This is a genomic window from Lacticaseibacillus nasuensis JCM 17158 (genome assembly GCF_001434705.1).
GTDB classification, from domain to species: Bacteria; Bacillota; Bacilli; order Lactobacillales; family Lactobacillaceae; genus Lacticaseibacillus; species Lacticaseibacillus nasuensis.
In genome coordinates this window covers 100,931-157,517 of sequence record NZ_AZDJ01000013.1, presented here as the reverse complement: position 1 = coordinate 157,517, position 56,587 = coordinate 100,931, and the positions used below count along the sequence as shown (strand labels likewise).

General features: G+C 60.5%; 53 protein-coding genes, 1 other RNA gene and 1 pseudogene (1 of these 55 only partly in view). 12 read left to right on the top strand and 43 right to left on the bottom strand.

The window, feature by feature from the left end; all coding sequences use genetic code 11:
* Positions 1–141 carry the start of a DNA topoisomerase IV subunit B gene (gene parE, locus FD02_RS03815; protein ID WP_054721628.1) on the bottom strand. Its footprint begins 1,869 nt before the window's first position, so only the first 141 of its 2,010 coding nucleotides appear in the window; it begins with the start codon at positions 139–141; its stop codon lies off the left edge, out of view.
* A gap of 185 nt (positions 142–326) precedes the next feature.
* On the opposite strand from parE, the gene plsY reads away from it, so the two are divergent.
* Positions 327–944 carry a glycerol-3-phosphate 1-O-acyltransferase PlsY gene (gene plsY, locus FD02_RS03810; RefSeq protein WP_056950623.1) on the top strand — a complete coding sequence of 206 codons (618 nt, stop codon included), beginning with the start codon at positions 327–329 and terminating at the stop codon, positions 942–944.
* Between the two features lie 98 nt (positions 945–1,042).
* On the opposite strand, the gene FD02_RS03805 is transcribed toward plsY, so the two are convergent.
* From FD02_RS03805 to xerC, 4 genes are all read right to left on the bottom strand, one after another.
* Positions 1,043–1,915 (bottom strand): aldose 1-epimerase family protein, encoded by an 873-nt coding sequence (locus FD02_RS03805; RefSeq protein ID WP_056950621.1) that lies wholly within the window; start codon positions 1,913–1,915, stop codon positions 1,043–1,045.
* 16 nt (positions 1,916–1,931) lie between these two features.
* Positions 1,932–3,335 (bottom strand): ATP-dependent protease ATPase subunit HslU, encoded by a 1,404-nt coding sequence (gene hslU, locus FD02_RS03800; protein WP_056950619.1) that lies wholly within the window; start codon positions 3,333–3,335, stop codon positions 1,932–1,934.
* A gap of 9 nt (positions 3,336–3,344) precedes the next feature.
* Entirely contained in the window at positions 3,345–3,866 is a 522-nt protein-coding gene (gene hslV, locus FD02_RS03795) for an ATP-dependent protease subunit HslV (protein ID WP_056950616.1), read from the bottom strand.
* A gap of 89 nt (positions 3,867–3,955) precedes the next feature.
* Positions 3,956–4,849 carry a tyrosine recombinase XerC gene (xerC, locus tag FD02_RS03790; protein WP_054721626.1) on the bottom strand — a complete coding sequence of 298 codons (894 nt, stop codon included), beginning with the start codon at positions 4,847–4,849 and terminating at the stop codon, positions 3,956–3,958.
* Between the two features lie 135 nt (positions 4,850–4,984).
* Between xerC and FD02_RS03785 the strand changes: the two genes are divergently transcribed.
* The gene (locus tag FD02_RS03785; RefSeq protein WP_054721624.1) at positions 4,985–5,245 is read left to right on the top strand and encodes a hypothetical protein; all 261 of its coding nucleotides are present in this window, start codon (positions 4,985–4,987) and stop codon (positions 5,243–5,245) included.
* A gap of 43 nt (positions 5,246–5,288) precedes the next feature.
* On the opposite strand, the gene rpoD is transcribed toward FD02_RS03785, so the two are convergent.
* The 6 genes from rpoD to topA all read right to left on the bottom strand — a co-directional run bounded on the left by rpoD (position 5,289) and on the right by topA (position 14,967).
* Positions 5,289–6,425, bottom strand: coding sequence for an RNA polymerase sigma factor RpoD (gene rpoD, locus FD02_RS03780; protein ID WP_056950613.1), 1,137 nt, complete (start codon positions 6,423–6,425; stop codon positions 5,289–5,291).
* Positions 6,422–8,269 (bottom strand): DNA primase, encoded by a 1,848-nt coding sequence (dnaG, locus tag FD02_RS03775; protein WP_056950610.1) that lies wholly within the window; start codon positions 8,267–8,269, stop codon positions 6,422–6,424. Before dnaG ends, rpoD begins: the two co-directional genes overlap by 4 nt.
* A gap of 72 nt (positions 8,270–8,341) precedes the next feature.
* Positions 8,342–10,405, bottom strand: a complete 2,064-nt coding sequence (gene glyS / locus FD02_RS03770) for a glycine--tRNA ligase subunit beta (protein WP_156408226.1) — start codon at positions 10,403–10,405, stop codon at positions 8,342–8,344.
* Positions 10,405–11,304: a glycine--tRNA ligase subunit alpha gene (glyQ, locus tag FD02_RS03765; RefSeq protein ID WP_056950605.1), complete on the bottom strand. Its 900-nt coding sequence runs from the start codon at positions 11,302–11,304 to the stop codon at positions 10,405–10,407. The genes glyS and glyQ overlap by 1 nt, the downstream gene beginning before the upstream one ends.
* Before the next feature lie 225 nt (positions 11,305–11,529).
* Positions 11,530–12,858, bottom strand: coding sequence for a methylenetetrahydrofolate--tRNA-(uracil(54)-C(5))-methyltransferase (FADH(2)-oxidizing) TrmFO (gene trmFO / locus FD02_RS03760; protein ID WP_056950603.1), 1,329 nt, complete (start codon positions 12,856–12,858; stop codon positions 11,530–11,532).
* Between the two features lie 24 nt (positions 12,859–12,882).
* Positions 12,883–14,967, bottom strand: a complete 2,085-nt coding sequence (gene topA, locus FD02_RS03755) for a type I DNA topoisomerase (RefSeq protein WP_056950600.1) — start codon at positions 14,965–14,967, stop codon at positions 12,883–12,885.
* 268 nt (positions 14,968–15,235) lie between these two features.
* On the opposite strand from topA, the gene FD02_RS03750 reads away from it, so the two are divergent.
* Positions 15,236–15,454, top strand: coding sequence for a hypothetical protein (locus tag FD02_RS03750; protein ID WP_056950598.1), 219 nt, complete (start codon positions 15,236–15,238; stop codon positions 15,452–15,454).
* Here the strand turns inward: FD02_RS03750 and FD02_RS03745 are convergent.
* From FD02_RS03745 to FD02_RS03710, 8 genes are all read right to left on the bottom strand, one after another.
* Positions 15,447–16,124: a TetR/AcrR family transcriptional regulator gene (locus FD02_RS03745; protein ID WP_056950595.1), complete on the bottom strand. Its 678-nt coding sequence runs from the start codon at positions 16,122–16,124 to the stop codon at positions 15,447–15,449. The two genes, FD02_RS03750 and FD02_RS03745, sit on opposite strands and share 8 nt — an antisense overlap.
* A gap of 88 nt (positions 16,125–16,212) precedes the next feature.
* Positions 16,213–16,440, bottom strand: a complete 228-nt coding sequence (locus FD02_RS03740; RefSeq protein ID WP_054723373.1) for a cytochrome b5 domain-containing protein — start codon at positions 16,438–16,440, stop codon at positions 16,213–16,215.
* A gap of 55 nt (positions 16,441–16,495) precedes the next feature.
* Positions 16,496–16,723 (bottom strand): hypothetical protein, encoded by a 228-nt coding sequence (locus FD02_RS03735; protein WP_056950591.1) that lies wholly within the window; start codon positions 16,721–16,723, stop codon positions 16,496–16,498.
* Positions 16,724–16,791: 68 nt separating this feature from the next.
* Positions 16,792–17,739, bottom strand: coding sequence for an NAD(P)-dependent oxidoreductase (locus FD02_RS03730; RefSeq protein WP_082603293.1), 948 nt, complete (start codon positions 17,737–17,739; stop codon positions 16,792–16,794).
* Entirely contained in the window at positions 17,736–18,884 is a 1,149-nt protein-coding gene (locus FD02_RS03725; RefSeq protein WP_056950589.1) for a THUMP domain-containing class I SAM-dependent RNA methyltransferase, read from the bottom strand. The genes FD02_RS03730 and FD02_RS03725 overlap by 4 nt, the downstream gene beginning before the upstream one ends.
* Positions 18,885–19,002: 118 nt before the next feature.
* Positions 19,003–19,361: RNase P RNA component class B (gene rnpB, locus FD02_RS11050), an RNA gene on the bottom strand.
* Between the two features lie 11 nt (positions 19,362–19,372).
* Positions 19,373–19,777 carry a cell division regulator GpsB gene (gene gpsB, locus FD02_RS03715; RefSeq protein WP_054723376.1) on the bottom strand — a complete coding sequence of 135 codons (405 nt, stop codon included), beginning with the start codon at positions 19,775–19,777 and terminating at the stop codon, positions 19,373–19,375.
* An 80-nt stretch (positions 19,778–19,857) separates the two neighbouring features.
* Positions 19,858–20,418 carry an SLOG family protein gene (locus FD02_RS03710; protein ID WP_225352582.1) on the bottom strand — a complete coding sequence of 187 codons (561 nt, stop codon included), beginning with the start codon at positions 20,416–20,418 and terminating at the stop codon, positions 19,858–19,860.
* A gap of 79 nt (positions 20,419–20,497) precedes the next feature.
* Here FD02_RS03710 and recU point away from each other — a divergent pair, with 79 nt between their 5' ends.
* From recU to FD02_RS03685, 5 genes are all read left to right on the top strand, one after another.
* Entirely contained in the window at positions 20,498–21,115 is a 618-nt protein-coding gene (gene recU, locus FD02_RS03705; RefSeq protein ID WP_056950583.1) for a Holliday junction resolvase RecU, read from the top strand.
* On the top strand, positions 21,105–23,342 hold the full coding sequence (locus FD02_RS03700) for a PBP1A family penicillin-binding protein (protein WP_054723377.1): 2,238 nt from the start codon (positions 21,105–21,107) through the stop codon (positions 23,340–23,342). Before recU ends, FD02_RS03700 begins: the two co-directional genes overlap by 11 nt.
* Before the next feature lie 133 nt (positions 23,343–23,475).
* Complete coding sequence (locus FD02_RS03695) at positions 23,476–24,219, top strand: DeoR/GlpR family DNA-binding transcription regulator (RefSeq protein ID WP_056950580.1); 744 nt, start codon at positions 23,476–23,478, stop codon at positions 24,217–24,219.
* Positions 24,216–25,130, top strand: a complete 915-nt coding sequence (pfkB, locus tag FD02_RS03690; protein ID WP_056950575.1) for a 1-phosphofructokinase — start codon at positions 24,216–24,218, stop codon at positions 25,128–25,130. The genes FD02_RS03695 and pfkB overlap by 4 nt, the downstream gene beginning before the upstream one ends.
* Positions 25,131–25,140: 10 nt before the next feature.
* Positions 25,141–27,063, top strand: a complete 1,923-nt coding sequence (locus FD02_RS03685) for a PTS fructose transporter subunit IIABC (protein WP_056950571.1) — start codon at positions 25,141–25,143, stop codon at positions 27,061–27,063.
* A 43-nt stretch (positions 27,064–27,106) separates the two neighbouring features.
* On the opposite strand, the gene FD02_RS03680 is transcribed toward FD02_RS03685, so the two are convergent.
* From FD02_RS03680 to FD02_RS03640, 9 genes are read right to left on the bottom strand one after another with little or no spacing between them, the layout of a single operon-like run.
* Positions 27,107–27,562, bottom strand: a complete 456-nt coding sequence (locus tag FD02_RS03680; protein WP_056950569.1) for a deoxycytidylate deaminase — start codon at positions 27,560–27,562, stop codon at positions 27,107–27,109.
* A 1-nt stretch (position 27,563) separates the two neighbouring features.
* Complete coding sequence (locus FD02_RS03675; protein WP_056950567.1) at positions 27,564–28,208, bottom strand: endonuclease III domain-containing protein; 645 nt, start codon at positions 28,206–28,208, stop codon at positions 27,564–27,566.
* Between the two features lie 10 nt (positions 28,209–28,218).
* Positions 28,219–28,833, bottom strand: a complete 615-nt coding sequence (locus tag FD02_RS03670; RefSeq protein WP_054723451.1) for a DnaD domain protein — start codon at positions 28,831–28,833, stop codon at positions 28,219–28,221.
* 13 nt (positions 28,834–28,846) lie between these two features.
* Positions 28,847–30,145 (bottom strand): asparagine--tRNA ligase, encoded by a 1,299-nt coding sequence (gene asnS / locus FD02_RS03665; protein ID WP_056950563.1) that lies wholly within the window; start codon positions 30,143–30,145, stop codon positions 28,847–28,849.
* Positions 30,146–30,158: 13 nt separating this feature from the next.
* A complete protein-coding gene (locus FD02_RS03660) occupies positions 30,159–31,340 on the bottom strand; it encodes a pyridoxal phosphate-dependent aminotransferase (RefSeq protein ID WP_056950560.1) in 1,182 nt (393 codons plus the stop codon).
* 12 nt (positions 31,341–31,352) lie between these two features.
* Positions 31,353–31,844 carry a cell wall elongation regulator TseB-like domain-containing protein gene (locus FD02_RS03655; protein WP_056950557.1) on the bottom strand — a complete coding sequence of 164 codons (492 nt, stop codon included), beginning with the start codon at positions 31,842–31,844 and terminating at the stop codon, positions 31,353–31,355.
* A complete protein-coding gene (locus tag FD02_RS03650; protein ID WP_056950554.1) occupies positions 31,822–34,608 on the bottom strand; it encodes a helicase C-terminal domain-containing protein in 2,787 nt (928 codons plus the stop codon). The genes FD02_RS03655 and FD02_RS03650 overlap by 23 nt, the downstream gene beginning before the upstream one ends.
* 37 nt (positions 34,609–34,645) lie before the next feature.
* Positions 34,646–38,290 (bottom strand): helicase-exonuclease AddAB subunit AddA, encoded by a 3,645-nt coding sequence (gene addA / locus FD02_RS03645; RefSeq protein ID WP_056950551.1) that lies wholly within the window; start codon positions 38,288–38,290, stop codon positions 34,646–34,648.
* Positions 38,253–41,786 carry a PD-(D/E)XK nuclease family protein gene (locus FD02_RS03640; protein ID WP_056950549.1) on the bottom strand — a complete coding sequence of 1,178 codons (3,534 nt, stop codon included), beginning with the start codon at positions 41,784–41,786 and terminating at the stop codon, positions 38,253–38,255. The genes addA and FD02_RS03640 overlap by 38 nt, the downstream gene beginning before the upstream one ends.
* A gap of 113 nt (positions 41,787–41,899) precedes the next feature.
* On the opposite strand from FD02_RS03640, the gene mvk reads away from it, so the two are divergent.
* From mvk to fni, 3 genes are read left to right on the top strand one after another with little or no spacing between them, the layout of a single operon-like run.
* Positions 41,900–42,850 (top strand): mevalonate kinase, encoded by a 951-nt coding sequence (gene mvk, locus FD02_RS03635; protein ID WP_056950545.1) that lies wholly within the window; start codon positions 41,900–41,902, stop codon positions 42,848–42,850.
* Entirely contained in the window at positions 42,847–43,818 is a 972-nt protein-coding gene (gene mvaD, locus FD02_RS03630) for a diphosphomevalonate decarboxylase (RefSeq protein ID WP_056950543.1), read from the top strand. Before mvk ends, mvaD begins: the two co-directional genes overlap by 4 nt.
* Positions 43,815–44,843, top strand: coding sequence for a type 2 isopentenyl-diphosphate Delta-isomerase (gene fni, locus FD02_RS03625; RefSeq protein ID WP_056950539.1), 1,029 nt, complete (start codon positions 43,815–43,817; stop codon positions 44,841–44,843). Before mvaD ends, fni begins: the two co-directional genes overlap by 4 nt.
* Positions 44,844–44,874: 31 nt before the next feature.
* Here fni and FD02_RS03620 read toward each other — a convergent pair whose 3' ends face one another.
* From FD02_RS03620 to rpsU, 15 genes and pseudogenes are all read right to left on the bottom strand, one after another.
* Entirely contained in the window at positions 44,875–46,200 is a 1,326-nt protein-coding gene (locus FD02_RS03620; protein WP_056950536.1) for an RsmB/NOP family class I SAM-dependent RNA methyltransferase, read from the bottom strand.
* A gap of 1 nt (position 46,201) precedes the next feature.
* The gene (locus FD02_RS03615; protein ID WP_054723575.1) at positions 46,202–47,167 is read right to left on the bottom strand and encodes a hypothetical protein; all 966 of its coding nucleotides are present in this window, start codon (positions 47,165–47,167) and stop codon (positions 46,202–46,204) included.
* A 12-nt stretch (positions 47,168–47,179) separates the two neighbouring features.
* Positions 47,180–47,911, bottom strand: a complete 732-nt coding sequence (locus tag FD02_RS03610) for a hypothetical protein (protein ID WP_056950531.1) — start codon at positions 47,909–47,911, stop codon at positions 47,180–47,182.
* A 38-nt stretch (positions 47,912–47,949) separates the two neighbouring features.
* Positions 47,950–48,285 carry a metal-sulfur cluster assembly factor gene (locus FD02_RS03605; RefSeq protein ID WP_056950528.1) on the bottom strand — a complete coding sequence of 112 codons (336 nt, stop codon included), beginning with the start codon at positions 48,283–48,285 and terminating at the stop codon, positions 47,950–47,952.
* Between the two features lie 14 nt (positions 48,286–48,299).
* Positions 48,300–48,488 (bottom strand): annotated as a pseudogene (locus FD02_RS03600) (2-hydroxymuconate tautomerase); the annotation flags it as partial.
* Between the two features lie 69 nt (positions 48,489–48,557).
* The gene (gene dprA / locus FD02_RS03595; protein ID WP_056950525.1) at positions 48,558–49,388 is read right to left on the bottom strand and encodes a DNA-processing protein DprA; all 831 of its coding nucleotides are present in this window, start codon (positions 49,386–49,388) and stop codon (positions 48,558–48,560) included.
* A 59-nt stretch (positions 49,389–49,447) separates the two neighbouring features.
* Complete coding sequence (locus FD02_RS03590) at positions 49,448–50,218, bottom strand: ribonuclease HII (protein ID WP_054723225.1); 771 nt, start codon at positions 50,216–50,218, stop codon at positions 49,448–49,450.
* Positions 50,202–51,071 carry a ribosome biogenesis GTPase YlqF gene (gene ylqF / locus FD02_RS03585; RefSeq protein WP_056950522.1) on the bottom strand — a complete coding sequence of 290 codons (870 nt, stop codon included), beginning with the start codon at positions 51,069–51,071 and terminating at the stop codon, positions 50,202–50,204. Before ylqF ends, FD02_RS03590 begins: the two co-directional genes overlap by 17 nt.
* Before the next feature lie 91 nt (positions 51,072–51,162).
* Positions 51,163–51,939, bottom strand: coding sequence for a DNA repair protein RecO (recO, locus tag FD02_RS03580; RefSeq protein WP_056950520.1), 777 nt, complete (start codon positions 51,937–51,939; stop codon positions 51,163–51,165).
* On the bottom strand, positions 51,936–52,844 hold the full coding sequence (gene era / locus FD02_RS03575; protein WP_054723226.1) for a GTPase Era: 909 nt from the start codon (positions 52,842–52,844) through the stop codon (positions 51,936–51,938). The genes recO and era overlap by 4 nt, the downstream gene beginning before the upstream one ends.
* Positions 52,841–53,233, bottom strand: coding sequence for a cytidine deaminase (locus tag FD02_RS03570; RefSeq protein ID WP_054723227.1), 393 nt, complete (start codon positions 53,231–53,233; stop codon positions 52,841–52,843). The genes era and FD02_RS03570 overlap by 4 nt, the downstream gene beginning before the upstream one ends.
* A gap of 7 nt (positions 53,234–53,240) precedes the next feature.
* Positions 53,241–53,699 carry an rRNA maturation RNase YbeY gene (gene ybeY, locus FD02_RS03565; protein ID WP_056950517.1) on the bottom strand — a complete coding sequence of 153 codons (459 nt, stop codon included), beginning with the start codon at positions 53,697–53,699 and terminating at the stop codon, positions 53,241–53,243.
* A gap of 10 nt (positions 53,700–53,709) precedes the next feature.
* Positions 53,710–54,672, bottom strand: a complete 963-nt coding sequence (locus tag FD02_RS03560) for a PhoH family protein (RefSeq protein WP_054723228.1) — start codon at positions 54,670–54,672, stop codon at positions 53,710–53,712.
* Positions 54,673–54,765: 93 nt separating this feature from the next.
* Entirely contained in the window at positions 54,766–55,209 is a 444-nt protein-coding gene (locus FD02_RS03555) for a GatB/YqeY domain-containing protein (protein WP_054723229.1), read from the bottom strand.
* 71 nt (positions 55,210–55,280) lie between these two features.
* Positions 55,281–55,466: a 30S ribosomal protein S21 gene (gene rpsU, locus FD02_RS03550; protein WP_054723230.1), complete on the bottom strand. Its 186-nt coding sequence runs from the start codon at positions 55,464–55,466 to the stop codon at positions 55,281–55,283.
* A 173-nt stretch (positions 55,467–55,639) separates the two neighbouring features.
* Between rpsU and FD02_RS03545 the strand changes: the two genes are divergently transcribed.
* The gene (locus tag FD02_RS03545) at positions 55,640–56,449 is read left to right on the top strand and encodes a pyruvate, water dikinase regulatory protein (protein WP_056950514.1); all 810 of its coding nucleotides are present in this window, start codon (positions 55,640–55,642) and stop codon (positions 56,447–56,449) included.
* Positions 56,450–56,587 lie beyond the last annotated feature (138 nt).

Here is a 56,587-nt window from a genome sequence, read left to right as displayed (position 1 = left end):
GTCGACGATTTCGTACACCAGGTGGTGCAACCCGCGGGCATCGGTCGACCCGATGTACATCCCCGGGCGTTTGCGCACCGCCTCCAGGCCCTCTAAGACCTGAATCGATGAATCTGTGTAAGTTTGCTTTGGCATCCTCATTCTCCTCAAGTGGTGGGTCTGCCCACCCGTTAATCAAAAACGCTATATCCTAGCGTACACCAGGATTCGCGCCTACGGAAAGAAAATTTCGCAATTCCCGCCGCATCCGCGTTCGTTCTATTCTACTCCAGTTCAAATGCCGCGGCAAAAATGCTAGAATGAAAGGCACTGAAGGGAGTGGCAAGATGCTCATCGTTTGTTTCGTTCTGGCCTACCTGCTGGGCTCAATTCCCAGCGGCGTGTGGATCGGACAGTGGTGCTACCACAAAGATATTCGCACCGCCGGTAGCCACAACATCGGCACCACCAACGCCTACCGCGTCCTCGGACCGGTGGGCGGCACCGTCGTCTTGGTCATGGACATCTTAAAGGGCACGCTGGGCGCCAGCCTCCCTGTGCTGTTCGGGTTTCCTCAGCATTGGCTGATTCTCATCGTCGGCTTGGCCGCCGTGGCCGGGCACACCTTTTCGATTTTTATCGGCTTCAAAGGCGGCAAGGCCGTCGCCACCAGTGCCGGCATCTTGCTAGCGTATAACTGGCCGTTTTTCCTGATTGCCAGCGCGGTTTTCTTCTCGCTGGTGTGCCTCACCTCGATGGTCAGCGTCGCCAGCACCTTAGGCATGACCATCATCGTGATTTGGAGCTTCGCCTACCACGATTGGTTATTGACCTGCGTGGCGGCCGGCTTGTGGGTCGTGTTCCTCTGGCGCCACAAGGACAACCTCGCCCGCATTCGCGCCGGCAAGGAAAACATGGTGCCGTTTGGCCTCGGGCAATACCTGAGAAAACGGCGGCAACACTAACTCACCTGCGTGGTGAGTTTTTTTGGCTCGTCACGTGACTGGCAGCCCGGCCACGTTTTGCCCCACGCAAAAACGCCTGGGTCACCAGGCGTTGCGAGTTAGAAAATCGTGATGCCAAAGCCGTGCTCGAAAGTGGCGCCGCCGGCTAAGGTATTGATGCCAAACTTTTCGGTGAGCTCGCCGGTGGCGTCCACCGTGTCGGCAATCCCCCACCACGGCTCGAGACAGACGAAGTCGCCGAGATTCGGGTATTGACTCCACACGCCGATGAACGGCGCGTCGGCGGTGGTCACCGTCACCCCATGCGGCGTGCGGTCGCTTTTAATGCTGAGGCTGCTGCGGCCGTTAAGCTCGTAGATCTGCGCGTCTTGGGCGAAGCCAGCGTGCGAAATCTGTTGGTTGACGTCGGTGCCGGCCAGCGTGCGCTGGTCGTAATCGATGCGGCCGTCGCGCAGCGGAATAATCACGCGCGACTTGCGCGGGTCGAACTCGAGGTAGTAGTCGTCATACGCGGTGTCGGGCGCCAGCGGCACGCGAAACGCCGGGTGCCCGCCGATGCCAAAATACATCGGCGACTGCGCCGGGTTGTCAACGCGATAGGTGACGCGCAGGGAATTGTTGTCCAGCGCGTAAATCAACTGCAAGGTAAAGGCGAAGGGATACTTGGCGCGCGTGGCCGGCGAATCCGTCAGCGTGAAGGTCGCCGAGTCGGCGCTTTGCGCGCTGACGGTAAACTCGCTGTCACGGGCAAAGCCGTGCTGCGTCAGGTGGTAACTTTGCCCCTGATAGCGGTAGGTGTCGTCTTTGAGGCTGCCGACAATCGGAAACAGCACCGGTGCGTGGCGGCCCCAGCTGGCGGGGTCAGCTTGCCACAAATATTCGAGGTGGGTGTGATTGTCCTTGATGCTCGTCAGCTCGGCGCCGTGCGTGGCGATGGTGACGGTGAGAAAATCGTTGGTTAAGGTGACCATAGTATCCCTTCCTTGCCTATAGAATGTAACGCGTTTGGTCCGCGTCGGCGGCGATGTGGCCGATCTTGTCGTCAACGTACTTGGCGGTGACTGTGATGTCGCCCATTTGCATGTCTGGCCCTTCGTACAAGACGTCTTCCAAGAGCTTCTCCAAAATTGTGGCCAGGCGGCGGGCCCCGATGTTGTCGGTGTCACGGTTGACCCGCGTGGCGATCTTGGCGATTTGCTCGATGGCTTCCTTGGTGAAGGTGACGTGCACCCCATCGGCGCCGATCAAGGCGATGTATTGCTTGACCAACGCGTTGTCCGGCTCGGTGAGAATGCGCACGAAGTCGGCTTCGGTGAGGTCGTTAAGCTCGACGCGAATCGGGAAGCGCCCTTGCAGCTCGGGGATCAAGTCGCTGGGCTTGGCGGTGGCAAAGGCCCCGGAGCCGATGAACAGCACGTGGTCGGTGTTTAACGGCCCGTACTTGGTCGACACCTGCGCGCCTTCGACAATCGGCAAGATGTCGCGTTGGACGCCTTCGCGGGAGACTTCCCCGGAGGTATTCTTGTTGCCGGCGGCGATTTTGTCGATTTCGTCGATGAAAATAATCCCGTTATTCTCGGCGGCAGCAATCGCCTCGTGATAAATGTCGGCATGGTTGACCAGCTTGTCGCTTTCCTCGCGAATAAAAATCTCGCGGGCCTCGCGCACGGTCATCGTGCGTTGCACCTTTTGCTTGGGCATCAAGTTGCCCAGCGTGTCGGACAAATCGATGCCCATTTGCCCATACATGTCCCCCAGGCCGCCGGGTTTTTTCTCGTCGGCGACGGCCACGGTGAGCTCGCGGTCCTCCAGCAAGCCGGCTTCGAGTTGGTCGGCGACGCTGAGGCGTTCAGACTTGATCGACTCGGTGATTTCGCCTTCGTCTTGGTCCGGCTGCGGCGCCTCACCATTTTGCATGTTTTGGAACAGCTTCATCATGTCGCCCATCGGGTTATTGCTGGCGCGTTTTTCCTTTTTGATGGCCGGCACCAAGAGCTTGACGAGGCGCTTATTGGCCTCGCGGGTGGCGCGGGTGCGCACCTTGGCGAACGCGTCGGCTTCGGCCATGCTAACGGCGACTTCGGCGAGGTCGCGCACCATCGACTCGACGTCACGGCCGACGTAGCCGACTTCGGTGAACTTGGTGGCTTCGACCTTGACGAACGGGGCCTTGACGATTTTGGCCAGGCGCCGGGCAATCTCGGTTTTGCCGACCCCAGTGGGCCCGATCATCAACAGATTCTTCGGGGTGATGTCTTGTTGCATTTTTGGCGACAGCTGCAAGCGGCGCCAGCGGTTATACAGCGCCACGGCTACGGCGCGCTTGGCGTCGGTTTGGCCGATGACGTATTGATCCAGCTGGGCAACGATTTCTTTGGGCGTTTGAACCATGGTGGCCTCCTAGAATGACTCGACAATAATGTTGTGGTTGGTGAAAATGTCGATTGACGCGGCGATGTCGATGGCTTCTTTAGCCACGTCCGGTGCCGGCATGTCGGTATGGCGCAGCATGCCCATCGCCGCTGCTTGGGCAAAGTTGCCGCCGCTGCCGATGGCGACCACGTCTTCATCCGGGGCAATCACCTCGCCGTTGCCGGACACCAACAACAAATCCTTGGCGTCCATCACGATCATCATCGCCTCGAGTTTTTGTAAGGTCGGGTCCTTGCGCCAGTCCTGCGCTAAGGCTACCGCGGCGCGGCGTAGGTTGCCGGCATGGGCCTCCAGCTTTTTTTCAAACCAATCCTGCAAGGTGAACGCGTCGGCCACGCCGCCGGCAAAGCCGATGACGACCTTGCCGCCATAGATCTTGCGGACCTTTTCGGCGTTACCCTTCATGATCACTTTCTCGCCGAGGGTGACTTGGCCGTCGCCGGCGATGGCGGTGTGGTCATTTTTTCGAACTGCTACAATGGTTGTCATGTGTTTTCTCCTTTTTAGCACTAGTAAGGCTCGATTGCTAATATGGCCAGTTTAGCGTTCTGGCAGTGGTGACTCATCAGCCTTCCGCCCTAATTATGCGGCGGGAAAAACTTGAGGTAGTCGTCCTTGAGCTTGGCGGTGGTCATGTGGGTATAAATTTGCGTGGTCGACAAGCTGCTGTGCCCGAGCAATTCCTGCACGGTGCGCAGGTCGGCGCCGTGGTTCAGCATGTGCGTGGCGAAGCTGTGGCGAAGCATGTGGGGATGAATCTTCGTGGTGAGGCTCGTGCGCTTGATCACCTGAGCCAAGGCGTACTCGATGCCGCGCGGGGTGATCGGCGCGCCGTGCGCGTTAACGAAGACGACTTGATGCGCGGCGTGGTGCGCCATCAGCGTCACCCGGCCGTCGTTCAGGTAAGTGGTGAGCGCCTGCTTGGCGTAGCGGCCAAACGGCACGTAGCGGTCCTTATTGCCCTTCCCGTGCACCAGCATCACCTCGAGGTCAAAATCGATTTGGTGCAGCGTCAACCCGGCGCACTCGGCGACGCGCATGCCCGTGCCGTACAACACCTCCAGCAGCGCCCGGTCGCGTTGGGCCAGCGGCGCGTCGCCCTTAATGGCGGCAAATAATTCTTGAATCTCCTCTTCATAGAAAAACTCCGGCAGGTGGTGGTGACTCTTGCGGGTTTCGATCAGCTCGAAGGGATTGGTCGTGGCGCGGCCAAGCCGCACTAAATACCGGTAGAAACTGCGTAGGCTACTAAGCTTGCGGGCGACGCTGGCGCGGCTTAAGTCGCGGGCGGCCAGGTCGCTCAGGTAGGTTTGCACGTCGAGGGCGTCGACGTGGGCGAAATCGGTGAAGCCGCCATTGGTTTGCAAAAAGGTCGCAAACTCGGTGAGATCGGCCTCATACGCCTTTTGGGTGGCCGGCGAGTAATGCCGCTCGACGGCTAAATATTGAATAAAATCGGCGATGGCTTTCATACTGTTACCTTACCACAGGCAGCCGGCTGGGCCAAAAATCTGCGCACTTGCTGCCGGCTGATTTGGTGGTGGTGAGTGGGCGCCCGCCATGATAGACTGAGGGCAAACTGAAAGGAGCGAGCCATGAGTGACTGATTGGGCTGCCTGCTAGAACCGCTCATCGAAGGGTTGTTTTCGCCCCACTTCAACCCGGCACACCGCCGGCGGGCGTGGTGGCGACTGCTGGTGAGCAGCATCGTCGATGGCGGTGCCTGCGCCGGTGGGGTCTGGCTCATTTGGGCCGGCGTGACCGCTCACGACCGCGGCTTGGTGATCATCGGCGTGCTGCTGGCGGGATTGTTCGGCGCCTTGCTTGGCCTCACGTGGTATCGGTTTCGTCAGCTGCTTCGGCATTAACGGCACAACAAAGGCGCGCGGGAAAACCGCGCGCCAATTTTGGTTATTCCAAAAAGTCTTTCAGCTGCTTGGAGCGGCTCGGGTGGCGCAACTTGCGCAACGCCTTGGCTTCAATTTGCCGAATCCGTTCACGGGTGACGCCAAAGACCTTGCCGACTTCTTCCAGCGTGCGGGTGCGGCCATCATCCAGGCCGAAGCGCAGGCGCAAGACGTTTTCCTCGCGGTCCGTCAGTGTGTCCAAGACGGATTCCAACTGCTCCTTGAGCAATTCGTAGCTGGCGTGATCCTCGGGGCTCGTCGCGTTGTCGTCTTCGATGAAGTCGCCAAGGTGCGAGTCGTCCTCTTCGCCGATTGGCGTTTCCAGCGACACAGGCTCTTGCGCAATCTTCAGGATTTCGCGGACCTTTTCGGTTGGCATGTCCATTTCGGCGCCGATTTCCTCCGGCGTTGGTTCGCGGCCGAGGTCTTGCAACAGCTGACGCTGAATGCGAATCAGCTTGTTGATGGTTTCGACCATGTGCACCGGAATCCGAATCGTGCGGGCCTGGTCGGCAATGGCGCGGGTGATGGCCTGGCGAATCCACCACGTAGCGTAGGTCGAGAACTTAAAGCCCTTGCGGTAGTCGAACTTCTCGACGGCCTTCATCAAGCCCATGTTGCCTTCTTGAATCAAATCCAGAAACTGCATGCCACGGCCGACGTAACGCTTGGCGATGGACACCACCAGCCGCAAGTTGGCTTCGGCCAGGCGCTGCTTGGCTTCTTGATCGCCTTGCTCGATTTTCAGCGCCAAGGCGACTTCTTCGTCGGCGGTCAGCAATTGCACGCGGCCGATTTCCTTCAGGTACATGCGCACCGGGTCGTTGATCTTGACGCCGCTTGGGGCGGACATGTTGCTGAGCTCTTTTTTGGTGACGGCCTTTTCCTTTTTCAAGGAGCGCTCCGCCGGGTCACCGTTTTCGTCGACCACGGAGATGCCGTTGTCTTCGAGGCGCTGCATCAGCTCGTCGACTGCCGCGCTTTTCAGCGCAAAGGGCTTGACGACCTTGTCGACCAGTTCCTCATTGGTGATTTCCTTGGCCTTTTTGTAATCCTTTAAAACGGCTTTAACGGCCTTTTCATAGGCCTTGTCGTCCTTGTCCCCAGCCTTCGTTTTGGTCACTTTTGCTTTTTCTGTCATGATTGTCCTCCTGAATTCTGGGTCATTTGCTTGGCCTGCCGCGTTAACTCGAGGTACTGCGTGGCCAGCTCGCTCACCGCCTGCTTGTCGCCCAATTGTTGGGCCGAATGCAGCTGCTGCTTCACCGCGCGTAACTTCGCCTGCACGTCGCTGTGGGCCAATAAGTCAAACATGTCGGCGATGGCCGCCTCGCTTTGCTCGGGCACGGTCATCATCGCAACGTCGGTGGCCTGCGCCACCAACTCCGGGGCCAACGTGTCGAGGTACCCGGCGGTCGTCGGTGCGGCGCTGGCTTTGGCGTAGGCCAGCCAGGCGTCAAACAACGCCTGGTAACCGGCATCGGGAAATTGAATCTGGCGTTGGTGCAACGCCCGGGCAATTTCCGGATCGCGCCACGCTAGCGCCAACAACGTGCGCTCGGCGCGGACATACTTGTTGGCCGGCGCGGCTTGCGCGACTGGCGCCGGGGCCTGGTCATCAGGCACAGGCGGCGCCGCGGCCGGTTGCGGCCGCGCGGCGGGCAGCGACTGCTGCAAGGCCGTCACCGCCACGCCGGTGCGTTCCGCCAGCTGACTTAAGTAAACCGATTGGGCCACGGCGTCGCCTTCGCCGGCGATCACCTTCAGCGCGGCTTGAATGTAGTCGAGCTTTGCCTGGTCGTTGGTCAAATCACGATCAAGGGCCAGGTAGTGGAGCTGAAAACTAATTGGCGTCAGTGTAGATTGCACCTGCTTGGCAAAGGCACCGGCTTCGTGGCTCTGGATAAAATCGTCGGGGTCTTGACCGGCTGGCAGCACCACCACGCTGACCTTCAGCTGCGGCTGGGCCGCCAGTAACTCCAAGGCGCGCGCCGTGGCGTGTTGGCCGGCGCTATCGCCGTCGTAGCACACCGTGACCTGCCGCGTGTGGTGGGCAATGATGCCGACCTGCGTGGCGGTGAGGCTGGTGCCCATCGAGGCGATCCCGTTCGGCACGCCGGCTTGATAGGCGGCGATCACATCCATAAACCCTTCAAACAAAATCGCCCCACCGCTCGTTTTAAACTCGCGGGCGGCTTCGTCCAGGTTGAACAGCACGCGCGACTTTTCAAACAGCGCTGTTTCCGGACTATTTAAATATTTCGCTTGCGCGTCGCCATTGGCCAATACCCGGCCGGAAAAACCGACCACGTCGCCGTGCTCATTGCGCAAGGGAAACATCACCCGGTCGTTGAACCGGTCGAACAGTTCGCCTGCTTGCGATTCGACGAACAAGCCGGAGTCGCGCAAGGTGTTGTAGTCATAGTGTTGGTTGGTAAGAAACGTCTTCAGTAACGTCTTAGACGCCGGCAGGTAGCCGATGGCAAAATGGTCGAGCGTCTGGCGGGTCAAGCCGCGCTTGGTCAAGTACGCCAAGGCCGCCGTGCCGCTTTCCGTGTTGACGAGAATGTGGTGGCCGAGATCGGCCACCGCCTGCAGTAGCTTTTTTTGCTGGGCGGTGGCCGGGTCGTCTTGGTGCGTCGGCCCGACGTCGACGTTCAACGGGATGTGGGCGAACTCGGCGACCTTGGCCACGGCTTCGGGGAAGCTCAGCTTGTCGTAGTCCATGACGAAGCTAAACACGTTGCCGCCGCGCCCACAAGAGAAGCACTTGAAAATCTGTTTACTTTCATTCACCGAAAACGACGGGGTGTTCTCCGAGTGAAACGGACAAATGCCAAACAAGTTCTGCCCGGCCTTGTGCAACGCCACGTACTGGCCGACATAATCGGCGATGTTGACGCTGTTGCGCACCTGGTCGATGGTGGCCTCAGGAATCGCTGCGATCGGTCTTCCCCCCCTTAAGGCACAAAAGCCGCCCCTCATATTGAAGCGCGACCGAAAATTAGCGCGTAAAAACACAAACTAAAGTATAGTCGGTTTCCGCGATTTTTGCAACTATTTCACGATTAAGGCGGTGACGTCGCCAAACTGATGAATCAACTTCGCCAATTGCGTCAACTGAGCCAGCCGGTTTTGCCGTTGCGCCGGGTCTTCGGCCATGATCATCGTGGCCTCAAAGTACGTGGTGATTGGCGCGGTTAACCCGCGTAGCGCCTGGTAATTGGCCTCACTAGGCGCCGGCGTAAAGGCGGCTTGGACGCTTTGCACGGCGTCATGCAAGGCCGCTTCCGAATCGTTGTCGAACAGCGCCGGGCTGACCAGGCCGGTGACCGGCGTCTTGTCGGCGATGCGCACGACGCGGCCGAGGGCTTCCATGGTCGCCTTGAAGTCGGCATCTTCTGCGTGGGCCTGCAGCAATTCCGCGGCCTTGATGCTGGCGGCGACGTCCCCCACCGCGCTGGCGGCATCGACGACATCGTGCCGCAGGTGCTCGCCAGCCAGATATTGGGCGACGCGGTCTTGCATGAAGGCCGTCAAGTCGCCGGCGTGGGCGGCAAAGTTCAGCCCAAAGGTTTGCTTGGCCGCGGCCAACGCTGCGGCCACTTGCGGCTGCAGTTGGGCCAGGTCAAATGACCAGCCGGCCGCGGCAATCATGCGCACGATGCCATAGGCTTGGCGGCGCAAGGCATACGGGTCGTTGCTGCCGCTGGGCAACAAGTCGACGGCAAAAAAGGTCATCAAGCTGTCGAGCTTGTCGGCAATCGCCAATAACGTCGCCACCGGCGTCGTCGGCAGCTCGCCATCGGCACTAATTGGCCGGTACTGCTCGGCAACGGCGGTCACCACGCCGGCGGCTTCGCCAGCGAGCTTGGCGTACACGCCGCCCATGGTGCCTTGCAGCTCGGCGAATTCGCCGACCATGTTGGTCACCAGGTCAAACTTATACAGGCTGGCCGCCCGCAGCAAGTCCGCGCGCGCATCTGCCGCTAAGCCGACGTGATCAGCCAGCAAGCCGGCAATCGTCGTCACGCGCTGCATCTTTTCGGCCATCGAGCCGATTTTGTCGTGGAAGCTGACGTGGTCCAGCTTCGCCACCCATTCGGCTAACGTGAGCTTTTGGTCTTCGGCGTAGAAAAACGCGGCGTCTTCCAGGCGCGCGGTGAGGACTTTTTCGTTCCCCGCCACGACGTTACCTAAGTACGCGCTGTTGCCGTTGCGCACGCCGATGAAGGCGTTGACCAAGGCCCCTTGGTGATTGCGCACGTAGAAGTAGCGCTGGTTGTCCTTCATCGAGGTGATCAGCACGGCTTCGGGGATGTCCAGGTACTGGTCGTCGAAGCTCCCGGCAAAGGCGGTTGGCCATTCGACCAGGTTGGTGACTTCCTCCAGCAAATCCGGATCCAAGTCGATGACCCAATCGTGGGTCTCGGCGATCTCGGCAATTTGCTCGCGAATGCGCTGCTTGCGCGCGGCGGGGTCGACAATCACCGACTGCGCCAGCAAGGCCGCGGCGTAGTCGTCGGCCTGCGCCAAGTCGACGGCCTGGCCCAAGAAGCGGTGGCCTTGCGTGCGGCGGCCGGCGGTGACATCCAGCAGCTGCATCGGCACGATTTCGCTATCTAACAGGCTGACCAGCCAGTGAATCGGGCGAATGTATTCGAAGTTAAAGTCGCCCCACTTCATCCGCGTCGGGAAGGTCAACCCCTTGACGACATCGATCAACCCGCTCAGCACGGTGGCGGCAGCTTGGCCGCTGGTTTGCTTGTGCAGGTAGACGTACTCGACGCCTTTGAGGGTCCGAAATTCGATGTCATCAGGCGTCATGCCTTGGCCGCGGGCAAAGCCGATGGCGGCCTTAGTCCAGTTGCCGTCAGCATCCTGGGCGATTTTCTTGGCCGGGCCCTTGACCCATTCCTCGGTGTCGGCCTGCTTGGCGGCGACCGATGCAATGGATAAGGCCAGCCGGCGCGGCGTCGCGTAGGCGGTGATGGCGCCGTGGTCGAGGTGATTTTCCGTTAAATAAGCGGCGGTTTTCGTCGCAAATTGGGTGAGGCTTGGGGTGACGACGTGCGCCGGCATGTCTTCCAAGCCGATTTCGATTAAGTATGTGGCCATGATTACGCCTCCGTGGTTTCTGCGTGAGCCAGCAACGGGAAGCCGAGCTTCTTGCGCTCTTCGACAAAGGCCCGCGCCACCTTGTGCGCCATCTTGCGAATGCGGCTGAGGTAGCCGGCGCGTTCGGTGACGCTGACCACCCCGCGGGCATCCAGCAGGTTAAAGGTGTGGCTGCACTTTAAGATATAGTCATACGCCGGGTGCACGAGCCCGAGGTCCATCAGACGCCAGGCCTCTTTTTCGTAGTCGTCAAAGAAGCGCAACAGCATGTCTTGGTCGCTGGCTTCAAACGAGTACTTGCTGTGCTCATATTCGGGTTCCTTGAAGATGTCGCCGTACTTCACGCCGTTGCCCCAGTCCAGGTCAAAGACACTCGGCACGTCTTGAATGTAGCTGGCCAACCGCTCCACCCCGTAGGTGATTTCGCTGGTCACCGGGCTGACGGTCAAGCCGCCGACGACTTGAAAATAGGTGAACTGCGTGACTTCCATGCCGTCCAGCCAGACTTCCCAACCGACCCCGGCGCAACCCATCGACGGGTTCTCCCAGTTGTCTTCGACGAAGCGAATGTCGTGTTCCAATGGTTCGATGCCAAGCGCGCGCAGGGAATCCAAATAATATTGCTGGACTTCCTTAGGCGACGGCTTGATCACGACTTGAAACTGGTGGTGTTGGTACAACCGGTTCGGGTTTTCCCCGTAGCGCCCGTCTGCCGGCCGGCGCGACGGTTCGACATACGCCGCGGCCCAAGGTTCCGGCCCGATGGCGCGCAGGAAGGTATACGGGCTCATCGTCCCGGCCCCTTTTTCCGTATCGTAGGCCTGCATCAACATGCAGCCCTTGTCCGCCCAGAAGTGTTGCAGTGTCTGGATCATGGTTTGAATATCCATCTTGTTGGTCATATGGCTCTCCTTTATGCGGCCAGAAAAAAGAAGCGTTCACTACGCCAATTGGCATAGGGACGCTTCCGCGTGGTTCCACCCTAATTCAAGTCCGCAGACTTGCACTTCATTGCTTGGCTCAAAAACGCCACCGGTCAGGTTCACACACGAGGCTTGCACCACCCCTCGCTCGCTTGGCTGCTTGCCTGATCAGTCTTTTTCTCTGCACCGCTATTTAATTCTGTTTCAGTATAGCATTGTCGCCGGTGGTGTCAACGTGCTGGCCTGAAAGTCCGCCAGCGCCGCCAAGGCCTTATCGGCAATGGCGAGGTTGCGCAGCTGCTTAGTTTTCTTCTTTTCACCCAACCCCGGCATGATGCCAAAGTTGGCGTTCATCGGTTGAAAATGCTGCGGCGATGCGTGGGTGATGTAATTTGCCATCGCCCCGAGCTGCGTGGCTGGCGGAAACGAAACGGGCTCACGGCCTTGCGCCAGGCGCGCGGCGTTGATGCCGGCGACTAAGCCGCTACCCGCAGATTCGACGTAGCCTTCCACGCCGGTCATTTGCCCGGCGAAGAATAAGTCCGCGCGGCGCTTGCTGGCATAAGTCGGCAGCAACACGCTCGGCGAGTTCATGAAGGTGTTGCGGTGCATCACGCCATACCGCACGATGTTCAAATGCGCCAGCCCCGGAATCAGCGAAAAGACCCGCCGCTGCTCGCCCCACTTCAGGTGCGTCTGGAAGCCGACAATGTTGTAGAGGCTGCCGGCGGCGTTGTCTTGGCGCAGCTGCACCACGGCAAACGGTTCTCGCCCGGTGCGCGGATCGGCCAACCCCACCGGCTTCAGCGGGCCAAACAGCATGGTTTGCACGCCACGCTTGGCCATCACTTCAATTGGCATGCAGCCTTCAAAGACGTCAAGCTTTTCAAACTCGTGGCCCTCCGCGACCTCGGCGTGGATCAAGGCGTCGTAAAACGTCAAGAACTCGGCCTTAGTCATGGGGCAATTCAGGTAGGCCGCCTCGCCGCGGTCGTAGCGCGACTTCTTGTAGACAATCGACTCATCGATGCTGTCGGCGGCCAGAATCGGCGCCGCCGCGTCGTAGAAATGCAGCCCCGCCGCGCCGTTTAGCTCAGCGATTGCGTCGGCCAAGCCAGGCGCCGTCAGCGGCCCGGTGGCCACGACGGTGATGCCGGCGGGCAGCGCCGACAGTTCTTCGTTGATCACCGTGACGCGGGGATGCGCCTGCAAGCGCTGCGTGACCAAGGCCGAAAACGAGTCGCGGTCGACGGCCAGTGCCCCGCCGGCCGGCACGGCCGTCGCGTCGGCGGCGGCCATGATCAGCGAGTGACTGCGCCGCATTTCTTCTTTTAATAATCCCACGGCGTTTGACAGCTGGTTGGCGCGCAGCGAATTGGTGCACACCAACTCGGCAAAATTGGCGGTGTGATGCGCCGGGGTCGTGGCCACCGGCCGCATTTCGTACAAGTTCACATCGACGCCGGCGTTGGCGATTTGCCACGCGGCTTCGCTGCCGGCCAGGCCGGCACCGATCACATTGACTGTAGGCATGACGAATTCCTCCGTTGCTGCAGATTAGGCTTTTTGTACCGCTTCTTTGTAGTCGTTATTCGGGCACACGACTTGCACGCCGGCTCGCGAGCGCTTCTCCACCAGGAAGTGGTGGCAAACCGGGCAGTCGCGGCCAACCGGCTTATCCCAGGACACGAAGTCGCAATCCGGATAGCGCGAGCAGCCGTAAAAGGTCCGGTTGCGCTTGCTCTTGCGCTCGACGATTTGGCCCTTGCCGCACTTGGGGCAAATCACGCCGATTTCCTTGACGATGGCCTTAGTGTTGCGGCAATCCGGGAAGCGCGAGCAGGCGTAGAACTTGCCGTAGCGGCCGAGTTTGATCACCATCGGCGCGCCGCAAATATCGCAGTTGAAGCCGGCCGGTTCGTCCTTCATTTGAATCTTTTCGATGCCGGTTTCGGCGTGGGCGACTTCCTTGGCGAAGGGCTGGTAAAACTGGTCGATGATCTTGACCCAGTCGGCCTGGCCGGTTTCGATGCCGTCGAGCTCTCCTTCGACATTGGCGGTGAACTTGATGTTGACGATGTCCGGGAAGAACTCGGTGATCAAGTCGTTGACGATTTCGCCGAGTTCCGTCGGCTCAAAGCGCTTGGCGGTGAGCTTCACGTAGTAGCGCTTCTTGATGGTTTCGATGGTCGGCGCGTAGGTCGACGGCCGGCCGACGCCGTTTTCTTCCAGCGCCTTGACCAAGTTGGCTTCGGAATAGCGCGCAGGCGGCTGGGTGAAATGCTGCGCCGGATCGGTTTTGGTGAGCTTCACGGCGTCACCGATGGCCAGCTCCGGCAGCAGGTTGTCCTTGGCCGCTTCGTCGCGGCTGGAGACATACAGCTTGGTAAAGCCCGCGAACTTGGTTTGGCTCCCGTTGGCGCGGAAGGTCACGGCGCCTTGCTCGATGGTCAGCTGCACGGTGTCGATCACCGCCGGCGTCATTTCGCTGGCGACAAAGCGGCTCCAAATCAGTTGGTACAAGCGCAACTGGTCCTTGGTCAAGACCTTGGCCATTTGCTCCGGTGTGCGGTTGGTGCTGCTGGGGCGAATCGCTTCATGGGCGTCTTGGGCGCCTTCTTGCAGCTTGCCTTGGCGAATCTTCACCGCGGCATAGGGCTCGCCGTAATGCTCGTGGATAAACTGGCTGGTTTCGGCCTTAGCCACGCTGGAAACCCGGGTCGAGTCCGTCCGCATGTAAGTGATCAAGCCGACGGTGCCGAGCTTGCCGCCGAGGTTAATGCCTTCGTACAGCTGCTGGGCCAGCATCATCGTCTTGCGTGTCGGGTAGCCGAGCTTCCGATTGGCCTCTTGTTGCAAGGAGCTGGTGGTAAACGGCGGCGCCGGATAGCGCTTGCGCTCTTTTTTCACCACGTTGGTGATGGTAAACGGCTTGGTCTTGTCGATTTGGCGCAGGATTTCCTGCACCTTGTCGTTGTTCGGCAACGGCAGCTTCTTGCCGTGCGTGCCATAGAAGCTGGCGCCGAATTTCTTGCCGCGGCCTTTTTGAAACTCCGCGTCTAAGGACCAGTATTCCTCCGGGGTAAAGTGGCGAATCTCGTTTTCCCGGTCGATGATCAGCTTCAAGGCGACGGACTGCACGCGCCCGGCGCTGAGGCCTTTTTTCACTTTCTTCCATAGTAATGGACTGATGGAATAGCCCACCAGCCGGTCGAGAATCCGCCGCGCCTGCTGGGCGTCGACGAGGTTCATGTCGATGCTGCGCGGGGTCTTGAAGGCATTCTTGACGGCATCTTTGGTGATTTCGTTGAACACCACCCGGTTCTTGGCTTTGGGGTCGAGGTCCAAGATGTGGCTGACGTGCCACGCAATGGCCTCCCCTTCGCGGTCCGGGTCAGCCGCGAGGTAAATGTGCTCGGCTTTTTTGGCGTTTTTCTTCAGGTCCTTGATGACGTCGCCTTTGCCGCGAATGGAGATGTACTTAGGCTCATAGTTGTGCTCGATGTCCACCCCCATTTGACTTTTCGGCAAGTCTCGAATGTGCCCGAGGCTAGCGACGACCTTGTAATTGCGGCCGAGGTATTTTTCTATGGTTTTTGCTTTTGCTGGCGATTCCACAATGACCAGATTCTTGGCGGTCATGGACGCCCTCCTTTCACTGAGCAAGCTGCTCGAAAACACTAGTAAATGTACGCTAGGGGTTTGCGCTTTGTCAAACTAAGGCGAAATTGACGGCAGCCGCGCGCAAAAAAAGTGTTCACGAATCGTCGCCCGTGTGCACGATTCATGAACAAAAATTGCGATTTGCCAAGCGAAAACCTACCGGCTATATTGCTGGTTAACCCTTGGCGCGCAAGGCTTAGCGGCGTTGGCGTCGAAAATTACCCCCGTGATTGGCGCGGGAAGTCGCATGATTATCCGGCCACCGGCCATATTCAGCGTCAGAATGCGCGTCATTTTTCGCCGGCAGTCGCGAAACCGCCTGGCGCCCTTGGCTTGGCGCGATTATTTCGCGGTGCGCCCGGGCTTGGCAAACCCGCAATTTCTGCATAAAAATCAAAGTGCCCAGCTTGTTCATTCACTTTTTATTCACGCGATTTTGCCCGCGCACAAGGTGGGCATTAATTGATTTTTGGCACCACGGCGTTGCCCCAGCGATCAGGTTTGCGGGCGGCTTGGCGAGTGGTGGCCTGAACGCGCATGCCGGCGACGGCCGCGAGAATAAATTGGGTGGCGCCAGCCGGATCGGTTTGCAAGCCGGTCACCGTCAAGGCCGGCTGAGTCGGGTCGCTGCCGCCATCAAAGCACGCGGCCAACACGCGACTACTCAGCAACACGAAGCGCCGGCCGTCGCCAGGCAGGAAAAAGCTTACCCCGTTGTCCAGCGTGGTGGCGGTGGCTTCAATCGTGGCGGTGAGCTGGCGGTCGGTGGCTTGCCGCACCCGCCCGTGCAGCGCGGGCAAGATATTCGGCGCCAAGGCGTTAAGCAAATGCAAAAACACCGGCTCGGCAGTGGCGTAGCGAATCAGAAACTGCCGCAAAGGCTCGGGGCGAAACGGCACCATGGCCGTCACCAACGCCTGGCAGTACCGGTCGAATTCCTGCACGGTGAGCGCGGCAAAAATCGCCGCCTTGTTGGGAAACTGCCGGCGAATCGAGCGGCTAGTCAAGCCGCTGGCCGCTTCGAGGCGCGGCATGGAAATGGTGGCGTAAGGCAGGCTGGTCAACAGGTGATGTGCGGCCGCCAGAATCTGGCGGTCCCGCGCGGCACTCGCCTGCTGGGTCATGGGCGCTGGCATCTTGATCCCTCCTTTTTCCCTAGCATACAGGCCCCGGGCCAAAACGCCAAACAAAAAGGTCGAGCCCAGCTCGACCTAGGATATTCAGTTAAATGAGCTTCCCGACGACGGGGAGCTTTGGCAGCACCGACTTCAAGTGCGGCGCCTTTAAAATAACTGAAGACAAGTCTTGGCCCGCCACGTTGCCGTGGTGCTGGCCGCCTGCCCAAGGGCCGACGTTGGTCACGTCATAAATCGTGCCGTCGACGGCCACATAAGCCGGTTGGCCGTTTTGCCCGGTGTATTGGGCGAGTTGTTCACGCGTTAAGTCTGCCATGCTCACGCCTCCTTTTTGCTTCTATTATATTGTTCACAATATAAATTGCAAGGGCTTACGCCCAGGCGATTTTGGCGATGGCGTACTCCTGCACGCGCGTCTCCCCTTTGGCCGTGGTGATGGTCACGGTGCTGCGATCCGCGTAGGGCTTCACCTGCCCTGGCGTGATGGCGTCGATCACGCCATGCAGCTTGCGTTTGTCAATCGTGTGAATCTGGACGGGTCGCTTGGTGAGTAAGGCATCTTCCAGTATGCTGATGATTTCAGTGGTGCGTTGAGCCATGAGCATCTTCCTTTCCTGTGCCGGTGCAACCGATTACATGCTCAGTATACCCGGCGCAGGCCCAAAAGTCAGTAGCCCAAGGATAAATCGACCTGGTTTTTCACCAGGGGGCCGCCCTTGGCAATGCTCAACAAGTTTGGCCAGAAGATCTCGAAGACTCGGTGGCGCAGGTTGGGCACCGTGCCCGACAGGTGGGGCGTGATGAGCACATTCGGCAGGCGCCACAGCGGGTCGTTAGTCGGTAGCGGCTCGACTTCAAAGACGTCTAACGCCGCCCCGCGCAGGCGGCCGGCTTGCAGTGCCGCCACCAACGCCTTTTGGTCGACGGACGCCCCGCGGCCGACGTTAATGAACAGTGGCTTTTGCGGCAGCGCCGTGAAGAAGCGCGCATCGAAAAAGTGCCGCGTTTCGCCGGTCAGCGGCATGACGTTGACGATGACGTCGGCGACCCGCGCAAAATTCGTGCTGTCCGCGTCGGTGCCGACGCGGTCGAACTCAGGCTTGGCGGCGCCGGTGCGGCTGATGCCGATGGTGTGCATGCCAATGCCGCGCAGCAGCTTGGCGATGGCCTGGCCGATGTGGCCGGTGCCATAAATCAGCACCGTTTTGCCGGCGGCGGTCCAAATCGCCTCGCGCCGCGCATTATCCAGCCATTGCGCTTCGGTGAGCGGCGCAGTGGGTCGCAACCCGCGGGCAAAAGTCAAGACGCTGCCCAAGACGTGCTCGGCGATTGGCTCGGCGTGAATTCCCGACGTGTTGGCCAGCAAAATGTGCTCCTGGGCCAGCTGCCGCAGCGGCAAATAGTCGACGCCGGCGGACATCGCCTGAATGAAGCGCACGCGGTTGGTGCGGTTGAGAATCTGGCTGGCGGCGCTGCCCCAGCCGAGGATCACGTCGATGCTGGCGGCTTGCCGGTTGACGTCAAAGGCCGCGGCGGGAATCATCGTGAAGCGGCCATCGGCGTTGACGGTGGCGGAGTCTTCACCGTTTAGCGAGAATAACGTGAGAATGTTCATTGGTTGCCTCCATGCTGATGGTGGGGATGCTGGGTTGCCCAATACTGGAAGTAATCCGTCCGCAGCGTCCCGTTGTACAACTTGCGCCGCTTGGTGGCTGGCGCGCCATACGCTTTTTCAAAGCCGAGGTCGGCGGTCAAGATATACTTGCTCCAACCCGTCAGCGGCCGGTACACCTGGCCCATTTCCCGGTAGAGTTTGCGGGCGGCGTCGAGCTCGCCTAGCCGCTTGCCGTATGGCGGGTTGGCGACGATGACGCCATAGTCGCTGCTTGGCCGCCAGTCTTTAACGGCCAGTTGCTTGAAGCGCACGCTATGCAGCAAGCCGGCTTGCTTGGCGTTGACGTTGGCGATATCGATCATTTCCTGGTTGATGTCGGCACCCAGAATATCGAGTTCGGCATCAAAGTCCGCCGCGTCTAGTGCCGCGTCCTTCACGGCCGGCAGCACTGGCTGCATGAAGCCGAATTGCTCAAAGGCAAAGGCGCGGTTCAACCCCGGCGCCAGGTGGTGGCCGATCAGCGCCGCTTCGATGGCGATGGTGCCGCTCCCGGTGGTGGGATCGTAGAACGGTAGGTCAGGCCGCCAGTTGGTCAGCATCACCAAGGCCGCCGCGAAGTTTTCCTTCAGCGGTGCTTCGCCCTTAGCAATGCGGTAGCCGCGCTTAAACAGGCTGGGCCCGGTGGTGTCGATGGTTAAGGTGGCGACGTCTTTTAGAATCGACACCTCCAGTGGGTAAGTGGCGCCGGTTTCCGGCAGGCGGCCGCGGCGGTGGTAGACACCGGCGAGCTTGTCGACAATCGCCTTTTTCGTGATGGCCTGCACGTCGGGTTCGGAATGCAGCGTCGAGCGCACCGAACGCCCGGCGACGGGAAATGCCGCGTCCAGTGGCAGGTAATCGTCCCAAGGCAAGGCGCGCACGGCTTCGAATAATTCGTCGAAAGTCGTCGCCTTGAACTGGCCGACGATGATCTTGATGCGGTCGGCGGTGCGTAGCCAGACGTTGGCCGTGGCGATGGCGGTATCGTCGCCGTCGAAATAAACCTTGCCGTTTTCGGTGCGGGTCTGGTACCCCAAGTCTTGTAACTCGCGGGCGGTCAAGGCCTCAAGCCCCGCCGCCATCGTTGCCATCAGGTGATATTGCATGCCGTACTCCTTTGTGTTTTCTTTCAATATAGGCCATTGCTCGCCAAATGTCGCGGGCAAAATGTTTTCTTCAATAAAAAACAGCCCGGGTTGCCCCGAGCCGTGCCTGGCCGTAAATCTCTATAAGCCATGTTTTGTTCCAGTCCGACTCAGGCAGCCGGACCTTCAGTAATCATCTATCTCAGTTTGCACTGTTGGGGGCATCGGTTCAATTCCCTAGCCCTTGCGCCCCTACCAAAGTTTGGGTTACTCGCTCGCGGGGTTTACCCGTTCCATGCCGCCTGTTTCCAGGCGGCCTCGTTTCTGTGGCACTTTCAGGCGCACCAGCATGGCCGAAGCGTTAGCCGGTGCCACCGCCGTTACCGCCAAAGCGGTACCTAGGCTTATTGGGCCTAGCGCGAACACTACAAGCATCGCAGCTTGTGCGGGCATGGACTTTCCTCACCCGACATAGGCCGGGCGCGATTACTCGAGATTTACGGTTGGTGTTAGTACTGGTCGAAATGCGTGGTTTGCGTCGGCTCACTTGGCGTCGGGTTGCCACCATCGGACAACTTGCTGCCGAAGACGTGGCGCTCAAGGTTGCTCAGCCGCTTCAAGATGTCATAGTTAGTGGCATTCGTGTTCGGCTGCTGCGGCGTGGCCGCGGCCACACTCTTCGACACGCTGAGTTGCTTCGTCAGCTCGTCGACGCGGGTCAATAAGCGCGCATTGTCGCCGCGCAACCGCTCCAACTCGCTGGTGTAGCTTTCATAGTCGCGGATGATGCCGTCGAGGAATTCATCGACCTCGTCTTGATCGTACCCGCGGACCTTCGTCTTGAAGGTCTTGTCCAAGATCTCCTTGGGCGTGTATTGAACCTTGAATGTTGCGTCTTGATTTTGACTATCCATTCCAAACACCTCGTTACCTGACTGCAAGATGAGTTTAGCATACCATGAACCAAACGCGTTTTCAAAAAAATCCGCGGAACTTACTCGTCGCGCTGCTGCTCCGCATAATCCCGCGCCGCGTCTTCCAGGTCCAGCATCGACACGTTGCGCACCGGGTACTCGCGGCGATTGGCCTCGGCGTTGGCCGCCGCCCAGGCGTATTGCGGCTTGCCCACAAACTCCGGGTCGTACACGAACACGGCGCCATCGGTGTGTTGCGCCATGAAGCGGTTATACGCGCCGAGCTGGCGGCCGCTTTCATACGGCCGCGTCGAGGTGCTGCGGGCAAAGTCAACTTGTTGCTGCAAAGTGGCCAAGGTCGCCTGGTTATTTTCCTGCCACTGGTGGCCAAAATCGGCGTAAGGCGTCATCATGGCGATTTGCAACTCGGGGTAGTCGGCTTTGAGGCTTAACCCGACGCTGGCGGCCCACTGCTCGACGCCAAGCTCCCCGCCGGTGATGAGCCAGTCCATATCCGCGTCTAATTCTTGGCGCAATTGTGCTTTTAACACATATTTAATCACTGCGAGTTTCGGGTCCTGGTCGCCGTAAACATTCAGCTCCCACGCCCGATAGCCGCTCACCCAGATTCGCTTGCCCACCTGATTCCCCTCGTTTCTGCCTGGCGCGATTAGGCCAACGCGCCACATCTTGGTATAATAGCCCAAGGAGCGTGATGACATGGTGATCCACTACCCTAATGGTAAGGCATACCAGGCCCCGGCGCAATCAACGGCGCCCAGCCGGGTCGAATACGGCGGGCGCGGCATGACGCTTGAACAAGAGCTCAACGCCAGCAACGATTATTATCGCGTAACCGGCCGCGCCGTCGTTTATAAAAAACCCATTCCCATTCAACTGGTCAAAGTCGACTATCCCAAGCGCTCGCAGGCCGTCATTCGCGAGGCCTACTTCAAAACGCCGTCGACCACCGACTACAACGGGGTGTATCAAGGGTATTACCTCGATTTTGAGGCCAAGGAAACCAAGAACAAGGCGAGTTTTCCCTTGAGCAACTTCCATGACCACCAGATTCGCCACTTTAAGGAATGCCTGGCCCAACAAGGCATTTGCTTTGTGGTGATTCGCTTTGCCACGCTGCACCGGCTGTTCGTCTTGCCGGCTTCGGTGGTGCTGACGGCGTGGTCCGCCAGCACCACCGGGCGCAAGTCTATTCCCTTGCGCCAAATCGAGGCTGCGGGGTTTGAACTGCAGCCGCAACTCCAGCCTGTCGTTCCCTATTTAGATGGCGTCGACTGGCTAATTCAAACAAAGGTAGGCACTACTCATGGCAAATGACACGCGAGAAGCGACTCGCATGAGCCGACACGCCAAGTCGGCGCACAAAAAACCCAAACGTCACCTCTGGGTGCGCATCCTGCGCGTGGTGGCGATTCTCTTCGTCGTCGGCGTGGCCGCCGGCGTGGGCCTGTTCGCCTATTACGCCAAGGACGCGCCAACCGTTTCCGCCACGGACTTAAAGGCCTCTGGCGGCCCGGTGGTGTATGACAAGGACAACAAGGAAATCACCAAGCTCGGCACCGCGCAGACCTATGTGCAGTCGGCCAAGATTCCGCAAACCTTAAAAGACGCCGTCGTCTCCATCGAAGACCGCCGCTTTTATTCCGAAAAATTCGGTGTCGACCCGATTCGCATCGCCGGCGCCGCGGTGAACAACGTCTTGGGCCGCTCTAACGGCATGCAAGGCGGGTCGACCCTGACGCAGCAATTGATCAAGCTGGCGGTATTTTCCACCAAGGCGTCCGACCAAACGCTGCGGCGCAAGGCCCAAGAAGCCTGGCTGGCCTATAAGATCAACAAGCAATACAGCAAGGCCCAGATTCTTGAATACTACATTAATAAGGTCTACATGGATAACGGCCAATACGGCATGGAAACCGCTGCCGAGTATTACTACGACAAGCCGTTGAGCAAGCTCACCTTGCCGCAGTTGGCACTGTTAGCCGGCATGCCGCAGTCGCCGGTAACCTACGACCCGTACACCAACCCCGAAGCGGCCACTACCCGGCGCAACGAGGTGATCAACGCCATGCTGCGCGACAAGAAAATCACGAGCGCCGACGCGGCCACGGCCAAGTCGACGGCCATCACGCTGGGCTTGGTCAAGCAGCAAAAGGCCCAACAGGCGACCAACGCCACGGACAAGATCATCGATCCCTACCTGGTGCAGGTCATCGCCGAGGTCAAAAAGAAGCTGCAGGTCAATCCCTACACGACCAGCATGAAGATTTACACCAACCTCGACATGTCCGCGCAAACGCGCCTGTATGACATCGTCAACTCCAACAAGTACGTCACCTTCACCAACAACAAGATGCAAGAAGCCGTCACTATGACCGACCCCAACACCGGCGCGGTCCTGGCGCAAAGCGGCGGCCGCAAGCTCGGCAACGTCCGGCTCGGGTTCAACCGCGCCACGCGCAACACCCGCAGCAACGGGTCAACGATGAAGCCGTTGATGGATTACGGTCCGGCCATCGAGTACCTGAACTACCCGACCTCCGAGCGCCTATCCGATGCGCCGTACAAGTACCCCGGCACCAACACCTCCCTGTACAACTGGGACAAGACTTACATGGGCAACATCACCATGCGCAAGGCCTTGGTGCAGTCGCGGAACATTCCGGCGATCAAGACGCTGGAAAAAGTCACGATTCCAAAGAGCCTCGAATTCCTCAAGGGCCTCGGTATCAACTTGCCGCAAGACGAGCAAGTTTACGCCAGCGGCATCGGCGCCTCGGTTTCCACGGAAAAAGAAGCCGCCGCGTATGGCGCGTTTGCTAATGGCGGCACCTATTACAAGCCGTATTACGTGCGCAAGGTCGTCACCGACGATGGCCAAACCACCAAGTTTGATTCAACCGGCTCCCGGGCGATGAAGAGCAGCACGGCCTACATGATCACCGACATGCTCAAAGGCGTCTTCACCGCTGGCACCGGCACCAGCGCCGCCATCAGCGGGATTTACGAAGCCGGCAAAACCGGGACGACCAACTATTCCGACGCCGAACTCGCCGCCAACCCGGCGCTCAACGGCGTCGGCATCGCCAAGGACGCCTGGTTTACCGGTTACACCACCCACCGCGTGATCAGCATTTGGACCGGCTACGACAAGGCCACCACCGCCGGCTTGAATTACTCGGAACAAACCATTTCCCAGCAGATTTACAAGCAGCTGATGAGCTACGTCATTCAACAAGACGGGTTGACCAACACCGATTGGACCAAGCCAAGCTCCGTGGTGGCCACCACCATCAACGGCACCCGCGAGCTGTACGTGCGCGGCTACGCGCCGACTATCACCCGCGAGGCCAAGTCGAGTTCAAGTAGCCGCAGCTCCAGCACGACTTCGAGCAAATCAAGCTCGCGTGCCAGCTCCTCAACTAGCAGCAGTGTCTCGTCGAGCAGTCAACCGGTGCAGTCTTCAAGCTCTTCTGCAGAGAGTTCTGAACCCGGCACGCCGGCAGCCAGCTCGTCTTCACCACAGCAAGGCGGCCGCGAATAGGCAACCAACAAAACGCCGATCGTGATGATCGGCGTTTTTTTTGCCTTGGCTGAATGTTTTTGGATTATTTTGACCGGTTGTGATTGCTTTTGGCAAATTGGCCGCGTATACTAACCGCATGGAGGCGATGAGAATGCTTACAGAAGAACGCCAACAACGGATTTTGACTGAACTTGACCGGTGCGGAGTCGTGAAGCTACGCGATCTGGTCACCTTGCTCGACGCCTCGGAGTCCACCGTGCGCCGCGACTTGGCCGAGCTTGAAGAAGCCGGCCGTCTGCGCCGCGTGCACGGCGGCGCGCAACGCCGCGGCCTCGCCGATGAACCCGGCGTGTCCGAAAAGGCCTTCGCCCACGCGGCGGCAAAGGCCGCCATCGCCCAAGTCGCCAGCACCTACGTCAAAGCCGGCATGCAGGTCTTCCTCGATGCCGGCACGTCGACGGCCCAGGTGATTCCCTTGCTCGCCGGCCGCGACGTGACGGTGGTGACTAGCGGCGTCGACAACGCCAAGCTGCTCGCCGACACCGGGCTCACCGCCATCATGCTCGGCGGGCGCATCAAACCCACCACGCTGGCCATCGTCGGCGCCGAAGCCGTCACCACCTTGCAGCGCTACCGCTTCGACTTAGCGATTCTTGGCACCAACGGCATCGACGAAAATGGCGCCACCACGCCGGACCCGGAGGAAGCCGCCACCAAGCGGCTGGCCATCGCCCGCGCCGATCACGCCTTGATTCTCGCCGACGCCAGCAAATTCGGTCAGCGCAGCTTCGCCCAGTTTGCGGAGCTACCTCAAGCCCAACTCATCACCGAATCGATTGCCGCCTTGCCGGCACAATATCGCCCGTTACCGAACCTGAAGGAGGCTCAACCTTGATTTATTCCGTCACCTTAAACCCGTCGATCGATTACGTCATCGGCCTGCCCCACCTCGAATTAGGCGCCGTCAACCGCCTGACGCGCGCCGTGAAGCTCCCCGGCGGCAAAGGCATCAACGTGTCCCGCATCCTCACCGAGCTGCACGTGCCGTCCACGGCCTGGGGCTTCGTCGGCGGCAGCAGCGGCCAGTTTATCGAAACGGCGCTGACGCACACCGGCCTCACCACGGCCTTCACGCCGATTGCCGCCGACTCGCGCATCAACGTGAAGCTCAAAGCCGAAAGCGAAACCGAGCTCAACGCCCCGGGCCCTGCGATCACTGCTGCCGAAGTCGCCGCCTTCAAGGCCAACTTCGACCAGCTGCAACCCGGTGACGTCGTGGTGATGGCCGGCAGCATTCCCGCCAGCCTGCCTGAAGGCTTCTACCGCGACTTGATTCCCTTGATTCAAGCCCACGACGCCGAATTCGTCATCGACACGACTGGCGAAGCACTGCTGGCAACCTTGCCAGCGCACCCGTTGGTCGTCAAACCAAACCACCACGAGCTGGCCGCGTTGTTCGGCGATGCCGAATATCCCGACCTGGCCGCCACCGTGGCCGCCGGGCGCAAACTCTTGACGCTTGGCGCGCAGCACGTGCTGGTCTCCATGGCCGGTGCCGGCGCCTTGATGATCACCGCCACTCAGGCCTGGCATGGCACCGTCACCCCGGGCCACGTGAAGAATTCCGTGGGCGCCGGCGACAGCATGCTCGCCGGGTTCACCGGCACGTTTGCCCAGACGCATGACGCGTTGGCCAGCTTCAAGCAGGCCATCGCCTGCGGCAGCGCCACCGCGTTTTGCACCGACCTGGCCGACCGCGCCACCATCGACGCCGTCGCCGCCACCATTACGATTACTGAACTTTAGGAGGAAGATTATGGACATCCGTGACTTACTGCGCGAAGACATCATGATCATGGACCTGCACGCCACCGACAAGGCCGGCGCCATCAAGGAAATGGTCACCCAATACGCCAAAAGCGGCATCATCACCGACGCCGCCTTGTACGAGCAGGACATCTTGAAGCGCGAAGCAGAATCCACCACCGGCATCGGCGACGGCATCGCCATGCCCCACGCCAAAGACGCCGCGGTGAGCCAAGCCGCCGTGTTGTTTGCCAAATCCAGCCAAGGCGTCGACTACGACGCCCTAGACGGCCAGCCGGTGCATCTATTTTTCATGATTGCCGCCCCCGCCGGCGCCGATAACACCCACCTGGCGGCCTTGTCCGCCTTGTCGTCGCTGTTGATCGACCCGAAGCTGGTGGCCCAACTCAAGGCGGCCACCACCGCCACGGAGGTTCAACACCTCTTCAGCGCCGCCCAAGAGGCCAAAGACGCCAAGGAAGCCGCAGAAACCGCCGCGGCGACCACCCCGCAGCCGACTGCCGACCAGCCCTTCATCGTCGCCGTCACCGCCTGCCCCACCGGTATCGCCCACACCTATATGGCCGAAGCCGCGCTGAAGGAAACCGCCGATAAAATGGGCGTGGCCATCAAGGTCGAAACCAACGGCTCCGAAGGCGTCAAGCACAAGCTCACGGCGCAGGACATCGACCGGGCCGTCGGGGTCATCGTCGCCGCCGACAAGAAAGTCGAGATGAACCGCTTTGCCGGCAAGCACCTGCTGAACCGGCCGGTGATCGACGGCATCAAAAAACCCCAAGAGCTCATCGACGCCACCTTAGCGCAAAGCGCGCCGGTATTTGCCGGCGACGGCAGCACCAGTGCCGACGAGGCGGCTGGCGACACCAAGACGTTATGGAACCGCATCTACCAAGACTTGATGAACGGCGTGTCCAACATGTTGCCGTTTGTCGTCGGCGGTGGGATCATCATGGCCCTGTCCTTTATCTTCGAGCAGTTTGCCGGCAAGACCTCCCTGTGGTTCACCTTCACCAACAGCCTCGGCAACTACGCCTTTAGCTTCTTGGTGCCGGTGTTGGCCGCGTACATCGCCATGTCCATCGGCGACCGACCGGCGTTAATGCCCGGGTTTGTCGGCGGCTGGATGGCCACTTTAGCCACCGCCAGCATCGTCAAAACAGATAACGCGGCGGGCTTTCTAGGCGGCTTGGTCGCCGGGTTCGTCGCCGGCTGGTTGGTCGTCGGCCTCAAACGCCTCTTTGCCGGCTTCCCGCACAGCCTCGATGGCCTGAAAACGATTCTGCTGTATCCGGTCATCGGCTTGGCCCTCATTGGCCTGATCATGTTCTTCATCGTCAACCCGATTTTCGCCGCCATTAACGGCGCGTTGATCAATTGGCTGGAAGGCATGGGCACCGGCAACGCCGTGTTAGTCGGCGTGATTCTCGCCGCCATGATGAGCATCGACATGGGCGGCCCCTTCAACAAGGCCGCGTACACCTTTGCCATCGGCGTGTACTCCGCGTCGAATTACACCGACGGCCGCTGGATGGCCGCCGTCATGGTCGGTGGCATGATCCCGCCGTTGGCCATCGCCATCGCCTCGACCTTTTTCCCGCAGAAATTCACTACCAATGAACGCCAATCCGGCCTGTCCAACTACGTGCTCGGGTTGACCTTCATCACGGAAGGCGCGATTCCCTTTGCCGCCACGGATCCGGTGCACGTCATCGGCAGCTCCGTGCTCGGTAGCGCCATTGCCGGCGGCTTGACCCAGCTGTTCAAGGTCAACGTGCCCGCCCCGCACGGTGGCATCGTCGCCTTGGCCTTGACCAACCAGAAGCTCGGCTTCCTCGTGTCACTGGTGGTCGGCGCCGTGGTGGCCGGCCTGGTGCTCGGCATCTGGCGGCCAAAAGCCAAACCCCAAGCGTAAGCAAAAGCTCGCAACCGTCTCATGACGGTTGCGAGCTTTTTGGTTACCCCAGTTTAGTGACCGGCACGTGGTGGCTAGCCAACAACTCCTCGGCGTAAGGATCGTTGTGGTAGTCGTTGGCGTAATACACCGCCTTGACCCCGGCTTGAATCAGCGCCTTGGTGCAATTCAGGCACGGGTAGAAGGTGACATACACCGTTGCCCCGCGCGTCGACACGCCGTTTAAAGCGCATTGCAAAATGGCGTTCATCTCGGCGTGCAACGTGCGGATGCAATGGCCGTCACGCATCAGGTGGCCGGCCACGTCGCAATGCGCGTCGCCGGTGATGCTGCCGTTATAGCCGGTGGCGATGATGCGGTGGTCCACCACCAACAACGCCCCCACCGTCGCCCGCTCACACGTCGAGCGCTCGGCAACATTGGTGGCGAGCTTCATGAAGTATTGATCCCACGATTCGCGGTGGGCGTGCCGGGTGGATGGCACGACTTGATCTGACATGTTACCCCTCCTTGAGTGGTGCGTAAGCTTCACCAAACGCCGCCCAGTCTGCACCAGGCGGCAACTGCGGGTGGCGCGCCGTCAGCCACTCGCGCCCCAGGCGAATCAACGCCCGGTGGAGATTGATCCAAGTGTCCTCGGGCATCAACGCCTCGAGTTTGGCTTGAATCTGCGTCGGCGTGGCGGTGGGCCCGACAATGCCAAACCCGCGAATGATGCGGGTGACGTGGGTGTCCACGGCAATCCCCGGCACCCCGAAGGCATCCGTGAGCACCACCGTGGCCGTTTTTTGCCCGACGCCAGGCAGGGCCATGAGCTCGGCGCGGGTACCCGGCACCGCCCCGCCAAACTCGCTGTCCAGCTGTTGGCTCATCGCCTGCAGGTGCTGAGCCTTGACGTGATACAAGCCGAGGCGGTCGATGTACGGTTCGATTTGCGCCACGGTCGCCTGCGCGAGGTGCGCCGCATCGGGATACGCGGCAAACAACTTCGGCGTCACGGCATTCACCGCGACGTCGGTGGTTTGCGCCGACAGCATCACGGCGACCAGAATTTCAAACGGGGTCGTGGCCGTTAAGGTCGGCTGCGCATTGGGATACAGGCGCAACACGGCGTTCAACATGGCCACGGCTTGGGTATCGTTCATGCTGGGCCTCCTAGATCTGATTGCGCCGCTGTTCGTCGGCTTGCACCTGGGCAACGGTGGTGAGGTGCCGCCGTTCCCAGTTCAACAAAATTCGGTCCATGTAGCGCAGCGAATAAGCTTGGTTCAACACCGCCTCGCGCAGCGCCAGGCGAATTAAGTCCGGATCATAGTGATCCTCATTGAGCCAGCCGCCGATGGTTTGTTGCTCGATGGGCGACAGCGGCCGGCCGAACTCGATTTCAATGGCGCTGAACACGTCGCTGGCGTCCGGTGCCGGCTTGGTCGTCGCTGGCGCCAGCGTCAGCACCCGGGCAATCAGCGGCGACACGTCGTAGCGGTCGCTGGACTTGCCTTGCGCGTCGGGTTGGGTCACCAGGCGAATCGCCGATTTTTGGATCAGGCTACTGATGATGGCATAGACGTCGCGCTTGGGCATGCCGATTTGCTTGGCTAAGTCGTCGAGCACTGGCGCTGCGGTGTGCGTTTGCGTCCAGTAGGTCAAGAAACTGTACACGACAAACTCGCTGGGCGTCAGGCCCGACTCGGCGTAATGCGTGAACAAGGCGTTACTGAAGCCGGTTTGCCCGGCCGCCAGCAGTGCCGCAATTGCCGTATCGTCAGTCATCGCAAGCCCTCACTTATGGCCGTAGCCGGTTGAGCATCCGCGGGAACGGAATGGTTTCGCGCAGGTGATCGAGGTGGCAGATCCAGGTGATGGCGCGCTCGAGTCCGAGGCCAAACCCGGCGTGCGGGACGCTGCCGTATTGCCGCAAGTCAAGGTACCACTGGTAGGCCGACTGATCCAGGCCCTTCTTTTCCATTTCGGCTTGCAGCTTATCGTAGTCGACTTCACGCTCGGAGCCGCCGATGATTTCGCCATACCCTTCCGGCGCCAGCAGGTCGGCGCAGACATACACGTCGTCGCGGTCGGGATCCGGCAGCATGTAAAATGGCTTGATGCTCTTCGGGTAGTTCAAGACGAACACCGGCTGCTCGAATTGATCGGACAGGTAGGTTTCCTCAGGCGAGCCAAAATCGTCGCCCCACTTCACCTCGAAGTTGGCCTTTTGCAGCATGTCGATGGCCTGGTCGTAGCTGATGCGCGGATACGGCAGCTTGGTGTACTTGCGCAGCTGGTCGACATCGCGGTCCAACAGGTGGAGCTCGTATTCACAATGGTCGATGACGGCTTGCACGAGAAACGCGATGTAGCGCTCCTGGACCTCGAGGCTTTCGGCTTGGTGCATGAACGCCATTTCCGGTTCGATCATCCAAAATTCGGTGAGGTGACGCCGCGTCTTACTTTTTTCGGCGCGGAACACGGGCCCAAATGTGTACACCTTGCCATACGCCATGGCGCCGGCTTCGGCATACAGTTGACCGGATTGACTGAGGTAGGCCGGCGTGTCGAAGTAGTCGGTTTCAAACAACTCGGTGGTGCCTTCCGGAGCCGTGCCGGTGAGAATCGGCGCGTCCATCTTGATGAAGCCTTCTTGATCGAAGAATTGATACGTCGCTTGGATCATGCGGTTGCGAATCTGCTGGATGGCAAACTGGCGCTTGCTGCGCAGCCACAGGTGCCGGTGGTCAAGCAGGAACTCGATGCCGTGTTCCTTTGGGGTGATCGGGTAATCCTCGGATTCGCCGAGCACCTTAATGTCTTTCACTTCAATTTCATAACCGAAGTGGCTGCGACTATCTTCGTGAATCTCGCCGGTGATCAGCATGCTGGTTTCTTGCCGCAAGCTCTTGGCCAAGGCGAACGTGTCCTCACTCACGGCGTTTTTAACGACGACGCCTTGGAAAAAGGCGGAGCCGTCGCGCAGCTGCAGAAAGGCGATCTTCCCGCTGCTGCGCTTGTCGGTCAACCAGGCCCCGATTGTGACCGTTTCGTTGACGTGGTCCTTAGCGTCGCGAATGCGTGTTAACTGTGTCATGTTAGTCTCCCATCTAGTTGTTGTGAATATATGCCGACAGCCGCTTGGCGGCCTCGGTTAAATCGGTCACGCTGGCGGCGTAACTCAACCGCGCGTAATCCGGCAGGCCAAACGCCCGCCCCGGCACCAGCGCCACGCCAGCGTCTTTCAAAATGGCGGCGAGTAAGTCATCGACGCTACCAAAATTGGTCAGCTGCGCGGCCCGCTTAACGTTGGCAAACAGGTAAAACGCGCCGCTGGGTTTGCCAAGCAGTTCAAAGCCTGGAATTTGTTGAATCAACGGATAAATCAAGTTGAGTCGCTGCTCGAAGGCTTGCCGCATGGTTTCGACCGGCGCCTGCGAACCGCCGAAGGCTTCGATGGCGGCATATTGCGCCGCCGCCGTGGCGTTACCGGTGCTGTGCCCCAGCAAGGTTCCCATCGCCTTCATCAGTTTGGCTGGCCCGGCGGCGTAACCGATGCGCCAGCCGGTCATCGCGTAGGACTTCGAGACCCCGCCGATGAGCACGGTGTTGGCCGAAATCGCCGGGTCGATGGCAACCATGCTGGTGAAGTTGGCGCCGTTGTACACCAAGTCCCGATAGATCTCGTCGGCCACCACCAGGATGTCGTGCTTCAACGCCCAGTTGCCGATTTGCGTCAGCTCGGTGCGGGTATACATCGCGCCGGTCGGGTTTTGCGGCGAATTCAACACGATGGCGCGGGTGTGCGGCGTGCGCGCGGCTTCCAGGTCGTCGACGCTGACCTTGAAATTCTGCGCGCTGCTATTGACCAGGCGCGGCGTGGCGCTGGCCAGGCGCACCATCTCGACGTAGGACACCCAGTATGGGACGGGAATCAACACATCATCGCCAGGGTCCAGCAGCACCTGAAACAGGCTGTACAAGGCGAACTTGGCGCCGGTGGTGACGACGATTTGACTCGGATCGTAGTGCACGTGGTTCTGCGCCGCAATGCGCGTGCTGATCGCTTCGCGCAACGCCGGCAAGCCGGTGGTCGGCAGATAATAACTGGCCGCCCCGGAGTCGATGGCGGCCTTGGCCGCTTCGGCAATCGGCTTGGGCGTCGGAAAATCGGGTTGGCCGATCGACAAGTCGATGACGTCTTCGCCGGCGGCTTTCATTTGTTTGGTTAAGTTGCTGATTGCTAATGTCGCGCTGGGGGCGACATTGACGATGCGTTTGGCTAAATGCATAGTCCCACTTCCTTAGAGGTTGGCGATGGCTTTAAGCTGGTCGCCGGTTTTGAAGTCATAGGTAACATAACCTAGTTTACCAGATTTGCTTTCGTAGCCGACGTCCCACACCACATTCTTGCCGCGGCGCGACAAGCCGACGCTTAAGACCTTCTTCGGGGCAAAGGCGGCGACGGCTTGCTTTCTGGCGGTGCTGGCGGAGATTCCGGCAGCTTGCCGCAACAGCGTCACCTTCCCCGTCTTTTGGCGAATCAAGACGTAGACGCGCGTCTGGTCCTTGGTAGTGCCGGCCACACACAGGTAACTTTGGCGCTGGCGGTCCCAGTAAAACTGGTCGACCTGCGTGACGCCGGCCTTGGTTTCGGCGATGTGAATCGCCTCCTTGCGCACCTGGTGCAGCGGCGCCAAGGCGGTGAGATAGATGCCCACCACCACCAAAATGAGGGCCACCCCACCAGCTAAGGCGAGGCGTTGGGGCCATTTACTTCGGCGTGCTTGCCGCATCGACATCTTCCTTTCTCGGGTCAAACCAATCGTGCAAATACCCGGCCATTTCTCCTAATGGTACCGCCAATGGCTTGAGGTTGGGTAGTGCTTTTTGCATTTTCCGGCCATACGGGGTGGTCAACCACCGCGGATCCAACACGATAAACGCGCCGCGGTCGCTTTCGGTGCGAATCAAGCGCCCGAAACTTTGCGCCAGGCGTAGCGTCGCACGAGGCACAGCGTCGGCCGCAAACGGATCGGCGCCGGCGGCTTGCAGCGCCGCATACCGCGCCTGGGTTGTGGGCTGCTCCGGCGCGTCGAACGGCAGCCGCGTCAAGATCACCTGCTCTAAGGCCTTGGCCGGGTAGTCGACGCCTTCAAAAAAGCTCGCCGCCCCCAACAGCAACGCCGAATGGTTCAAGGCAAACCGCTTGGCGATTTTGGCGGCCGACCCGGTGACGCCTTGCGCCAACAGCTCCTTGCGATCGGCCAACCGCGTGTGCGCCAGCCGGTGGTACACCAGGCGAATTTGCGCCAGCGACGTGAACAACACGATCGTCGCCCGGTCGTTATCGGCCAGCGCCAAAATTGCCGAAGCAAGGTAATCGGCGTAGGCCGCTGGCGTTAAGTCCTTGGCGCTGGGCGCATCGGTGCAGGCCAACACCAAGGCCTGTTGCTTGTAGTGAAACGGGCTGCGCAGGCGTAAGGGCGTCACGCCCGTGGCCGGGTAACCGAGCTGGCGGGCCAAAAAGTCAAAGTCGCGGTTCACCGTCAAGGTCGCGCCGACAAACGTCGGCGCGGTAAAACCCGCCACCAAGTCCTGCACCAGCGGGCCGGATTCGTACACCGACGCCGTGATGGCCAGGTCGGTCACCGCCAGTGGGTGCGGCAACGTCACGGTGACCACACTGGCCGGGTCGCCAAGTCGCAAGTCGGCCAACCCCTCGCGCTGCGTGGCCAAGCCTGCGGCGATGCCAACGACGGCTTGGAACAACGCGGCATCGCTTGGCAGAAAATGCGTTGTGTTGGCTGTGTAATCCGCCAGCAACGCCGTTACCGTACTAGCGATGGTAGCCAAGGCCCGGCCCAGTTTGGCCAAGGGGCCGGCCAGCGTCGTCGTCAACCAGGTCACCTGCTCGGCCGTCAATGCGGCGTCGACAAACGCGCTGCCGGCTGCCGGCTGCGGAAACTGGTGGTGATAGACGGTTTCTTGCATCCGGGTCACCCCGGTGAGCGTGTCGTCGACCAACGCGGCCAAACTTTGCAACTTGTAGCGCCACACCGCGCTGTCCGCATAGGCGGCCAGCAAGTCGCGCGCATCCCCGTGGCCGATCAACTCCGCGAGCTTCAACAACCGCACACGCAGGCGACCCAAGTCGAGCTTGCGGGCATGCGCGGCGGCAACCTGATCGGCAAAGTGCTGCGCCTCGTCCACCACGAGGAACGGCCGGTGATGGCCAAGCAAGTCCGCGTGCCGCGCCAGGTAGGCGTGATTCGTGATGATCATTGAACTGCGCGCCACTTGCGCCTGCAACCGCGCGTAAAAATCCATGGCCTGGTACGGGTCGCCTGGTGCCGCCACCTGTCCGGTGTGGCGGATCCGGTTGAACAGCGGTGCGCGATAGTTCGTCATGTGGAGCTCGGCGAGGTCCCCGGTGGTGGTTTGGGTCAACCACACCAACAGCCGCATCTCAAGCACCCGAGTCAGCCGGTTAGCAGACTGTGCGTGTAGCGTGGCCGCAAACCCGCGCAAGTCGAGATAATGTCGCGGACTTTTTACCACCACCGCCGGTAGCGGCGCGCCGAGTAACGCGCGCAGCTGTGGCACGGCCGTGTCTGCCAGCTGCTCTTGTAGCACCGTCGTCGCCGTGCTCACGACTAACGGCCGCTCAGCGGTGGCCACATACGCGTAAGGCAGCAGATACCCCAGCGTTTTGCCTAAGCCGGTGCCGGCCTCGACAAACAGCGGCGCCTGCGTCGTCGTTGCGTTGGTGTAAATCGCGTCCATCATCTTGCTTTGCCCGCCGCGCACCCGGTACGCCGGGCGCAACAAGGCACGCTTGGCCGCGGGAGTGGCGGGATAATTTGCTAACGCCGCGCCTTCTGCCACTGGCTGTGGCCGCCGCACCACGAACTCCCCCACTTGCACCAATGAATCGGGCAGCGCTTTGCGCGGGGTCACTAGGCTAGCCAGCCAGTCGCCGGTTTGCCGCAACAGTTGCGGGCCGAAGCCGGCCAACTGCTGCTGGGTGTGACTCGGCAACGCCTGAAACCGCTTGGCCAAGGCCACCAACAACTGGCCGGTGCTGGCCGCGTCGGAATCCGCGCGGTGCGGCTGGTCGTGTTGGATGTGCAAATAACTGGTTAAATCTTGCAGCCGGTAAGACGCCAAGGTCGGCAGCAAAATTTGCGCCAGCTCCACGGTGTCGATGGCCGGTTGCTGCAACGGGGAAAGCCCCACCCGTTCGAATTCGGCACTTAAAAAGGGGTAATCAAAGTTGACGTTGTGCGCCACGATCACCGTGTCTTGCAGCAACGCTTCAAACGTGGCGGCCACATCCCCGAAGTACGGGGCACTGGTCAACATCGCCGGGGTGATGCCGGTCAGCTGCTGAATTGTCCCTGGAATCGGCCGGTCCGGATTGATTAGCTGCGCCGTCGTGTGGATAATGTGCCCATGCTGAACCAGCGCACAGCCGAATTGAATGATTCGGTCGCCTTTTTGTACTGCTGTCCCGGTTGTTTCCAGGTCGATCACCGCGTAGATGGTGTCGGCATCCATCGTGCCACCTTGCTCTCATTAGTCTTTGTCCATCTTACTATTCATCCTGCTGCTTTGCCACCGGCACCGGCAGGATGGCGCCAGTCGCCAAGGCCACCAGATACTTTTCGGTGACGGGCCGGCCCAACACATGCGCCAGCGCCCGGCTGTAGAGATTCAGCTGGCCTTGGTACTTGTCAATGAGACTCGTGCCGTCGTCGGTGACGCGGTCGGTTTTGTAGTCGAACAACACCACCCGCTCGGGCAACGTCACCAACCCGTCGACAATCCCGTGAATCAACAAGTCGTAGCCATCGCCGATGTGTTCGAAGACTTGGCTGGCCGGCTTTAACAGCGAAAACGGTAATTCGCGCTGCACCGCTTCGGGATGGGCAAGCAGCAACTGCCCCAAGTCACTAGCAAAAAATCGCACGATGTGGGGCACGACGATTTTGGCCGCGACCGGCGCGGTGAGCACCTGGCTGGCCACGAGGTCGTCAATCGTCGCTTGCACGCTGGCGGTGGTCACCGGTGCCGTTAGCGGCAGGCGCTGCAACACCAAGTGGGTGGCCGTGCCGACGCTGGTCGGGGCGACGGTGTCTGCCGTGAGAAATTGCGGCACCGCGAGTTCGGCTGGCTTGGTGGCCACCGTCTTCTCGGCGTTTTGCAACTCGGTCACTGCCGGGTCGTCGAAGGCCCGCTTGATTTCCGTCACCGCCTGAAACCCGGTGGTCCGCGTCGCCACGTCTTCTTCGTACTGCCAGTCCAGCCAACCCTGCAACGGAAAGTCCGGCTGCGCAGTGGGCGCCGCGGCTGGCGCCGCCGAAACCGGCGCCGCACTCGTGGTGGCGCCGTGATCAAACTGTAACGTCACCTTGGCCCCGAAGCGTTGCAAGCCCGGCAGTGCCGGTCCAGCCGCAAACTCGGGCAGCCGCGCCAACGCCAAACCGATCCAGTCTAGGTAGCTGCCAGCGTGACGCCGGGCCCGGGCCGGCAACACCAGCTCCTGCCCTGCCGCGGCCGCTTGCCAGCCGGCGGTTAATTTTTCTTCGTCGGCGGTGGCCCCCACGATGATCAAGCGCTGCTGCGCGCGCGTCAAGGCCACGTACAACAGGCGCATCTCCTCAGCCAGTAACGCATCGCGCTTGATGGCCTGGGCCTGCAAGTACTGCGGCAATTGATATTGCATGCGGGTCTCGGGCTCCAACCAGGTGATGCCAGCGCCGGTGCGCGACAAAATCAAGGGCGCAGTGAGGTCCTGCAGGTTGAAGTGCTTGTCGGCTTGCAACAGAAATACCACCGGAAACTCGAGGCCCTTGCTGCCGTGAATGGTCATCAGACTCACCGCGTCGGTGTCGGGGTCTAGCGTCACCGGCAAGGCGAGGTCTTGATCCTGTTTTTGCATGAGTTCGATGAAGTGGATGAAGGCGAATAAGCCGCGAAAGCCGCCTGCCTCGTAGCTCGCGGCGCGACTGGCCAACGCGCGCAAATTGGCCTGGCGCTGAGTGCCACCGGGCATGCCGCCGACAAAATCCAGCAAGCCGGTGACGGCATAAATCTGCCAAATCAAGTCGACCAGCTCGTGGCCGCGGGCGTACTCGCGAAAGTCAGCCAGTTGCGTCAAAAAGGTTTGCACCTGCTGCCGCGTCCGCTTGGCCAAGGCCGTTTCCGACCCCCCGGCGGCAAAGGTCGTCACGGCGGTGTAGTAATCCGCCTCCGGGGCAGCCAGGCGCACCAAGGCCAGCTGATCGGCGGACAAGCCCACGATTGGGGAGCGCAACACCGCGGCCAAAGCAATGTCTTGACGCGGGTTGTCGATCAGCCGCAAGAGGCTCAGCATCATCATCAGTTCCGTCGTTTTAAAGTAATTCTGCGCGTCGGCGACCACGATGGGCACGCCGGCTTGGCTGAACTCGCTTTGAATCGTGATGTTTTGCGTGCGCGCGCGAGTCAACAGCGTGATGTCTCGGTAGTGAATGCGGCGGTACTTGCCAGTATCCTTGTCGACGATGACCGCCTTGGGATCGGCCACCAACGCCTGAATCCGCCGAATCACCAGTTGCGTCTCGCGTTGGGCCTTGTCGAGGCCATCTTCGCTGTCGTCTGCGGCCGACTCATCAAGCTCGGGTTGGACGTCAATCAAGACTTCGGTGGCCGCGGCGGTGGCTGTCGGGAGCTTGGTCGCACCATATTTCAACTCGGCGGACGCATCATAGGCGAGCTGGCCGACTGCCGGATCCATCAACTGGGCAAACACCAAGTTAGTAAAGGCGAGAATCGGCTCAGTGGAGCGGAAGTTTTCCGCCAGCACTAAGCGCTCGCCAGGCTCGCTCGGCTCGGCAAAGCGTGCGTATTTGGCCAAGAACAGCTGCGGATCCGCTAGGCGAAAACCGTAGATGCTTTGCTTGACGTCGCCCACCATGAACCGGTTGCCCGGCGCCGGGGCGCTAACGGCGTCCAGCAAGGCCTCTTGCAACTGGTTGATGTCTTGGTATTCGTCGACCATCACCGTGTCATACGCCGCCTTGAAGTTATCCCCCACCGGCACGCCGGTTTGCGGATCGATGGCCGTTAAAATGCGTAAGGCGTTTTGGGCGATGTCGGCGAAGCCTTGCACCTGCCGCGCCGCTTTTTCCGCCGCTAACGCCGTCATGAACTCGGTGGTCACCGCCACGAGGTCTTGCATCATTGGGGCCACGGCGGTCAGCGCGCGGGTCAAGTCGCCAGGGGTGAGGACAAACTGCGCGTCCACGTCTTGGCTCACCTGCTCCTTGATGGCGTCTCGTTGAGTTTTCCATGCCGCCACGGTTTCCTTGACGGCGTCGTCGCTGCCTTTTTTCACCCCGGGCCAGCGCGGCCAGGTAATTGTCGCCACGGCGGCCTGCGCGGCGGCGTAGGTCGGCTCGGTTAACTCGGCGGCCCCTTGCACCACCGCTTGGGTTTGCGCCAGATTCTCCGCCACCTTGGCCGTGGCCGGGTCGGCGCCTGCAGCCGCAACGCTCAGCGCCTGCAACTGCTGCGCCGCGCCGAGCAGATTCGCCTGCACCGCCGGCCAAATCTGCTGGGCGAAGTAGGTGTCGAATTGCGCCGGGTCATAAGCCGCCGGCAGGCCTGCCAACCACGCGGCCGGGTCAGGCATGGTCATGGCGAAGCGATTCAGCGCCATGACCACCGTCGTCAGCCCGTCGTCGGTGGGTTGCTTGGCAAAATTTGCCGTCAGCCGCAAGAACGCTTCGCGGTGGTCGCCGGTGTACAGTACCTCGCGCAGGTCGCCCCACACGCGATCGGCCAGCATCGCGGCTTCCGTGTTGTCTGTCAGTAGCCGAAAACCCGGGTCCATGCCGATGACATCATAATATTGCCGCACCACTTGCAGGGAAAATGCGTCCAGCGTCATGATTGGGGCGCCGACGCTAGCGGCAATTTGTTGGGCCAGGTGCCGGCGGGTGTCCCCCGGCAGCGTGTCGCGTAATTTAGTGAGCCGCTCTTTTAGTGCGCGTTGAATTCGCTCGCGCATCGAGGCTGTGGCAGCGTTCGTGAAGGTCACAATCAACATGCGCGACAAGTCCGCCCCGGCCAACACCTGCTGGACGATGCGCTCGACTAATACCGTGGTTTTCCCACTGCCGGCGCTGGCCGACACCAACACATCGTGACCGGCGTGGCTAATCGCCGCTTGTTGGTTCTGGGTAAATTGGGTCATCCGTGGCTTCCTCCTTCAAGTGTTGCATCAACGCCTCTGGGCTCATGGGCGCCACCCGGCGGTAACGGTCGAACCCGGTGGCCGGGTCGAAGGTCATGATGGTCTGGTAGTCGCTATTCGTGATCGTCGTGGCTTCTTGTTTGAATTGAATCGGCGCCAAATCGATGGTCCCGGCCAGAATTCCGCGAGCCGCGCGCACGATGCTATGGCGGTTATGGTTCAGCCACCAAGCCAATTGCTTCGGCGTGATTGCCTTGGTGGTGGCCGCAAAGTCCCCGTTTTGCTTGAGGCCAATCGGCACCATCGGCGACGTGCCGCCATGGGCCAGCGCCGCATCAAAGGCCAAGGCCAGCGCTTGCGCTTCGGCTTCCTCCGCAGGCAGCACCAACAGCCCGACCATTTTATACGCCTTAAACGCCGCGGCCGCCGCAGCAGCGGCAGGTTGGTACGGCACCGTCGGCCGGTACAGGTGAAAATACAACGCCCCTGCCGGTTGGCCTGCCGGTTCGGCATTGCCTACCGCATCGAGGTACGTCAACATTTGTAACGCCACGCCGGCATACGCCTCTTCGGGTTTGAATTGGCGCGCACTACTCTTGTAGTCCACCACCAGATAATAGGTTTGATTGGCGACGGTGGCCGTGTCGAGGCGATCGATTTTACCGCGCAAGGTAACCGATTGGTGCGGCCCCACCGGCAACACCAAGGGGGCCAGGCCGTGCTGCTGCCCAATTTGGCCAAACAACAACTCAGTGCGCCGCGGCCGAAAGGTGCTACGGCTTTGTTGCTCGCGCAGTATCGTGAAGACCTGCGTCAGCATGGCCGTCATTTGCGCCATCGTAAACTGCATCGAGTTTGAGCTAGTGAGAATCTCGTAGCCCGGTTGCGCACTTTGCGCCGTCACCAAGGCCGCGACGGCATCGGCGATTTCTGCCGGCGTCACCGCGGTCAGGTCCCGCCCCTGCTTCGCCAAATCGCGCAGGTATTGGTCCATCACGGCGTGGTATAGCGAGCCGCTATCCGCCGGGGTCAATTCAAATTCCGGCCGGACTTGCAAGCGCAACCCGTATTTTAAGAAGTACTCGAACGGATTGCGATTATAAGTCTCCAACCGCGACACCGATACCGCCAGGTGCTGACCATATAACGCCGTGGCTAACTCCGGCGCCAGCCGCCCCACCGCGTTGGTGTAATCGAGACTGGCGGCCAAGCGAATGGCCAAGGCATGCCATGCCGGGGCTTGGCGAATCGTTGCTAAGGCGTGCTGCCAATCTAGCGGCACCGCAGTGTGCGCCGCCTTGGCCGCACTGGCGACCCGGACAAAGTCAGCCAACAAACTGCGGGCTGTCCCCGCCATGTCAGCCACCGGCGTGGTCGGCGTCACGCCTTGCCAGCTTTCTAACGCGCACTCGGTGCGGGTGGCCAAGCCGGTGAGGTAAGGTGACGCCGCGTTTTTACTTTCACCGTACACCGGGTAGCTCATGGTGACGGTTTTGTCGGCACTCAGCAAGCCGACGTAGTTTAAGAAGGGATCGCCTAGCGCCACGGCGGCACCTTGCTGCGGCAGGTACTGCCCCGCAGTCAGGCTGGCCGCCAAGCGGTCGCGGTCGGCGGCGGTGAGCACGCCGGTATCGTCCGGCACCGCCGGCATGGCCGCACTAGTCGCCCCAATCAGGAACAGATGCTTAAACTTCGGCAGACGCACCAGCCCGGTTTCGGACACGACGACTTGATCCAAGGTGCTGGGAATCTGCGTGTACGTGGCCCCGGCAAACCCGGCTGCCAGCAGTTGTTGAAACTGGGCCAAATCAAACGGGTCGCTACCAAGCGTCGTTACATAATCATCCAACAGGTCCATTAACACCTGCCAGGCCTGGGCCACACCAGCCGCACCGGTAAGGTCGCCAGCCTTCGTCGCGCGTTCTTGCCAAGCTGTAAGCTGCGTCGCCACCCCGCTGGTTTGTAGCCAGTGGTACAAGGCGGCAGCCGCCTCCTGACCGGTGGTGGCCGCTTGCCAATCAGCCTGCAACGGCGGTAAGGTCGCCGCAACAAATTCCCGCACTTGATTAATCTGGGCGGTGGCGCCGTCAGCCGGCGTCACGCTGGCGTCCAGGTCATCGGGATCCACCCCGCGGCGCTGGAAATACACCCAGGCCTGCCCATCCAGCCAGCGGGAGCCGGTGAGCCCGGTGCGCAACAAATGATTGTCGGTGACGTCGACGGCCGCGCGAAACTCCGCAATCGGCATCTCCGCCGGCACCAACAACTCCGTACGCAGCAACCGCATCACGTCTTGATATTGATAGTGGTGCTGGAACACAGCAAACAAGCTGTCGATGAGATTCACCAGCGGGTGTTGCTGCATCGGCCGCTCTAAGTCGGTAAAAATCGGAATATTATACTCGGCAAACACCGGGGCAATGATGTCTTGGTACGGCGTCAGGCGCCGCGCCAGCACCAAGAAGTCCTTGTACTGCGCCCCCGCGTGCACCGCGGCTTGAATCCGCTGCGCCACGGTGCGCAACTCCGTGTAGGGATCCGCAGCCTTAGCCAAGGTCAGCCCAGTCGGGTTCGGCACAGCCGGTCGCGGCGTGCCTTGCGTGTCGGCGATGAAGAAGTCCTCCACCGCCTGGACCCCGGACGTCAATTCGCGCGCTTCAGCAAATTGATCCGGCAACACCGCCACGCCAGCTTCTTGCGCGGTTTGCACCAGGCGGTGGTAGAGTTTGGCCGCCGGTAGAAACAGCGCCGGCGGCTCCGGCACGGTGGTGGCTGGTTGGTCGAGCGTCAACGCCACAGTGACCTTGGCCGCGTGGCTCAGCATGGTTTGCACCAACTGTAATTCGCCGGCGGCCAGCTCGTTGAAGTGGTTCAAGTAGATGTAGGTGTGCGTGAGGTCACTGGTGGCCAACTTCGCGCTTAACGCCACCAATAGACTCGCCGTCGTCACATACGGCCCCACCGCTTGCTCATAGGCCCCCAGCAAAATCGCCAAGTCGGCAAACTTAGCCTGCTGGTGGTCGCTGGCAGGCATCGTTGCCACCAGCTGCGACAAGTCAGTGGCGCTGATGCGGCCGAGTTGCAGTTCCAATAGCTGCCGCGCCAGCGCCGAAATGAAGCCGGGATGCGACACCTCACCAGCATAGGCGCGCAACTCGCTTTGGTGCGCCTGCAAGAGCTTGGCCACCAGCATCGTGTTGGCCGCCGCATCAAGCCGCGGTTGCTGATACACCGGGTCGTTTTTCAGGAAAAACCACGCCAAGCGAGTGAAGGACAGCACCTGCACCGCGCTTTGCGCATACTCGCCTGCATCCGCCGCCGCATCAAGCGCCCGCAACGCCTGCAACAGCGCCACTTCGGCTTCGAACTTCACGTGATTGGGCACCAGGTAGAAGACTTGCGCCTGGGGATCGGCTTGCAAAGTGGCGTGCACCGCGGTGGCCAGCGCGGCTTGGTGATCCGCGCTGGCGGGTCCGAGAACAAATTGAAGTGACATGGCGGCCTCCGTTTTTTAACGTTTGTTCTAGTTTAGCATACCTATCATGACGCGGCGGCGCCCTTGTTGTATCATTAAAGGAGTTTCGAACCGGGTAGCACAAAGGAGAACGGATGAAAACAGGCAGCGGGCGGGCAACCGCCAAGATTATTTTAATCGGCGAGCACGCCGTGGTGTACGGGCAACCCGCCATCGCCTTGCCGGTGGCCAGTGTGCCGCTGACCGCGACGCTGACGCCAACGACAGACGGCCAGCAAGTCGTGACGAGTAGCTTCTACCAAGGAAGCCTGACGGCGGTCGGCAGCAGCCGCTTTGCCGCCATCGCCACCTTGCTGCGCCGCTTGCTGACTTTTTTCGGTGCGCCGCACGCCGGGTTTCACCTGACGATTACGAGCGCCTTGCCTGCTGAACGGGGCATGGGCAGCTCCGCGGCTACGGCAGTCGCGGTGACCCGCGCCGTGTATGATGCCTTTGACACGCCACTGGCCGCAGCGACCCTGTTGAACTGGGCCGCGCAATCCGAGCGGCTGCTCCACGGCAACCCTAGCGGCCTTGACGCGGCAACGGCGAGCGCCAAGCGGCCGCAGTGGTTCATCAAGGGCCAGCCGCCCTTGCCGCTGGCTTTGCCGACGCGCGGTAGCTTGGTCATTGCCGACACCGGCATTCCTGGCCAAACCAAAGCCGCCGTGGCGGCCGTAGCCAGTGCCCTGGCGGCCAACCCAGCGCCGACTCAAGCGCACATCGCAGCCATCGGCGCGGCGACGCGCCGCGCGGCCATCGCCTTGGCCGACTCCGACCTACCGGCGCTGGGTCGCGAATTGAACGTGGCGCAAACCCACCTCGTTGCCCTCGGGGTCAGCCACCCGCGGCTGGCGCGCCTAATTGACGCCGCCACGGCCGCCGGCGCGCTTGGCGCCAAGCTCACCGGCTCCGGCCAAGGTGGCTGCATGATTGCCCTCGCTGACTCGCCGGCAGCCGCTGAGCAAATTCGCGCCGCGGTGACCGCAGCCGGCGCCGTGGCCACTTGGCAACTGAATTTTGCAGAAAGTGAGGCGCGGTCATGACCACCGTTACCGCTCGAGCCCATACGAACATCGCCTTGATCAAATATTGGGGCAAACGCGACGCTGCGCAAATGTTACCGGCGACCAGTAGCGTGTCAATGACTCTGGCCGATTTCTATACCGATACCACCGTCACGTTTTTGGCCGACCAAGCCGCCGACACGTTTACCCTTGATGGCCACCCCCAGCCGGTGCCGGCCAAGGTCACTGCCGTGCTCACCGAGATTCGCCGGCTGGCCGGGTGGTCGCGGTCCGCGCAAGTCCGCTCCGTGAATCACGTCCCCACCGCCGCCGGCTTGGCCAGCTCGGCGTCAGCGTACGCCGCCTTGGCCTTGGCCGGTTCACGTGCCGCGGGGTTGGCCCTGTCGCCTCAAGCGTTGTCGCGCCTGGCGCGCCACGGCTCCGGCAGTGCCGCGCGGTCGATTTTCGGCGGCTTGGCGATTTGGCACCGCGGCAGCGGCGACAGCGATTCGGTGGCCGAGCCCCTGCCGATGCCCAACCTGGCCTTGCGCATGATCGTCGTCGTCGTCTCGGCGGCGGCTAAAATCATCAGCTCCACGCAAGCCATGGCCAACACCGCGGCCACGTCGCCGTTTTATCCGGCCTGGGTGGCGACTAACGAAGCGGCGGCGCAGCAAATGGTCGCGGCGCTGGCGGCCAGCGATTTTCCGCGCATCGGGCACCTCACCGAGCAAAGCAGCATGCAAATGCACGCCACCATGCTGGCTGCCGACCCAGCGTTCACCTATTTTCAACCGGCCACGTTGCGCGTCTGGCAACTGGTTCAGGAGTTACGGGCGGCCGGTGTCCCGGCGTACGCCACGATGGATGCCGGGCCAAATGTCAAGATCTTGACCCTGGCCGCCCACGTGGACGCCATCGTCGCCAAGCTCACCCCGGAATTTGGCCAGCAGTTGCGGGTCACCGGCCCGGGACCAGCCGCCACTGTATTGGAGGAGCGCCCATGACGCAATCACTAGGTTCCCACCGCAAAGATGAGCACGTCATCTTGGCCGAAAAATACTACACCGAAACGGCCACCGCCGGCTTTGCCGACGTCCGGCTAATTCACACCGCCTTGCCCGAAGTCGACCTCAGGCACGTCACCGTCACGCCGACCCTATTTGGCTGGCACTGGCCGTTTTTCATCAACGCCATGACTGGCGGCTCGCCGCAAACCGGGCGCTACAACGCCGCCTTGGGCCGCCTCGCTGCCGGTGCCGACTTGGCCATTGCCAGTGGCTCCCAGTCCGTGGCGCTGCGCGAACCCGCGTTAGCGCCAACCTTCACCGTCCTCCGGGAGAATCATCCGGCTGGCTTCATCCTCGCCAACCTCGGCGCCGGCCACCCCTGGGCCGACGCGCAGGCGGCAATTGCTATGCTCGCCGCCAACGCCTTGGAGTTGCACGTGAACAGCGTGCAAGAGCTGGTCATGCCCGAAGGCGACCGTGACCTGCGCTGGCTGGCCAACATCGGGGACATCGTGGCCCAATCTCCCGTGCCCGTCATCGTCAAGGAAATTGGCAACGGGATGAGCGCCGCCACCGTCGCGCGACTACAAAGCGTTGGCGTCAAATACATCGACGTCGGCGGCCGCGGCGGCACGAACTTCGTCACGATTGAAAACACCCGGCGGCCGGCGCGCGACTACGGGTATCTTGAAGACTTCGGTCAAACCACGGTGGAGTCGCTGCTGGAAACCCAGGGGCTCACGCGCATCGCCACTGGCGGCATCCGCAATCCCCTCGATATCTTAAAGGCCTTACGCCTCGGGGCCAGTGCCGTGGGCGTCAGCGGTCAGGTGCTACACTGGTTGATCCAAGAAGGCGAACCCGCCACCGCAGCCCACCTCGCTTCTTGGCAGGCGCAGTTGCCGCAAGTCCTTGGTGTCCTCGGCGCCAGCAATCTAGCAGAACTGACTGAGGTGCCGGTGGTGCTGAGCCCCACGTTAGAAAGCTACGTCCGCCAGCGCGGGCTGACGCTTCCGCAATAAAAAAAGCGCAACGTTGTCGTTGCGCCACTCCTCAAACGCGTAATCCCTTCGGATACGCGTTTTTAATTGTGCCATTGACTTGCTTGCCCAGCGCGAAGCCCTTCTCGTCGAGCGCCAACAGCACCCAAGCCTTTAAGGCCGTCGCCCGCTGCAGGGTTTCCCCATGGCGGTAGCTGGCATATTCGGCGGGCGTTACCGCCACCACGTGCCGAAACGAAGCCGCCGGATAAGCCGTGGCGAGACTATGACTGCCTTCGAAGCGATTCTTCTTTAACGTGCCGAGGTGCAACCCGCCACGAATCACGCGGATGTGGTCCCACGCAGGCGTCCCCACCGGCAAGACGAATACCTGATCGCGCACGGCGTACATCGTTCCGGCCGGCAGCGGCACCTGTAACGTGTCCTGCCACCAAGCCGTGACCAGCGCCGCCTCTGCGCGCCCCACTACCCGCGGCTGGGCTAGCTTGACGCGTGGTGCGTCACCGGCGGCTTTTTGAAACTTTGCGACAAAATGACCTTCGCCGGCCACCAAGTGCGGCCAAAGCCGGGCGGTCAACGCCAAGTCGGCTGCCCCCGCAGCAAACTCCGGGCGGCCCGGGGCGATGCCGGCGACGCGGTCGATGGGCTGCAAAGTCAAGCCGAGGTTAGCCGTTGCCCACGCCGCGATTTGCTCGTCTTCTTCAGGCGCAAAGGTGCAGGTCGAATACACCAGCGTGCCGCCGGGCCGCAACATTTTTACGGCCTCGGTGAGAATCTCGCGCTGGCGGCGGGCACATTCCGCTGGATACGCCGGCGTCCAGTATTGCATGGCTGCCGGGTCCTTGCGAAACATCCCCTCCCCGGAGCACGGGGCGTCGACGAGAATCCGGTCGAATACGCCGGGCCACTGCGCTGCCAGCGTGGCCGGATCGCTATTGGTCACCACCACGTTGCGCAAACCGAAGCGCTCGACGTTGCTGGCCAAAATCTTGGCCCGCCCAGGGTTGATTTCATTGGCCACCAACACCCCGGTGTCACCCAGGTAGCTGGCCAGCTGCGTCGTTTTGCCACCAGGCGCGGCGCATAAATCTAAGACCCGCTCCCCGGGCTTCGGTGCAGCCACCGTGCCGACAAACTGCGCGCTGGGCTCTTGACCATACACCAGCCCCGCGACATGATCGATGCCGTTGCCTGCGACCTTGCCGTAGTAGCCCCACGGACTCCATGGCACCGGGGCCGCGTTCACCGTGGGGGCCGGTTGCCGCAACGGGTTGATGCGAAACCCGCTATACGCTGGAGCATCGAAGCTCGCCAAAAACGCCGGCGCCTGCGTGCCGAGTAAACGGGTGTATTTTTCGCTAAACCCTGCTGGTAACATCTCAACCCCCATGTTCTTGTTCGCGTCGCACCTGCATCTGAGTCAGCCCTAACCGCAGCCCTAAGGCGAATAACGCCCAGCCGCCGATCACGCACAGCCACAGATGAATCGGTTCGCTAAAATAAAACCACCACATCGACGCCGCCAAGCCCAAGGCGCTGGTTCCCGCGACGTGCATCACGCCGCGCAACCACAACCCGTTCAGGTAGTGTTGCCGTAGCGGCGCCAGCAAGGTGGTTGGCGTTTGCCATAACGCCACCAGCATGGCCAAGGCGGTGATCACCACCAGCCCCGCCAGCAACCCAACGCTACGCAGCAACGTCTTGCCATTGTCCGCCCACCAAGAATTGCCGGCGGTGGTTTGATAATGATACGCGCTGACCTTGGTCGCGTGAAAAATCCGCGTTAACTTGGCCTTAGCCGCTTGGGCCCCGCCCCCATCGACTAAAATTTTAACGTCGTTCAGCCGAGGGGCGCTCGGCCCGGCGGCGCTGGCGTTGGTAAAGGTCACCCGGTTTAACGGACTCGCCTTGCGCGTGGCGACGACGCCAATCACCGGCAAATAGCGGCCAGACTCAAGCGCATAGCGTTGGCCGCTGCCCGTGTACAAGTCCCCAGTTAACGCCGAGCCCACCACCAACACCGGCAAATCGGTTTGCATGTCGGCGTCAGTGAACCACTGGCCCGAACTCAGCGGCAACGTATTGGGGTCATCCTTGCTGTAAACGAAAATCGTGTCCCCAGCTTGAAACTGAACAGTGAGGTGGTCGACCTCAGCCGCCTTGAGCTGTTGCGCCGTGTCCGCCAGCGTCTGCGTCGACTTGGTGGCATAACGCTGGGCGTCTTCGGTCACCCCAAAATGATCCAACCGGTCCGCATACGCCGATTGGTCGTGCAACGACCACGTCCACCCGGCCAACAACACCAAGCCAAGCCATAACAAGTCGATGAGCAAGAAGCGTTTCACGGCGTCATCCTTTCAGTGCAACAAGTACACACGTTCATTAATCGCATCAAAGCGCGGGAGCGCCTGATTCATGGCCAATAGGCGCCGATCCGGCACGAAGCGCGCCAACTGCCAGAACAGTCGGCTGTTGGTCGCCCCGAAGCGCTCGCCAATCACAAACAACTGCAACTGGGGAAACGCGGCGCGCATCACCTGCAGAAAATGCGCGTCATTTGGCTCGTGGTCAGGACTCCAGGCCATCACCACCGCATCTACCTGGACGCCATAGCGCCACAGCGCCGCCGTCGCGCCGGCGCGCGTCACCGGCACCAGCGGCGTGCGGCCGGTCACATTTTCGCCGACCCAGCTTTGCGGATCCGTGGTGATGACAGCATTACCCGCGGCGTGCAAGGCGGCGCTTAGATAGCCGTTACCCGCCGCCACTTCCAAGTAGCGCTGGGGGCCAAATGCCGCCGTCCAGCGCTTCGCCAAGGCCTGCGACACAAAGCTCCACATGCCGTAGTGATAGGCGATGTACTGCCGAAAATTGCGCAGTAAGGCATCAAGGCGCCGCAAGCTGGCATCCGTGGCCCCGGCGAGGCGGCCAGCGAGATAATCAGCCGGCGTGATTCCCAGACGCGGCAAGGGCTGCGCCGGCAGCTCACGCCGCGCCAACGCCGCCTGCCACGCCGTCATGGCCGCCACTTGCGCTTGCAAGCTGGGCACTGGCGGCACGGCGGCCGTTAACTTCTCCCAATAAGCCATGCGCCCTCCATAAAAAAGGCCCGTTTCCGGACCTGCAACTAATGAATGCCCAGTGCCATCTTGGCGTAGCGACTGAGCCGATCGGGGCTCCACGCCGGGTACCACACCAGGTGAATCTCGACAGAATTGATGCCGTCAATGGCCTCGAGGACCTGATGAATATCATGATCCAACATGTCGGTCAACGGACAGCCCATGGTCGTCAACGTCATTTCGACGGTACAGTGACCGGCTTCATCCAGGTCCACGCCGTAGATGAGACCGAGATTAATCAAGTCGATGCCTAACTCGGGATCGATGACTTGCTCTAACGCGGACAGAATCTGTTCCTTCATCCGGTCAAAGTAGGCTGTATCCGTGGTTTCTTGCGCCATGGTGCCACCTCCTGTTATTCGTCGGCCTTTAACACACCGCCGACAGCGTAGTGTTCCTTTTTCATTTCGTTGAGCACGATGTGAATGTGTTCTTTCGGGGCGCCGGTGTTCTTGGCAATGGCGGCCGTGACGTCTTGCACCATGGCGCGGAGTTGCTCGGGCGTGCGCCCTTCAATGAGATCGATATGAACCAGTGGCATCTGCTTGCTCCTTTGCTAGTTGTTGGGTTCATTATAGCGAAAATGACGCCGCATTGGTAGCCCGCCACTGACTTACGGATAGTAACGCAACGTCAGGTCCTCCGGGCGCGACACCGGCGTCGCCCCGGCCGCAATCAGCGCGTTGGTGCCTTGGCCCAGCGGCGCATCGAGGCGATTCGGCACGGCAAATACGTCGCGGTTAGCCGTCAGCGCAAAATTGGCCGTGATTAAACTGCCTGAATGCGCAGCGGCTTCGGTGACCAACACGCCATGGGCCAGACTGGCAATCAGCCGGTTGCGGGCCACGAAGCGATACGGGCGCGGCGGCGTGCCCAATGGATATTCACTGATGACGAGACCGGCTGCGGCAATCCGGGCCTGCAACTCACGGTTGGTCGCCGGGTACACGACGTCTAAGCCATTGGCAATCACCGCAATCGTCGGCCAGCCATGCGCCAGCGCCCAGTCATGGGCAAACGTGTCCGCACCATTGGCCAGCCCGCTGATGATGCTCCAATCGGCATGCGCGGGCGTGAGCTGATTCAACGCCTGGTGGGTATAGCGACTCGCCCGCCGCGCGCCGACGACGCCGAGCGTGGGCCGCGCCAACGCGGCCCAGTCGCCGAGGTAAAATAAGACCAGCGGCGGCTTCAGCCCTTCGGCTAGCCGGGGCGGATATTCCGCGTCCACCCGGGTGACGTAACGCGTGGCTGCCGCGAGCCGAGCGGCCTGTTTGGCGAGTTGCCCATCCTGCGCGACGGCACGTTGGGCCGGGGTCAGGTCGGCGGTCAACTCGGCCGTCCCGGCTTGCGTCAATAACGTGCTCACCCCGGCGGTCACCACCGCCGGGTCCTGCGTCCAACTGGCCAGATACCACCGCAATAAAAATTCGCGCACCAACATCGCGCCACCTCCTGAACCAAAAAAAAACCGCGCCTTCACGATGTAAGTACGCGGTTAGTTCATAATTGCCCGTGGGCGAGGCCGGCGGCTTTCACCGGACTAAAGCTCAGGCGGTGAATCGGGCTGATGCCCAACGCGGCGAGGCCGGCCAAGTGACGCTTGGTGCCATACCCCATGTTGTCGGCGAAGTCATAACCAGGATAGCGCTGATCATACATCTGCATCAGGCGGTCTCGGGTGACCTTGGCAACGATGCTGGCCGCGGCAATCGAGATGCTGTTGGCGTCACCTTTGATCAACTTCCGCTGGGGAATCGCCACGGGAATGTGCATGGCATCCACCAGCAGAAAATCAGCTGGCACGCGCAGCGCGGTGACGGCCTGCGCCATGGCCAACTCGGTGGCGTGATAAATATTTTCCCGATCGATCATGTGGTTGTCCGCCACGCCCAGAGCCACGGCCAGCGCTTGGCTAATAATCTGCGGATACAACGCCGCGCGTTGATGCGCGGACAGCTGCTTACTGTCGTTCACCGGCAGGGCAAAGTCCGTGGGCAAAATCACCGCGCAGGTCACCACCGGTCCCGCCAACGGCCCGCGCCCCACCTCGTCAATGCCGGCGACGTGCGGGTAGCGCGCCCACAACTCGCGCTCATAGCGACTGCGGTAGCGCAACGCCACGGCGGCTTCGCGCACCACATCCGCTTGGTGGTGCAGGTGATCCAGCAACGCTTGAGCGCCAACGCGGGAATCCGCCGCCAATTCCGCGAGCAGGTCCGGGTCATCCGGTGTGGCCGCTGCGCGCCGCCGCAGCTCAGCGAGCGTCGTCATCGTCGGCCTCGAAGTCCGCCGGAACCTCAAGCGTATAGCGCCCGAGTTTACCCTGCCGCGCATCGAAAATAATGCGCTCGGCCATGCGATTATAATCGGCGCCGAAGCCATTTTTTTGGCTCAGGTGCACCATCAAGTCGCTATCGCTTAACGCCATGTCTGTGGCATTCAAGCCATACGCCACCCGGAATTGCTCCGGGTAGAGCCGACGGAACGTGGCCAGGCCGAACATCCCCACGGTATCTTCTTGAAACACGGCATCGGCAATGGCCCCAGTGAGCGCGAGTTTCTGGCCGATCAGCTCGTCTTCAAACTTCGGCCACAGGATGCCTGGCGTGTCCAACACCTGAAACGTGTCGTCAACGGCCAGCCACTGCTGGTTCTTGGTCACCCCGGGGCGGTTGCCGGTGACCGCAATGTTCTTGTGCACCAGGCGGTTGAGCACCGTTGACTTGCCGACGTTGGGGATGCCGATACAAATGGCGCGAATCGCCGGATTGCGAATGCCGCGGGCCTTTTGCTTGGCAATCTTGGCCGCCATCAGCTGCTTGGCCAAGGCCGGCAGCTGATTTAGCCGCTTGGCGTGTTGGGCATCGATGGCAATCGCCTCGTCGCCACCCGCGCGAAAATGGTCCAGCCACAGCTTCGTCTTTGCCGGGTCGGCCAAGTCTTGCTTATTCAACACCATGATCCGCGGCTTTTGCCCGACGATTTGGTTCATCATCGGGTTGCGGCTAGATTCCGGGACGCGGGCGTCGACGATTTCTAACACGACGTCGACTTGCTTCAGGCGCGCTTGGACCTCCTTGCGCGCTTTGGCCATGTGACCGGGGAACCACTGAATTTGTGCCATTGGGTTAAACTCCTTTGCTGATGCGGCGAATGAATGGACTGAGTGGCGAGTTGGCTCGGGTTCACGACACCGGTCCTGGATCAGGGCCCCACTATTGCTTCGGCGGCAGCTTGGCCTGCCAGCTGGGCAGTTGGTCCAAGAACTTCTTGGCTTTCGGCGTGACGCCAACCAAGTCGAGGTAGATACGATCCAACACGCGCCGCAGCTCCGTTTTCGTCGCGTCGCCCACGGTGATCGAATGCACCGCCCCTAACCGAATCGTCGAAAATTGCCGCAGTAAATACATGGCCTTAGGCGCCACGTGGAACCGGTATGGATCTAGCCGCCAGTGATCGCGACACAAGACGCCACCATATTGCTCGGAAAAATCCAGCGGCAAATCGCTGCGCCCGCACACGACGCACCCCTGCCAATTCGGTGCGACCCCGAAGGCCTCTAGCAGCTGGACCTCGGTGATGTTGGTGACCACCGCCGCATCGATGCCGCCATCGATCAGCCGCAGCGAGTCCACCGCCTGCCCGTACCAGCGAGCGATCGGTTCGCCATCGGGGAAGGCCTGGTCGATTAACGCCAAAATATACGTGGCGTGCGCGTTCAACGTGATGTCATTGGCAATGGATTGAAACTGTTCGGCGTGCTTAATGGCGGTCAGGTAGGACAAGCCGGGATCATTCACCGTGCCAACGTATTCGCCCAGCGTAAACGGCAGAATACCGGCGGTCAGGCGAAACCCCGGCTTGCGCGCGCGGTGCAACAAAAACATCTTCTTGCCGAAGCGGTCGGTTAACAGCTTCACGAGCATGTCCGACTCGCGATAATTATGGCGGGCCAACACGATTCCGCCGAAGTCTCCGACCGCCTTACTCATTGCCGCAAATCCTTTTTGTTATAGCCCAGGCTGCGCAAATACTGGTTGTTGTCGCGCCAGTTTTTCTGCACGCGGACCCACAGCTTCAAGTTGACCCGGTCGCCCAGCAAGCTTTCGATTTCACGCCGGGCATTGATGCCGATTTGCTTCAGCATCGCGCCGCCCTTGCCGATGATGATGCCCTTTTGCCCCGGGCGCTCGACGATGATATACGCTTCGATGATCAGCTTGCCGGCCTCGGTGCGGTCCTTCATGCGCTCGACTTCAACCGCCACGGAATGCGGAATCTCGTCGTGCGTTAGGTGTAAAATCTGTTCGCGAATCAACTCGCCAACGACGAAATACTCGGGATGGTCGGTGAGCTGGTCGGCTGGATAATACTGCGGGCCAGCCGGCAGCGCGGCAGTCAACGTCGTCAGCAATTCCTCAACGTTGTTGCCTTGCGTGGCCGAAATCGGAAACACCTCGGCAAACTGGCGGGCGGTTTGGTACTGCGTGATGCGCGGCAATAAGTCATCGGGGTGGACCAGGTCGATTTTATTGATGACCAAATACACCGGCTTCGTGACGTGCTGGAGCTGATTCAAGATGTACTGATCACCAGGCCCCATTGCCTCATCGGCGGCCACCATGAATAAGACGGCATCGACTTGATTTAAGGTCGACAGCGCCGCGGCGTCCATGTAGTCATCCAGCGCATTTTTCGGCTTATGAATCCCCGGTGTGTCGACGAAGACGATTTGCGCGTCTGGCGTCGTGTAGATGCCGTTGATCCGGTTGCGCGTGGTTTGCGCCTTCGGTGACATGATGGCCACCTTTTCGCCGAGGATCCGGTTCATAAACGTCGACTTCCCGACGTTGGGGCGGCCGATGATGGCCACAAAACCCGATTGATGTTCGCTCAAGACAAGTCTCCTTTTGTGAATGCCCCTGGTAATAACGCCGCCACGGAGGTCCGCTGCGTCTGCCCCTGCAGATTGGTCAAAATCACCGGGGACTCTGGGGCCATGAATTCCGCCAGCACCTGGCGACAGGCGCCACAAGGGGCGGTGGGCCCGGCGGTATCGGCAATCACCGCCAAGCCAGTAAATTGTTTGGCCCCTTGCGCAATGGCGCTAAAAATCGCGTTGCGTTCAGCGCATAAGGTGAGCCCGTAGCTGGCGTTTTCGACGTTGCAGCCGGTGATGATGCCAATCTCCGTCGCCACCGCCGCGCCGACGGCAAAGTGCGAATACGGCACGTAGGCGCGCTGTCGCACCGCTGTGGCCGCTTGAATCAAAGCCGCTTCATCCATCGCCCACCTACCGTTTCAAGCCAAAGTCGGCCAGGATTCGTTTTTGCAGCGGAATCATGACGGCTTCGTCTTCGGGCTTGATGTGGTCGTAGCCGTTCAGGTGTAAGAAGCCGTGAACGACGGTGTAGCCCAGCTCGCGCTCGAAGCTATGCCCATAGTCCTTGGCCTGCTCGCGGACCTTGCCCGGCGCGATGAATAAATCGCCAATGTCACGCGGCACGGCGGTGAAGCCGTGGAGCTCCTCGTGTTCGTCCTCAATGGCAAAACTAATGACGTCGGTGACGCGGTCGGTGGCTCGATACTCGCGGTTGATCCGGCGAATCTCGGCATCTTCAACGATGGTGATCGCCATTTCGGTGTCGGCGCGCAAATGCAATGCCTGCCCGCAAAATGCCACCAAGTCTTTCACCAACTTGACGTGCGCCGCCGTCAATAAATGATCGTCATCAAAAAATTCCAGATCCATTTGTTCTCCTTTATTGGGCCGTGGTGTCGTAAGCGGCAATAATCTTGGCCACCACTGGATGCCGAACGACATCCGCCGCGGAAAAATGCGTGAAGGCGATTTGCGGAATGTCGGTCAACAACTGCGTCGCTTGAATCAGGCCAGACTTGGCGTGATTCGGCAAATCGATTTGGGTAATGTCGCCGTTAACAATCATCTTCGAGCCAAAACCCAGCCGCGTCAGAAACATCTTCATCTGCGCCTGCGTCGTGTTTTGCGCCTCGTCGAGAATGGCAAAGGCATTATCCAACGTCCGCCCGCGCATGTAGGCCAGCGGCGCAATTTCGATGACGCCGCGATCCATCAGCCGCGTGGTGTGCTCGCTACCGAGAATCGCGTATAAGGCATCGTACACCGGCCGCAAATATGGATCGACTTTTTCCTTCAAGTCCCCCGGTAAAAAGCCCAGACTTTCGCCGGCTTCAACCGCTGGCCGGGTCAAGATCAGCTTGTCGACTTCGCCGGCCTTCAACGCGGCCACCGCCATGACGACGGCCAGGAAGGTTTTCCCCGTGCCGGCCGGGCCGATGCCAAAGGTGATGTCGTGGTGGCGAATCGCGTTAATGTATTGGCGTTGCCCAAAATTCTTGATGCGCACCGGTTGGCCCTTGGCGTCTTTGATTAGCGATTCGGTATACAAATCGCTGAAATATTCGAGGGTGCCGCGAGTCGCCATATTGAGTCCGCTGGTGATGTCTTGCGCACCGAGGGCAATGCCTTGTTGATGCAAGCCGTGTAGCTGCACCAGCAGTTGATAGGCCTGGCTGACAGCCGCACTAGGTCCTGCCAAGCGCAATTCCTGACCGAACGGGGCAATCGTGATTCCCAGTCGGGTTTCGATGAGTTTGAAAAATTCGTCGTTGACGCCGGCTAAGGCAATCGCCTCTTCCGGGGTGCTCAGCGTGAATGTTTTATCGCTGGTTGTTTCTGCCAAACAATGGCCTCCGTTCTGTGGGCGCCAGGCGCCGAAATTACTACCAGTTTACCATAATCTCGCAAGAAAAAAGCAGCGACCAGAGTCGCTGCTTTAGCCTAGCTGCGCCTTGACGATGCGGTTGACCAGCGCCCCGTCAGCTTGACCTTTAACTTGCGGCATCAAGGTCTTCATGACCTTACCGAAGTCCGCCTTGCCGGTGGCGCCGGTTTCGGCAATCACCTTGGTCACCAAGGCGGTGACCGCGGCTTCGTCGAGTTGGGCTGGCAGGTACTGCTCAACAATGGCAATTTCTTGCTTGACGCCGGCCACGAGATCCTCGCGCCCACCATTTTCAAATTCGGTCAGGCTTTCCTTGCGCTGTTTGAGTTCAGTGGCCAACACGGCCTTTTCCTCATCAGCCGACAAGTCGTGTCCCGCTTTGATCTGCGCATTTTGCAGCGCAGCCTTCAGCATCCGCACGACGCTTAGCGTGACCTTATCATGGGCCTTCATGGCCGTTTTCATTTGTTCGTTTAGTTCGGTGGTTAATGACATGGTTCCCTCCTTCATCGCCCGCAGTCGCGCGCGAATAAAAAACGCGAACCCACTGGGCTCGCGTCGAAGCTTTAGAACTTCTTCTTCTTGCCTCGCTTGCGCGCAGCTTCAGACTTGAGCTTACGCTTAACGCTCGGCTTTTCGTAGAATTCACGCTTGCGGTATTCGGCTAACGTACCCGACTTCGATACGGAGCGCTTGAAGCGCCGAAGAGCATCATCGAGAGATTCGTTTTTCTTAACGACCGTCTTTGCCATATGATATCCCTCCCTCCGACACTGTGTAACCACCAGCGCACGTCCGCTAACAGTTCTAGAATATTATAGCGAAGCATTGCAACAGCGTCAATACGGCATTTATAATTTTTGTCATTTTTTGCGCTTTTCTGCCGTGGTATGATGGCGGTAACAATCCGAAAGGCGGTATCCGAATGCAGACGCTTAATCTCTACATCATCTCAGACTCCATCGGCGAAACCGGCCTCAAGCTGGCACAGGCCGTAGCGGCGCAGTACCCCGACGCCACCGCGCATTATTTGCGCTCCCCCTTTGTGCACACTGAAGACAAGCTGATGAGCATCATCGATCAGGCCAAGCAAGACCATGGCATCGTCATCAGCACCTTGGTCACGCCCGGCCTGGGTAAACTAGCCAGCAGTTACGCTAAGGAAGCCGGGATCCCGTTAATCGACGTTTTGTCGCCAATCCTGGCTGCCGCCACCGCCGCCACCGGGGTGACGCCCAGCGGCATCGCCGGCGCTAACCACGATTTGAACGAAAAATATTTTGATCGCATCTCTGCCATGGAGTTTGCCGTATTGTACGACGACGGCAAAGACCCCAAAGGCTTCCTCGAAGCCGACATCGTGTTGCTCGGCGTGTCGCGCACCAGCAAGACCCCGTTGTCGCTGTTTCTTGCCAACCGCAACCTGAAAGTGGCCAACCTGCCCTTGGTTCCGAACGCGCACATTCCAGACGAAATCTACCAAATCGATCCGCAGAAAATTATCGGTCTCACCACCGACGCCTCGGTCCTGATGGCATTTCGCCGCCAGCGCATGATTGCCTATGGACTGAATCCAGACACCGCCTATTCCGCCCGTGACTCCGTGAACGCCGAGCTAAAATACGCCACCGACCTCTACGCGAAGTTGGGCTGTTACGTGATCAACACCGCCAAGCGCTCCATTGAAGAAACCGCGATGCTCATTCTCGAGCACCTCGGCATGGATACCCAATAACCCACGACAAAAAGCCCGACTGGCGCACCAGTCGGGCCCACACCAATGACCCGCCCCGGCATGCCGGCGCGGGTCATTTGGTTGCTTCAACCTTGCAGGCAATCAGGTCATGACGCTGATTGTCCCAGTGCGATTCCG

Excerpts from the sequence above, each read along its gene's own strand:
- gpsB (WP_054723376.1), bottom strand. The coding sequence starts at position 19,777 with ATGGATAGTCAAAATCAAGACGCAACATTCAAGGTTCAATACACGCCC.
- FD02_RS03670 (WP_054723451.1), bottom strand. The coding sequence starts at position 28,833 with ATGACTGACGATACGGCAATTGCGGCACTGCTGGCGGCCGGGCAAACC.
- FD02_RS03590 (WP_054723225.1), bottom strand. The coding sequence starts at position 50,218 with ATGACGACGCTCGCTGAGCTGCGGCGGCGCGCAGCGGCCACACCGGAT.
- glyQ (WP_056950605.1), bottom strand. The coding sequence starts at position 11,304 with ATGACCAACAAGATGGATATTCAAACCATGATCCAGACACTGCAACAC.
- FD02_RS03545 (WP_056950514.1), top strand. The coding sequence starts at position 55,640 with ATGCAGACGCTTAATCTCTACATCATCTCAGACTCCATCGGCGAAACC.
- FD02_RS03745 (WP_056950595.1), bottom strand. The coding sequence starts at position 16,124 with ATGCCAGCGCCCATGACCCAGCAGGCGAGTGCCGCGCGGGACCGCCAG.
- FD02_RS03725 (WP_056950589.1), bottom strand. The coding sequence starts at position 18,884 with ATGCAATATCACCTGATGGCAACGATGGCGGCGGGGCTTGAGGCCTTG.
- FD02_RS03685 (WP_056950571.1), top strand. The coding sequence starts at position 25,141 with ATGGACATCCGTGACTTACTGCGCGAAGACATCATGATCATGGACCTG.
- FD02_RS03570 (WP_054723227.1), bottom strand. The coding sequence starts at position 53,233 with ATGGATGAAGCGGCTTTGATTCAAGCGGCCACAGCGGTGCGACAGCGC.
- dnaG (WP_056950610.1), bottom strand. The coding sequence starts at position 8,269 with ATGAGGGGCGGCTTTTGTGCCTTAAGGGGGGGAAGACCGATCGCAGCG.
- rpoD (WP_056950613.1), bottom strand. The coding sequence starts at position 6,425 with ATGACAGAAAAAGCAAAAGTGACCAAAACGAAGGCTGGGGACAAGGAC.
- FD02_RS03675 (WP_056950567.1), bottom strand. The coding sequence starts at position 28,208 with ATGAACGATACCCAAGCCGTGGCCATGTTGAACGCCGTGTTGCGCCTG.
- rpsU (WP_054723230.1), bottom strand. The coding sequence starts at position 55,466 with ATGGCAAAGACGGTCGTTAAGAAAAACGAATCTCTCGATGATGCTCTT.
- FD02_RS03750 (WP_056950598.1), top strand. The coding sequence starts at position 15,236 with ATGATTATCCGGCCACCGGCCATATTCAGCGTCAGAATGCGCGTCATT.
- ylqF (WP_056950522.1), bottom strand. The coding sequence starts at position 51,071 with ATGGCACAAATTCAGTGGTTCCCCGGTCACATGGCCAAAGCGCGCAAG.
- hslU (WP_056950619.1), bottom strand. The coding sequence starts at position 3,335 with ATGGTTCAAACGCCCAAAGAAATCGTTGCCCAGCTGGATCAATACGTC.
- FD02_RS03680 (WP_056950569.1), bottom strand. The coding sequence starts at position 27,562 with ATGTCAGATCAAGTCGTGCCATCCACCCGGCACGCCCACCGCGAATCG.
- trmFO (WP_056950603.1), bottom strand. The coding sequence starts at position 12,858 with ATGCCTACAGTCAATGTGATCGGTGCCGGCCTGGCCGGCAGCGAAGCC.
- FD02_RS03805 (WP_056950621.1), bottom strand. The coding sequence starts at position 1,915 with ATGGTCACCTTAACCAACGATTTTCTCACCGTCACCATCGCCACGCAC.
- mvaD (WP_056950543.1), top strand. The coding sequence starts at position 42,847 with ATGACCACCGTTACCGCTCGAGCCCATACGAACATCGCCTTGATCAAA.
- FD02_RS03695 (WP_056950580.1), top strand. The coding sequence starts at position 23,476 with ATGCTTACAGAAGAACGCCAACAACGGATTTTGACTGAACTTGACCGG.
- mvk (WP_056950545.1), top strand. The coding sequence starts at position 41,900 with ATGAAAACAGGCAGCGGGCGGGCAACCGCCAAGATTATTTTAATCGGC.
- FD02_RS03735 (WP_056950591.1), bottom strand. The coding sequence starts at position 16,723 with ATGGCTCAACGCACCACTGAAATCATCAGCATACTGGAAGATGCCTTA.
- FD02_RS03730 (WP_082603293.1), bottom strand. The coding sequence starts at position 17,739 with ATGAACATTCTCACGTTATTCTCGCTAAACGGTGAAGACTCCGCCACC.
- FD02_RS03555 (WP_054723229.1), bottom strand. The coding sequence starts at position 55,209 with ATGTCATTAACCACCGAACTAAACGAACAAATGAAAACGGCCATGAAG.
- FD02_RS03655 (WP_056950557.1), bottom strand. The coding sequence starts at position 31,844 with ATGCGGCAAGCACGCCGAAGTAAATGGCCCCAACGCCTCGCCTTAGCT.
- FD02_RS03650 (WP_056950554.1), bottom strand. The coding sequence starts at position 34,608 with ATGGATGCCGACACCATCTACGCGGTGATCGACCTGGAAACAACCGGG.
- FD02_RS03660 (WP_056950560.1), bottom strand. The coding sequence starts at position 31,340 with ATGCATTTAGCCAAACGCATCGTCAATGTCGCCCCCAGCGCGACATTA.
- fni (WP_056950539.1), top strand. The coding sequence starts at position 43,815 with ATGACGCAATCACTAGGTTCCCACCGCAAAGATGAGCACGTCATCTTG.
- asnS (WP_056950563.1), bottom strand. The coding sequence starts at position 30,145 with ATGACACAGTTAACACGCATTCGCGACGCTAAGGACCACGTCAACGAA.
- ybeY (WP_056950517.1), bottom strand. The coding sequence starts at position 53,699 with ATGGATCTGGAATTTTTTGATGACGATCATTTATTGACGGCGGCGCAC.
- addA (WP_056950551.1), bottom strand. The coding sequence starts at position 38,290 with ATGACCCAATTTACCCAGAACCAACAAGCGGCGATTAGCCACGCCGGT.
- FD02_RS03700 (WP_054723377.1), top strand. The coding sequence starts at position 21,105 with ATGGCAAATGACACGCGAGAAGCGACTCGCATGAGCCGACACGCCAAG.
- FD02_RS03740 (WP_054723373.1), bottom strand. The coding sequence starts at position 16,440 with ATGGCAGACTTAACGCGTGAACAACTCGCCCAATACACCGGGCAAAAC.
- FD02_RS03640 (WP_056950549.1), bottom strand. The coding sequence starts at position 41,786 with ATGTCACTTCAATTTGTTCTCGGACCCGCCAGCGCGGATCACCAAGCC.
- plsY (WP_056950623.1), top strand. The coding sequence starts at position 327 with ATGCTCATCGTTTGTTTCGTTCTGGCCTACCTGCTGGGCTCAATTCCC.
- hslV (WP_056950616.1), bottom strand. The coding sequence starts at position 3,866 with ATGACAACCATTGTAGCAGTTCGAAAAAATGACCACACCGCCATCGCC.
- topA (WP_056950600.1), bottom strand. The coding sequence starts at position 14,967 with ATGACCGCCAAGAATCTGGTCATTGTGGAATCGCCAGCAAAAGCAAAA.
- FD02_RS03620 (WP_056950536.1), bottom strand. The coding sequence starts at position 46,200 with ATGTTACCAGCAGGGTTTAGCGAAAAATACACCCGTTTACTCGGCACG.
- FD02_RS03610 (WP_056950531.1), bottom strand. The coding sequence starts at position 47,911 with ATGGCTTATTGGGAGAAGTTAACGGCCGCCGTGCCGCCAGTGCCCAGC.
- FD02_RS03605 (WP_056950528.1), bottom strand. The coding sequence starts at position 48,285 with ATGGCGCAAGAAACCACGGATACAGCCTACTTTGACCGGATGAAGGAA.
- recO (WP_056950520.1), bottom strand. The coding sequence starts at position 51,939 with ATGAGTAAGGCGGTCGGAGACTTCGGCGGAATCGTGTTGGCCCGCCAT.
- xerC (WP_054721626.1), bottom strand. The coding sequence starts at position 4,849 with ATGAAAGCCATCGCCGATTTTATTCAATATTTAGCCGTCGAGCGGCAT.
- dprA (WP_056950525.1), bottom strand. The coding sequence starts at position 49,388 with ATGTTGGTGCGCGAATTTTTATTGCGGTGGTATCTGGCCAGTTGGACG.
- recU (WP_056950583.1), top strand. The coding sequence starts at position 20,498 with ATGGTGATCCACTACCCTAATGGTAAGGCATACCAGGCCCCGGCGCAA.